The sequence below is a fragment of the Acinetobacter johnsonii genome (genome assembly GCF_048551975.1).
Taxonomy (GTDB): Bacteria; Pseudomonadota; Gammaproteobacteria; order Pseudomonadales; family Moraxellaceae; genus Acinetobacter; species Acinetobacter johnsonii_A.
Map to the genome: position 1 here is coordinate 1 of NZ_JBIMCF010000007.1, position 57,671 is coordinate 57,671.

56 protein-coding genes and 1 pseudogene (1 of these 57 running past the window's edge) are annotated in these 57,671 nt (G+C 41.3%); 28 read left to right on the forward strand and 29 right to left on the reverse strand.

What is annotated here, in order from left to right; translation table 11 throughout:
• The first annotated feature begins 654 nt into the window (after positions 1–654).
• Positions 655–1,812: a PQQ-dependent sugar dehydrogenase gene (locus ACG9ZB_RS07565; RefSeq protein ID WP_419325210.1), complete on the forward strand. Its 1,158-nt coding sequence runs from the start codon at positions 655–657 to the stop codon at positions 1,810–1,812.
• Positions 1,813–1,945: 133 nt separating this feature from the next.
• Positions 1,946–2,449: pseudogene (istB, locus tag ACG9ZB_RS07570) on the forward strand (IS21-like element ISAba8 family helper ATPase IstB); the annotation flags it as partial.
• A 592-nt stretch (positions 2,450–3,041) separates the two neighbouring features.
• On the opposite strand, the gene ACG9ZB_RS07575 reads toward istB, so the two are convergent.
• The 6 genes from ACG9ZB_RS07575 to ribF form a co-directional block, all read right to left on the reverse strand.
• Positions 3,042–3,548, reverse strand: coding sequence for a hypothetical protein (locus ACG9ZB_RS07575; protein ID WP_419325211.1), 507 nt, complete (start codon positions 3,546–3,548; stop codon positions 3,042–3,044).
• 643 nt (positions 3,549–4,191) lie between these two features.
• Positions 4,192–4,734 (reverse strand): NADPH-dependent FMN reductase, encoded by a 543-nt coding sequence (locus ACG9ZB_RS07580; protein ID WP_058868583.1) that lies wholly within the window; start codon positions 4,732–4,734, stop codon positions 4,192–4,194.
• A 155-nt stretch (positions 4,735–4,889) separates the two neighbouring features.
• Positions 4,890–5,372, reverse strand: coding sequence for an FKBP-type peptidyl-prolyl cis-trans isomerase (locus ACG9ZB_RS07585; protein ID WP_004684162.1), 483 nt, complete (start codon positions 5,370–5,372; stop codon positions 4,890–4,892).
• Positions 5,365–5,904 carry a signal peptidase II gene (lspA, locus tag ACG9ZB_RS07590; RefSeq protein ID WP_419325212.1) on the reverse strand — a complete coding sequence of 180 codons (540 nt, stop codon included), beginning with the start codon at positions 5,902–5,904 and terminating at the stop codon, positions 5,365–5,367. Before lspA ends, ACG9ZB_RS07585 begins: the two co-directional genes overlap by 8 nt.
• The gene (gene ileS, locus ACG9ZB_RS07595; RefSeq protein WP_419325213.1) at positions 5,897–8,740 is read right to left on the reverse strand and encodes an isoleucine--tRNA ligase; all 2,844 of its coding nucleotides are present in this window, start codon (positions 8,738–8,740) and stop codon (positions 5,897–5,899) included. The genes lspA and ileS overlap by 8 nt, the downstream gene beginning before the upstream one ends.
• A 64-nt stretch (positions 8,741–8,804) precedes the next feature.
• Entirely contained in the window at positions 8,805–9,806 is a 1,002-nt protein-coding gene (ribF, locus tag ACG9ZB_RS07600) for a bifunctional riboflavin kinase/FAD synthetase (protein ID WP_419325214.1), read from the reverse strand.
• Positions 9,807–10,012: 206 nt separating this feature from the next.
• Between ribF and ACG9ZB_RS07605 the strand changes: the two genes are divergently transcribed.
• Together ACG9ZB_RS07605 and ACG9ZB_RS07610 are read left to right on the forward strand one after the other, a co-directional pair.
• The gene (locus tag ACG9ZB_RS07605; protein WP_419325215.1) at positions 10,013–11,149 is read left to right on the forward strand and encodes a TDT family transporter; all 1,137 of its coding nucleotides are present in this window, start codon (positions 10,013–10,015) and stop codon (positions 11,147–11,149) included.
• A gap of 132 nt (positions 11,150–11,281) precedes the next feature.
• Entirely contained in the window at positions 11,282–11,842 is a 561-nt protein-coding gene (locus ACG9ZB_RS07610; protein ID WP_419325216.1) for a 5'-nucleosidase, read from the forward strand.
• A 60-nt stretch (positions 11,843–11,902) separates the two neighbouring features.
• Here ACG9ZB_RS07610 and ACG9ZB_RS07615 read toward each other — a convergent pair whose 3' ends face one another.
• The 11 genes from ACG9ZB_RS07615 to tnpA all read right to left on the reverse strand — a co-directional run bounded on the left by ACG9ZB_RS07615 (position 11,903) and on the right by tnpA (position 21,571).
• Entirely contained in the window at positions 11,903–12,541 is a 639-nt protein-coding gene (locus tag ACG9ZB_RS07615) for a TetR/AcrR family transcriptional regulator (RefSeq protein WP_419325217.1), read from the reverse strand.
• A gap of 359 nt (positions 12,542–12,900) precedes the next feature.
• Positions 12,901–13,701 carry an ABC transporter ATP-binding protein gene (locus ACG9ZB_RS07620; protein ID WP_419325218.1) on the reverse strand — a complete coding sequence of 267 codons (801 nt, stop codon included), beginning with the start codon at positions 13,699–13,701 and terminating at the stop codon, positions 12,901–12,903.
• Positions 13,702–13,711: 10 nt separating this feature from the next.
• Positions 13,712–14,527 (reverse strand): aliphatic sulfonate ABC transporter permease SsuC, encoded by an 816-nt coding sequence (gene ssuC / locus ACG9ZB_RS07625; protein ID WP_419325219.1) that lies wholly within the window; start codon positions 14,525–14,527, stop codon positions 13,712–13,714.
• Positions 14,527–15,702: an FMNH2-dependent alkanesulfonate monooxygenase gene (gene ssuD, locus ACG9ZB_RS07630; RefSeq protein ID WP_234954847.1), complete on the reverse strand. Its 1,176-nt coding sequence runs from the start codon at positions 15,700–15,702 to the stop codon at positions 14,527–14,529. The genes ssuC and ssuD overlap by 1 nt, the downstream gene beginning before the upstream one ends.
• 26 nt (positions 15,703–15,728) lie before the next feature.
• Positions 15,729–16,724, reverse strand: coding sequence for an aliphatic sulfonate ABC transporter substrate-binding protein (locus ACG9ZB_RS07635; protein ID WP_419325220.1), 996 nt, complete (start codon positions 16,722–16,724; stop codon positions 15,729–15,731).
• A 16-nt stretch (positions 16,725–16,740) separates the two neighbouring features.
• On the reverse strand, positions 16,741–17,700 hold the full coding sequence (locus ACG9ZB_RS07640) for a sulfonate ABC transporter substrate-binding protein (RefSeq protein WP_419325221.1): 960 nt from the start codon (positions 17,698–17,700) through the stop codon (positions 16,741–16,743).
• Between the two features lie 333 nt (positions 17,701–18,033).
• Complete coding sequence (argA, locus tag ACG9ZB_RS07645; protein WP_178929027.1) at positions 18,034–19,386, reverse strand: amino-acid N-acetyltransferase; 1,353 nt, start codon at positions 19,384–19,386, stop codon at positions 18,034–18,036.
• A 124-nt stretch (positions 19,387–19,510) separates the two neighbouring features.
• Entirely contained in the window at positions 19,511–19,867 is a 357-nt protein-coding gene (locus tag ACG9ZB_RS07650; RefSeq protein ID WP_419325222.1) for an RcnB family protein, read from the reverse strand.
• A gap of 299 nt (positions 19,868–20,166) precedes the next feature.
• On the reverse strand, positions 20,167–20,550 hold the full coding sequence (locus ACG9ZB_RS07655) for an RcnB family protein (RefSeq protein WP_419325223.1): 384 nt from the start codon (positions 20,548–20,550) through the stop codon (positions 20,167–20,169).
• Positions 20,551–20,796: 246 nt separating this feature from the next.
• Entirely contained in the window at positions 20,797–20,952 is a 156-nt protein-coding gene (locus ACG9ZB_RS07660; RefSeq protein ID WP_419325224.1) for a hypothetical protein, read from the reverse strand.
• 220 nt (positions 20,953–21,172) lie between these two features.
• Positions 21,173–21,571, reverse strand: coding sequence for an IS200/IS605 family transposase (gene tnpA / locus ACG9ZB_RS07665; RefSeq protein ID WP_419325225.1), 399 nt, complete (start codon positions 21,569–21,571; stop codon positions 21,173–21,175).
• Positions 21,572–21,610: 39 nt separating this feature from the next.
• Here tnpA and ACG9ZB_RS07670 point away from each other — a divergent pair, with 39 nt between their 5' ends.
• Entirely contained in the window at positions 21,611–22,828 is a 1,218-nt protein-coding gene (locus ACG9ZB_RS07670) for an RNA-guided endonuclease TnpB family protein (RefSeq protein WP_419325226.1), read from the forward strand.
• A 120-nt stretch (positions 22,829–22,948) separates the two neighbouring features.
• On the opposite strand, the gene ACG9ZB_RS07675 is transcribed toward ACG9ZB_RS07670, so the two are convergent.
• The 4 genes from ACG9ZB_RS07675 to ubiG form a co-directional block, all read right to left on the reverse strand.
• Positions 22,949–23,368: a hypothetical protein gene (locus ACG9ZB_RS07675; protein WP_026056511.1), complete on the reverse strand. Its 420-nt coding sequence runs from the start codon at positions 23,366–23,368 to the stop codon at positions 22,949–22,951.
• A gap of 152 nt (positions 23,369–23,520) precedes the next feature.
• Positions 23,521–24,267, reverse strand: a complete 747-nt coding sequence (locus ACG9ZB_RS07680) for a YciK family oxidoreductase (RefSeq protein ID WP_005401600.1) — start codon at positions 24,265–24,267, stop codon at positions 23,521–23,523.
• Between the two features lie 36 nt (positions 24,268–24,303).
• Positions 24,304–24,999, reverse strand: coding sequence for an HAD family hydrolase (locus ACG9ZB_RS07685; protein WP_419325227.1), 696 nt, complete (start codon positions 24,997–24,999; stop codon positions 24,304–24,306).
• The gene (gene ubiG, locus ACG9ZB_RS07690; RefSeq protein WP_094148627.1) at positions 24,996–25,712 is read right to left on the reverse strand and encodes a bifunctional 2-polyprenyl-6-hydroxyphenol methylase/3-demethylubiquinol 3-O-methyltransferase UbiG; all 717 of its coding nucleotides are present in this window, start codon (positions 25,710–25,712) and stop codon (positions 24,996–24,998) included. Before ubiG ends, ACG9ZB_RS07685 begins: the two co-directional genes overlap by 4 nt.
• A gap of 180 nt (positions 25,713–25,892) precedes the next feature.
• On the opposite strand from ubiG, the gene ACG9ZB_RS07695 reads away from it, so the two are divergent.
• Positions 25,893–26,510, forward strand: a complete 618-nt coding sequence (locus ACG9ZB_RS07695) for a thiol:disulfide interchange protein DsbA/DsbL (protein ID WP_419325228.1) — start codon at positions 25,893–25,895, stop codon at positions 26,508–26,510.
• Between the two features lie 73 nt (positions 26,511–26,583).
• Here the strand turns inward: ACG9ZB_RS07695 and ACG9ZB_RS07700 are convergent, their stop codons facing one another.
• Together ACG9ZB_RS07700 and ACG9ZB_RS07705 are read right to left on the reverse strand one after the other, a co-directional pair.
• Positions 26,584–28,218 (reverse strand): O-antigen ligase family protein, encoded by a 1,635-nt coding sequence (locus tag ACG9ZB_RS07700; RefSeq protein ID WP_419325229.1) that lies wholly within the window; start codon positions 28,216–28,218, stop codon positions 26,584–26,586.
• 109 nt (positions 28,219–28,327) lie between these two features.
• Positions 28,328–29,005 (reverse strand): TetR family transcriptional regulator, encoded by a 678-nt coding sequence (locus ACG9ZB_RS07705; protein ID WP_419325230.1) that lies wholly within the window; start codon positions 29,003–29,005, stop codon positions 28,328–28,330.
• Positions 29,006–29,166: 161 nt separating this feature from the next.
• On the opposite strand from ACG9ZB_RS07705, the gene rph reads away from it, so the two are divergent.
• Positions 29,167–29,883, forward strand: coding sequence for a ribonuclease PH (rph, locus tag ACG9ZB_RS07710; protein ID WP_004684198.1), 717 nt, complete (start codon positions 29,167–29,169; stop codon positions 29,881–29,883).
• A gap of 73 nt (positions 29,884–29,956) precedes the next feature.
• Here rph and nadC read toward each other — a convergent pair whose 3' ends face one another.
• The gene (gene nadC / locus ACG9ZB_RS07715; protein WP_419325231.1) at positions 29,957–30,802 is read right to left on the reverse strand and encodes a carboxylating nicotinate-nucleotide diphosphorylase; all 846 of its coding nucleotides are present in this window, start codon (positions 30,800–30,802) and stop codon (positions 29,957–29,959) included.
• Between the two features lie 184 nt (positions 30,803–30,986).
• Between nadC and ampD the strand changes: the two genes are divergently transcribed.
• A complete protein-coding gene (gene ampD / locus ACG9ZB_RS07720) occupies positions 30,987–31,559 on the forward strand; it encodes a 1,6-anhydro-N-acetylmuramyl-L-alanine amidase AmpD (RefSeq protein WP_419325304.1) in 573 nt (190 codons plus the stop codon).
• 77 nt (positions 31,560–31,636) lie between these two features.
• Positions 31,637–33,193: a murein biosynthesis integral membrane protein MurJ gene (gene murJ / locus ACG9ZB_RS07725; RefSeq protein WP_419325232.1), complete on the forward strand. Its 1,557-nt coding sequence runs from the start codon at positions 31,637–31,639 to the stop codon at positions 33,191–33,193.
• Positions 33,194–33,344: 151 nt separating this feature from the next.
• Here the strand turns inward: murJ and ACG9ZB_RS07730 are convergent, their stop codons facing one another.
• From ACG9ZB_RS07730 to ACG9ZB_RS07750, 5 genes are all read right to left on the reverse strand, one after another.
• Positions 33,345–34,037 carry an FKBP-type peptidyl-prolyl cis-trans isomerase gene (locus ACG9ZB_RS07730; protein WP_419325233.1) on the reverse strand — a complete coding sequence of 231 codons (693 nt, stop codon included), beginning with the start codon at positions 34,035–34,037 and terminating at the stop codon, positions 33,345–33,347.
• 54 nt (positions 34,038–34,091) lie between these two features.
• Entirely contained in the window at positions 34,092–34,796 is a 705-nt protein-coding gene (locus ACG9ZB_RS07735) for an FKBP-type peptidyl-prolyl cis-trans isomerase (protein WP_419325234.1), read from the reverse strand.
• 213 nt (positions 34,797–35,009) lie between these two features.
• Entirely contained in the window at positions 35,010–37,205 is a 2,196-nt protein-coding gene (locus tag ACG9ZB_RS07740) for a polysaccharide biosynthesis tyrosine autokinase (protein WP_419325235.1), read from the reverse strand.
• Between the two features lie 31 nt (positions 37,206–37,236).
• Entirely contained in the window at positions 37,237–37,665 is a 429-nt protein-coding gene (locus tag ACG9ZB_RS07745; RefSeq protein WP_108675686.1) for a low molecular weight protein-tyrosine-phosphatase, read from the reverse strand.
• Positions 37,666–37,667: 2 nt separating this feature from the next.
• The gene (locus tag ACG9ZB_RS07750) at positions 37,668–38,738 is read right to left on the reverse strand and encodes a polysaccharide biosynthesis/export family protein (protein WP_201704305.1); all 1,071 of its coding nucleotides are present in this window, start codon (positions 38,736–38,738) and stop codon (positions 37,668–37,670) included.
• 385 nt (positions 38,739–39,123) lie between these two features.
• On the opposite strand from ACG9ZB_RS07750, the gene tviB reads away from it, so the two are divergent.
• The 19 genes from tviB to ACG9ZB_RS07845 form a co-directional block, all read left to right on the forward strand.
• The gene (tviB, locus tag ACG9ZB_RS07755; RefSeq protein ID WP_419325236.1) at positions 39,124–40,401 is read left to right on the forward strand and encodes a Vi polysaccharide biosynthesis UDP-N-acetylglucosamine C-6 dehydrogenase TviB; all 1,278 of its coding nucleotides are present in this window, start codon (positions 39,124–39,126) and stop codon (positions 40,399–40,401) included.
• A gap of 13 nt (positions 40,402–40,414) precedes the next feature.
• The gene (locus ACG9ZB_RS07760) at positions 40,415–41,437 is read left to right on the forward strand and encodes an NAD-dependent epimerase/dehydratase family protein (RefSeq protein ID WP_419325237.1); all 1,023 of its coding nucleotides are present in this window, start codon (positions 40,415–40,417) and stop codon (positions 41,435–41,437) included.
• A gap of 10 nt (positions 41,438–41,447) precedes the next feature.
• The gene (locus ACG9ZB_RS07765) at positions 41,448–42,620 is read left to right on the forward strand and encodes an oligosaccharide flippase family protein (RefSeq protein ID WP_419325238.1); all 1,173 of its coding nucleotides are present in this window, start codon (positions 41,448–41,450) and stop codon (positions 42,618–42,620) included.
• The gene (locus ACG9ZB_RS07770; protein ID WP_062031568.1) at positions 42,620–43,213 is read left to right on the forward strand and encodes an acyltransferase; all 594 of its coding nucleotides are present in this window, start codon (positions 42,620–42,622) and stop codon (positions 43,211–43,213) included. Before ACG9ZB_RS07765 ends, ACG9ZB_RS07770 begins: the two co-directional genes overlap by 1 nt.
• 94 nt (positions 43,214–43,307) lie before the next feature.
• Positions 43,308–43,856 carry an acyltransferase gene (locus ACG9ZB_RS07775; RefSeq protein WP_419325239.1) on the forward strand — a complete coding sequence of 183 codons (549 nt, stop codon included), beginning with the start codon at positions 43,308–43,310 and terminating at the stop codon, positions 43,854–43,856.
• Positions 43,857–43,887: 31 nt separating this feature from the next.
• Positions 43,888–45,006, forward strand: a complete 1,119-nt coding sequence (locus tag ACG9ZB_RS07780) for a glycosyltransferase (protein WP_419325240.1) — start codon at positions 43,888–43,890, stop codon at positions 45,004–45,006.
• Positions 45,003–46,097, forward strand: a complete 1,095-nt coding sequence (locus tag ACG9ZB_RS07785) for a glycosyltransferase (protein WP_419325241.1) — start codon at positions 45,003–45,005, stop codon at positions 46,095–46,097. Before ACG9ZB_RS07780 ends, ACG9ZB_RS07785 begins: the two co-directional genes overlap by 4 nt.
• Positions 46,094–47,233, forward strand: coding sequence for a glycosyltransferase family 4 protein (locus tag ACG9ZB_RS07790; protein ID WP_419325242.1), 1,140 nt, complete (start codon positions 46,094–46,096; stop codon positions 47,231–47,233). Before ACG9ZB_RS07785 ends, ACG9ZB_RS07790 begins: the two co-directional genes overlap by 4 nt.
• A 32-nt stretch (positions 47,234–47,265) precedes the next feature.
• Positions 47,266–47,805: a serine O-acetyltransferase gene (locus tag ACG9ZB_RS07795; protein WP_419325243.1), complete on the forward strand. Its 540-nt coding sequence runs from the start codon at positions 47,266–47,268 to the stop codon at positions 47,803–47,805.
• 155 nt (positions 47,806–47,960) lie between these two features.
• Positions 47,961–48,569 (forward strand): sugar transferase, encoded by a 609-nt coding sequence (locus ACG9ZB_RS07800; protein WP_419325244.1) that lies wholly within the window; start codon positions 47,961–47,963, stop codon positions 48,567–48,569.
• Entirely contained in the window at positions 48,562–49,218 is a 657-nt protein-coding gene (locus ACG9ZB_RS07805; protein ID WP_419325245.1) for an acetyltransferase, read from the forward strand. Before ACG9ZB_RS07800 ends, ACG9ZB_RS07805 begins: the two co-directional genes overlap by 8 nt.
• 35 nt (positions 49,219–49,253) lie before the next feature.
• Positions 49,254–50,423 (forward strand): DegT/DnrJ/EryC1/StrS family aminotransferase, encoded by a 1,170-nt coding sequence (locus ACG9ZB_RS07810; RefSeq protein ID WP_419325246.1) that lies wholly within the window; start codon positions 49,254–49,256, stop codon positions 50,421–50,423.
• Positions 50,424–50,484: 61 nt separating this feature from the next.
• A complete protein-coding gene (locus tag ACG9ZB_RS07815; RefSeq protein ID WP_419325247.1) occupies positions 50,485–52,344 on the forward strand; it encodes a polysaccharide biosynthesis protein in 1,860 nt (619 codons plus the stop codon).
• A 109-nt stretch (positions 52,345–52,453) separates the two neighbouring features.
• Positions 52,454–53,512: a dTDP-glucose 4,6-dehydratase gene (rfbB, locus tag ACG9ZB_RS07820; RefSeq protein WP_419325248.1), complete on the forward strand. Its 1,059-nt coding sequence runs from the start codon at positions 52,454–52,456 to the stop codon at positions 53,510–53,512.
• A complete protein-coding gene (rfbA, locus tag ACG9ZB_RS07825) occupies positions 53,512–54,396 on the forward strand; it encodes a glucose-1-phosphate thymidylyltransferase RfbA (protein ID WP_419325249.1) in 885 nt (294 codons plus the stop codon). Before rfbB ends, rfbA begins: the two co-directional genes overlap by 1 nt.
• Positions 54,393–55,232: a GNAT family N-acetyltransferase gene (locus tag ACG9ZB_RS07830; protein WP_419325250.1), complete on the forward strand. Its 840-nt coding sequence runs from the start codon at positions 54,393–54,395 to the stop codon at positions 55,230–55,232. The genes rfbA and ACG9ZB_RS07830 overlap by 4 nt, the downstream gene beginning before the upstream one ends.
• Positions 55,229–56,173, forward strand: a complete 945-nt coding sequence (locus ACG9ZB_RS07835) for a GNAT family N-acetyltransferase (RefSeq protein ID WP_180182881.1) — start codon at positions 55,229–55,231, stop codon at positions 56,171–56,173. Before ACG9ZB_RS07830 ends, ACG9ZB_RS07835 begins: the two co-directional genes overlap by 4 nt.
• Entirely contained in the window at positions 56,170–57,285 is a 1,116-nt protein-coding gene (locus ACG9ZB_RS07840; RefSeq protein WP_419325251.1) for a DegT/DnrJ/EryC1/StrS family aminotransferase, read from the forward strand. The genes ACG9ZB_RS07835 and ACG9ZB_RS07840 overlap by 4 nt, the downstream gene beginning before the upstream one ends.
• A 1-nt stretch (position 57,286) precedes the next feature.
• Positions 57,287–57,671, forward strand: the beginning of a protein-coding gene (locus tag ACG9ZB_RS07845; RefSeq protein WP_419325252.1) for an O-antigen translocase. Its footprint extends 884 nt past the window's final position; only the first 385 of its 1,269 coding nucleotides appear in the window; it begins with the start codon at positions 57,287–57,289; its stop codon lies beyond the right edge, outside the window.

The window sequence follows — 57,671 nt, forward strand, 5'->3', positions numbered from 1 at the left end:
ACTCAGAAGTGAAACCTCTTAGCGCTGATGGTAGTGTGGAGTTATCCATGTGAGAGTAAGTCATCGCCAGCTCATTAATTCTAAATCCCCCTCCGCTAATCGCTGAGGGGGATTTTTTTATGCAAGGAATGCTGAAAAATTTTAGAAAATAAAAAGATTGGCTAAAAAATGGTTTTTAAAATTTAATAGGCTTCGTTTTTCACTTAAATTTGATTATTTATCACTCACTAAAAGAGATCATAACTAAGTCTGCGAATATATTTTGAGTAATTCGAATAGCTATTCCATCAATATTCATTGGACAAAAGAATGACTATATTTAACTCGTGATTATACAAAATATGTCAAAACAGGTTCTAATATGTTCAATAAAAAAGAAACCCCGACATCCTGTCGAGGTTTCTTTGTATTTCAGTGCTTAGATATAACTCCTGTCATATCTCACATCCTGATTATTGTTGTTTTAAGTTTGGGAAACGTCCTGTTTCCTGATTTGTTTAATATATTTGGTAAACTGTTTTAAGGCTAGTGGTCGCTTTCCTCAGTATTTGTAAGCTTTGACTTACACAGATTCATCTTGTTACCAAAGCGGATAACCTTGTACTTATGATTTCTCTACAATCAATGGTGATCGTGCATTTAATGGGGAAGGCAATGTTGAGAAAAAAAGCTTTTTGTTTGTTGATGACAGTGAGTGCATTTTTTGGATTAATGGCATGTCACGCACAAAGACCAGCGGAGTCAGCAGCACATGAACAACAGGACAGTTTTGCTTCTTTAGGCACATCTATACAGCTAAAGCGTATTGCTGAATTTAATGAGCCATGGGCATTAGCGGTATTGCCTGATGGGCGATTATTAATTACTGAAAGATCAGGACAGTTGATTTTATTTAATCCTATAGATCAGACAAAGACTCTCATTAGGAATATACCTAAAGTGGCTTATGGTGGTCAGGGCGGATTAGGTGATATTGTTTTACATCCTGAGTTTGCACAAAATCATCAAATTTATCTTAGCTATGCAGAAGCAGGGCAAGATGGTTATGGTGCGGTTGTGATTCGTGCTGATTTGAATTTAGATCAGACACAGCCAAAATTAGATAACCTTAAAACGATATGGAAACAAGTACCCAAGGTGCGCGGGCAGGGACATTATGCACATCGAATATTATTTGATAGCGCAGGTAAATTATGGATTAGTTCGGGAGAACGGCAAAAGTTTGATCCTGCACAAGATTTAACATCGAACCTTGGAAAAATGATTCGTTTGAATGATGATGGTTCGGTTGCCTTAGATAATCCATTTCAGGCGCAGGGGGATATCGCAAAACAAATATGGAGTTTGGGGCATCGTAATCCTTTAGGAATGGCTTTGGATGCCAAAAAACAACTTTGGGTGGTTGAGATGGGCCCTAAAGGTGGGGATGAACTCAATTTAATTCAAAAGGCTAAAAACTATGGTTATCCAATCGTTTCGAATGGTGATCATTATAGTGGTTTGAATATCCCTGACCACGCCACGCGGCCTGAGTTTGAAGCGCCGACATTAGATTGGACCCCTGTGATTTCTCCATCGAGTTTGATTTTTTATACGGGACAGAGGTTTCCAAAGTGGCAGGATAAAGCCATCATTGGCGGGCTTTCATCTGAAGCATTAATTATTGTAGACACCACAGCACAGCCAGTAAAAGAAATCCAACGGATAGATATGAAAGAACGTATCCGTGGTTTACAACAAGCGAAAGATGGCAGTATTTGGGTGATTGAGGATGGGAAACATGCTGATTTAATTCAGCTACTTTCACATTAATCACCCGAACAGAGTGTTGCTAAGAAAGATGGTCTTAAAGCGCAGCATGTTGATCGGTGTTAGCGGCAGTGTAAAAATGACCCCCTAATGGCATTTAAAAACTGACCCCCTTGGTTAATATAGCGGTCATTTTGAACTGTTCAATCTGAGCTTTATTGCTAGAGCAGAAAATGTGGTGTTTCTGGGGGCTAGCGGAGTAGGAAAAACGCATTTATCTATGGCATTAGGCTATAAGGCCATCATGAACAACATTAAGATCAAGTTCATTACCGCAGCGGATTTAATGCTGCAACTGAGTACAGCCTATCAGCAAGGTAAACTGAAAACCTATATGCAACGTGCGGTACTGGGACCAAAGTTACTGATTATGGATGAAATTGGTTATTTACCGTTTGGACGTGAAGAAGCGAATCTGTTCTTTAATGTGATTGCCAAGCGTTATGAAAAAGGCAGTACGATATTGACGAGTAACTTACCCTTTAGCCAGTGGTCCAAATCCTTTGCAGATGATGTCACGTTGACCGCTGCGATGTTAGATCGGTTATTGCATCACTGTCATGTGGTACAAATATCGGGTGAGAGTTATCGTTTGAAGGATAAAAAAAGAATAGGGATTCAGCCCCAGGTTGAAACTTAATACGAGATCAAAGGGGTCAATTTTACTTTGCCATTTGTAAGGTAAAAGGGGGCAATTTTAGAATGCCGTTGACAGAATCGGCATTGAAGACATTGGCTTGGATCTGCATCAGTTTTCGTTATCATTGTTTGCCATTCATCCGCCAATGGTCAATTTTAATATTATCGATCAAGGCGACATCCCCTTTTTGCCATTGGAGCAAGAGTGCATCGTGATATAAGGCTTTAAAGAAGTGTTGTTTTTCCTGATCGGTCCATTCAATTTTTTCACCTTCATGGGTGAAAAGTTCCCATGACAGCTGTATGCAATTAGCCGTGGGGTCTAGTTGAAGCTTTCCTCACTTCTTAAAGCTTTTTTGTGCAGCTTGGTGGGCAAAAGCGTTGGTATTGTTTGCAAAAGCCCACGGCTAGATCATCAACTTTTGCGTGTTCGGCTGTATGACAACGAAAGGTGAGCGTTTTAAGGTCAGTTTGCTTTCTTTATTTGGTTGTTTGTTGAAATGAAAGGGCTTTTTGTTTAATAGCAAGCGATCAAATAGATTGACTTTACGTGTTGAAATATAAGAAAAATGATTCCATGCGCCTAAGTATTTTTATTGTACGCTGACTGGAAAATGGGTCCAAATTTTTTCGAGGTTATTAAACCCTGTTTCGAGTAAGTAGTCCGCAGGTTCTTGGCAAAACAAGGCAATATTACGTGAGCGGGTCGAATGTAGGTAACCTTCGACATGTGGACCTTGAATTGAGTTTTCAATAGAGCCTAATTCTACCGTATTGCAGTTGAGGTAAGGTCTATCATCACCTGTACGATTCTCGCTATATTTACGCATGAAACAGGCAAACCAACCTGATTTTTTATGCGCAAATGTATGCCAAGGTTCAAGCTGAAAATGATGTTCGATCAACTCATGAAATTCATAGTGACGTTGTAATTTAAAGCCACGAAATAATAAGATGCCGTACTGATGCAACTCTTGCATAAGTTCTGTGCGATAGACTCTAACATAGGCGACTAGAGCATCTACATCTGTATATTCATATTCGGAGGCAGCGACATAAATTTTGCAATAATCATTTAAAAGTATGGTGTTTAGTTGCATGTGAATGGTCTCTATTTTTGTTTTTTTAATTTATTGTATTGGACTGAAGCATTTTGGCTAAAGCGGCAAATGTTCAGTGGGCGAGAGTATAAGGTGTAGTGAGAGTGCCAGATGTAATATTTCGTTGTACAGAAGAACATACCGACAAATGTTGAAAGCCTTAATATTTGATGGATTTACTTTATGGACTAGCGCTTAAATATGTACGTTGGACGCAAGTGATCATTTTTTAAATTTCACATGCATTTATATTTGTTTTATATGATTATTTTATGAATTTTTAATTGAGATAGACATCCAAGTAGACCAATTTAGTTTGTATTCACGAGCTTCTTCTAAAGTATTGAAGCATATAAGAGGTTCGTTAATATCTGATCGTGATTTGGGCTTTTAGAGAAATATTGAGCTAATAATCACTACAATTAAAAAGCCCTCGACATCCTGTCGAGGGCTTTTTAAATTCTTTCAAGCGGTATAACTCCTGTCCTACCGATCAGCATCCTACTGTGTATGTTGTTATTTTTGTTTTTCATCTGAGACATCCTGTCTCTGTATGGTTTAACTATAGCGTTGATGTTTATTATTGAAAAGCCGACAAATACTTAAGTTAATGTAAGCAATAGCGTACAGAAAAATCTCATGCTTATGCGCTGACATATTTAATGAGTTTATCAATTCCTGCTTTTAGATTCTTCTCATCAAAAGGATTTGGTTCAAAGTCTTCGGTTTTATTGCGAGAAAAAATATCTCGAATTTCAACCACCGCATTGGTATCGACCAGACCGAGCTGAGTACCGACTTGGCGAATTTGGTCGATGGAGCGTGAGCCATTGGTACCACCATAACTGATATAGGCCGCAGGTTTACCTTGCCATTCTTTGCCTAAGTAATCCAAGGCATTTTTAAGTGCAGGGCTATAACCATGATTGTATTCGGGGCTAATGAAAATAAAGGCATCACCTTGGGCAATGTGGTCAGCCCATGCTTGTTGTTTGGGTTGATCATAAATCCCTGTCATTGGGGGATTTGCACCTGAAAAAATCGGTAAATCCCACTCTTTTAAGTCGACCAATTCGAGTTGGACCGTATTGAGCCCAAGTTTTTCAAAGCTTTTTTGTACCCAACGTGCAACTTTAATGGCTGTCCGACCTTCGCGCACACTGCCTATAATGACCTGAATTTTCATCAAAAATCCTTTGGAAAATAAATGTGATTACGCTACGGTAGTATGAAAATTAGGCTTTGCATAGATTGAATATGTATCCGATCGACAAATGTTTGAGGCATTAAAAAAGCCCCCGAAGGAGCTTTAGCTGACACACAGACAGTCGATCTGTGTTTTTACATAATTTTAATGCCTTGTTGGCCTGCAGGCGTCACTTTGAAGATTTCAACTTCAAAGGTAATATCTTTACCTGCCAATGGATGGTTAAAGTCGACTTCGGTGATGTCATCACCTACAGTTTTAACCACACCATAAAGACTTTGTTTGGCTTTGTCTTCAAACTCGATCATGTGCCCTTCAATAGGACGCTGTTCAAATTTGACCGTATCAAACTGTTGTACGTTTTCAGGATTCCACGGGCCAAAAGCATCTTCTGGTGGTAGGCTCACTGTACGACGGTCGCCAGCACGTAAACCAAACAGTGCTTTTTCAAAACCAGGCAGTAAGCTGCCATCACCCATTACAAGGCTTACAGGCTCTTCACGGCTACGTGTGTTATCAATTTCTACGCCATTTTCAATGCACACAGAAAAATGTAACTCTACTTTTGAACCTTCGCTTACGCGAGTTTCTTCATTGGGATTAATAAAATCAGTCATGGTTTACTTCGGCACGTTGGATACGGTTTTTTTCGAGAAAAAAGGTATCGATCAACAAAAGGATCGTTCCTAGTGTAATCGCACTATCTGCAATATTAAACGCAGGAAAGTGGCTGTTTTGATAATATAAATGAATAAAATCAACCACATAGCCTAATGTTACACGGTCAATTAAATTCCCTATAGCACCACCTAAAATAAGGGCAATCGCGATGGGCAGCACTTTCACGGTTTTGGGCATACGCATCAGCCAAAACAGAAAAATGACAGACACAATACCTGCAAGGGAGGTAAAGAAATAGCGTTGCCAGCCGCCCGCATCGGACAAGAAACTAAAGGCTGCGCCATAGTTATGCAATAAAGTCCAATTTAAAAAGGGCAGGACTGGTACTGGATCTGCATAATTCAGATGGGTACTGGCAATCCATTTGGTCCATTGATCTAAGATAATCGCTAGAATCGCCAAACCTACCCACACCAAATTGTGCGGATAGAATTGGAATAAGCCCTTTTTATGTTGTGGGTTAGGCATACTTTCTCTCTTCGCCTTGGCCTGTAGGAAGGTTGATAATACAACGACCACATAGACCTGGATGTGTAACATGTGTATTCACATCTGGCAGAACATGCCAGCAGCGTACACATTTTTCACCATCAGCCGCCGAGACTTGCACATTCAGACCTGCCAGATCAGAGGCTTCACCTTGAGTTGCATCGAATGCATTGACCAAGACTTGTGAAGTGATCATAACAAAGCGAAGTTCATCATCTAAACGATCCAGTACGTCTTTGAGTTCTGCATCTGCCCACAGTTCAACTTTGGCTGAGAGATTTGAACCCACGATTTTCGCGGTACGCGCAGTTTCGATGAACTTGTTCACCGCAGACTTCACCGCAATCAGCGTTTGCCAATCGGCTTCAGACAACAAGTTTGCTTTTGAAGCCACAGGAATGTCATACCATTCCGCAGTGAACACGTATTTCTCAGTTTGCTCTGGAATAAGAGGCCATGCTTCTTGAGCGGTAAAGCTCAAAATTGGTGACATCCAACGTACAAAGGCTTGAACCAAATGATACAGCGCAGTTTGAGCTGAATGGCGCGCTTGTGAATCGGCTTTGGTGGTGTACTGACGGTCTTTGATGATGTCGAGGTAGAAACCACCCAAGTCGTTGATACAGAAGTTGGTCAGCGTATTGGTCACGATATGGAAGTTCATATCTTCATAGGCTTGCTGAATGGTTTTCTGTACATCTGCTGCACGTTGCAAGATGTATTGATCAAGTGCGATCAATTGATCTACAGGCAGTGCATCCGTCGATGGTTTGAAACCATTCAAGTTCGCCAATAAGAAACGCAAGGTATTACGAATACGGCGGTAGCCATCTGATGCACGGTTAAAGATTTCTTTACCAGCAGTCATTTCATAACGGTAATCGGCTGATGCAATCCAGAAACGTAAGCCGTCTGCACCCATGTCTTTAATGATGTCTTGTGGGGTGATGATGTTGCCCAAAGATTTTGACATCTTACGGCCTTTTTCATCCACCACGAAGCCATGAGTCAGTAAGCCTTTGTACGGCGCACGTTCATTGATCGCAATCGAGGTGAGCAATGAAGACTGGAACCAACCACGGTGTTGGTCTGAACCTTCAAGGTATAAATCAGCAGGATCGGTGAGTTCTTCGCGTTCACGCAACACGGCATAGTGCGTTGTGCCTGAGTCGAACCACACGTCTAAAGTGTCACGCACACAGTTGTACTGTTCCGCTTCATCCCCGATAAAGTCTTTCGCTTCACGGTTATACCAAGCGTCAATCCCTTCTTGTTCGATCAATTTCGCGACTTCTTCGATCAACTCGGCTGTGCGCGGATGGAGTTCGTTGGTGTCTTTATGCACGAAGAATGGGATTGGCACACCCCACGTACGTTGACGTGAGATACACCAGTCTGGACGACCTTCGATCATGGCTTGAATACGGTTTTTACCCCAATCCGGCACAAAGCTAATCCCGTTTTCGATCGCATTTAAAGCGTTTTGACGAAGACCTTGTGCATCCATGCTGATAAACCACTGTGGGGTCGCACGGAAGATAATCGGTGTTTTATGGCGCCAGCAGTGTGGGTAGCTATGTTTGATCGGTTGATGTGCCCATAAGCGACCAACTGCATCCAAAGCTTCAATGATTTTTGGATTGGCTTTGTAGATGTGCTCGCCTGCAAAAATCGGTGAAGTTGGTAAATACACACCATTACCACCCACTGGGTTTTCAACTTTTAAGTTGTACTGTAAGCCAACTTTATAGTCGTCTACACCATGGCCAGGTGCCGTATGTACCGCCCCTGTACCGCTGGTTGCAATGACATGTTCACCTAAAATCACAGGCACTTGGCGATCGGTCAGTAACGGGTGTTGTAATAATAGGTTTTCGATTGCTGAGCCGTTAAAATCAGCGAGAACCACAGGGTTTTCAAGCTTATAACGCTCAACTGCCGACTCAACTAAGTCTTTAGCTAAAATAAAGTTTTGCACGCCACGGTCGGTGCTAACTTGAACTAGTTGATAGTCAATTTCAGCATGAACGGCAACCGCTTGGTTTGCAGGCAAAGTCCAAGGCGTGGTGGTCCAAATTACGATATCTGTTGCAGCGTCTACGTTGAGATTTAAACGTGCGCTTAAGTCTTTTAAGTCGACAACCGTAAAGCCAACGTCAATCGCGTCAGATTTTTTATCTTCATATTCCACTTCGGCTTCAGCCAAAGCTGAACTACAGTCTAAACACCAATTCACTGGTTTAAGGCCTGGTTCGATATGGCCTGCTTTTGCAATCGCGCCAACAGAGCGCACAATGTCCGCTTCCTGCTTAAAGTTCATGGTCAGGTAAGGGTTATCCCAATCACCAAACACACCCATACGCACAAAGTCTTTCTTTTGCAGTTCAACTTGGGTGTAAGCATATTCACGGCAGGCTTTACGGAAAGTAGAGGCATCCACCTTCACGCCCACTTTACCGACTTTCTCTTCTACTTTCAGTTCAATCGGAAGGCCGTGACAGTCCCAACCTGGTACATAAGGGGCATCGAAGCCGTCGAGAATACGACTTTTAATAATGATATCTTTTAAAACTTTATTGACCGCATGACCCAAGTGAATTTGGCCATTTGCATAAGGAGGGCCGTCATGCAGGACATATTTTTTCTTGCCAATACGCGACGCGCGAATCTGCTGATAAATGTTGTCGGCATACCACTCTTCTAACCATTTTGCTTCACGTACCGCAAGGTTTGCTTTCATGGCAAATTCGGTACCTGGGAGGTTGAGTGTGGCTTTATAATCCACTGCATTTTCAGTAGTTTGCTTATCGCTCATGCAAGATGTCTTCCAATTTAATCAGCGGCTCGGCTGACGCGTTTTACATAAAATTGATTGGTATTTAAAAGGGAAATGTGGGGGTGTTTTGGCGGAACTCAAGCAGTTTCACCACATCATCATCAATTCCCGCTTTTAGTGCTTCCAGCGAAGGGTAGTTCTTTTCACCATGTAAGTAGTTCAAGAAAGTGACCCGCATTAACAAGCCATACAGATTAGCAGAAACATCAGGGAAATGTACTTCTAATCGCCATTCTGGCTGTGCTTGTTTAATGGCTGGACGTGTTCCGACATGACCCGCACCAAAAAGCGCTGAATGGTCATATCCTGCAACCCCTAATCGATCAGGGTGGTCTGCTTTCACTTTGTCGCGTAAAGACGTGGTTTCACACATCACATCTACACCATAAATGCCGTTTAAACAGGGTTTATGTCGGTTTAAACGTACATTAATGGTTGGAAAATCAAGGGTTCGGCCAATTTGGTCGCCATATTGTACCCGACCCGTAATGCTATAAGGGCGCCCTAATAACTGAGCAGCCAGCGCCAAGTCCCCTGCGGCCAGTGTTTGGCGAATCCGAGTTGAACTGACGCGTTCACCTTCTGCGAGGATGGTTTCTAGATTGTGGACTTGAAAACCATAGTTTTTGAGAAATTCGCTGTTGCCTTGGCGGTTTTTACCAAAGTGAAAGTCATCGCCTAAAACCAAACTTTGGGCATTGAGTTTTTCTTTTAAAATATCGGCAAATTGTTCTGCACTTAAACTGCGGAAGCTGTTGTCAAATTTCGCGACCGCAATATAGTCCACACCCAGCTCAGTTAAATATTCGACTTTTTCACGCAATGATGAAATACGCGGTGGAGCATCATAACCTTTAAAAAATTCAAGTGGTTGAGGCTCAAAAATCATCACCACTGTTTTTAGATTTTGTTGTTTTGCAACGGCTTTGAGCTGATGAATCATGGCTTGATGACCCAAATGCACCCCGTCAAAATTACCGATAGTGACAGCAGTTTTTTCTAATTGGGTATGTGAAGGCAAAGCATTTAGACGGAGCAGCTTCATGGGCAAATCAAGTGCTTGGAATTAAGAACGGCTTATATATTGCCATATTCTTGGGCATTCGTCTTGTGGTTGTTTTTTGACAACGCAAAATTTAGTGCAAAGTATACTTATATTAGTTTTATTGATTTATTTAATATAAATTAATCAATTTTTCTTATTTATAAATTTAATTAGTATAAATGTAGATTTTAAATGAGGTCGGACTCATGCAAAAACCATTTACACAACTTGGACAGCGGCAAAATCTGATCCGTCAATTCACCCCCAACTGGTTCACTGTCAGTATGGGAACAGGTGTTGTGGCATTAATTGTATCAGAGTTTCCGATGTTAAAGGCATTCACATGGCAACTCGGCACAGGGCTGTGGTATTTGAATATTTTACTGTTCGTACTTTTTAGTGTGCTATATGGCTTACGTTGGGCATTTTATCCGCACGAAGCCAAACAGATTTTTCAACATCCAAGCATGAGTCTATTTTTAGGGACGATCCCGATGGCGCTGGCCACCATCCTCAATGGCTTTTTAAAGTATGGTCAGCCTATTTACGGCGACACAGCTGTACAGATTGCTCAAACGCTCTGGTATGCCGATGTGGTCTTGGCGCTCTTGGTGGCGTGGGCAGTTCCTTTTGCCATGTATCGACATCAGGAGCATGCTTTACAGCAGATGACCGCGGTGTGGTTATTGCCGATCGTGGCCTGTGAAGTTGCAGCCAGCAGTGGTGGTTTATTGCTGGGGCATTTGGCAGAAGATACTCACGCCGTTACGATTTTATTGGGTAGTTATGTGTTGTGGGGTGTTTCAGTATTACCCGCCTTTGCAATTTTAACGATTTTAATGTTGCGTTTGGTCTTACATAAATTGCCTGAAAAAGAGTTGGCGGTCAGCAGTTGGTTGGCTTTGGGACCGATAGGCACTGCTGCTTTGGCATTATTGGTTTTGGGGCATCAGGCACTGATGCTGATGGCGAATTTGGGCTTAGCACAACTGGGTCAGTTATTTCATCAGGCAGGGATTTTAGCCAGTTTAATCCTGCTGGGTTTTGGACTGTGGTGGTTAGGGATTGCGGTACTGACGACTTTGCACCATGCCAAACAGGACTTGCCGTTTAATCTGGGCTGGTGGGGACTGACTTTCCCATTGGGCGTATATACACTGGCGATCTTAACTCTAGCCCAACAACTCAATTTGGCCTTCCTTTATGCTGTTGGTTATGCTTTTGCAGCCATCCTGATGTTGTTATGGAGTTTGGTCGCAACCAAGACGGCACAGGGTTTTTATCAAGGTCATTTATTCTTTTCACCCTGCTTAAAAACCTATTTAGAACAGCAGTATAAATGAGCTCTACAATCCTTTCAGTTCAAAGCGTCATCTGGTCTTATACACTTTGGTGTAGCAGAGACCAGAGGCGCTTTTCTTTCGGATCGATTTGTTTTCTAATGGCACGAATGAAGTCTGTTATTTGAGTATTTTATGTCGGATGTTGCACTAATCATGGCTTTGCCGAATGAGTCTAAAGGATTGTTTGAGCAAGCAGGGATTGAAGTCCATTACAGCGGTATTGGTAAAGTCAACGCGGCCTATAAAGCATTTGAAGTGATTCAAAAAACAGGCTGTAAAATCCTGATTAATTTAGGTAGAGCAGGCAGTACGTATTTTGATAAGCACGAATTGGTCGAAGTCTCTCAATTCGTACAACGAGACATGGATGTCTCTCCACTCGGTTTCGCTGTCGGTTTTACCCCATTTGACACCAAGCATCCTGCGGAAATTCATTTAGAACCTTTTTTCCAACACCTCCGCACTGGCATCTGTGGAACAGGGGATAGCTTTGAAACGGGTGAACCCAAAGTACCGTGTCATTTGGTTGATATGGAAGGATATGCGCTGGCAAAGGTCTGTAAAAAACAGGGTGTCCGTCTGATTTCGGTCAAATATATTTCAGATGGTGACAACGACACTGCGCATTTGGACTGGGAAGACAATTTGTTATTGGGAGCTCAGAAATTATTAGCATTATTTGAAAGTATCTGAGGCTTTGATTCTGTCTTTTTCAATTCGGCGACCATAGAGTGCTATGGTCGTATGCCAAAATTACTCAGCTTTGAATAATGCAGACGGTGTTCGCGGGATCACCCCATACAGCATCATATGCACGGTATGTTGAATGACTCGTTGTTGCATACTGCGGTTACGTAGAGTTTTACCTGTCACCATTTCCATTTGCGTGGCAAAGTCAGCATAGTTTTGTGTTAAGGCCCAAATGTTGAGGATTAACAGCTCAGGGTCTATTTCAGTTGAAATTTTACCTTGCTCTTGCCAATTGCTAATGACTTTTGCTTTACGTTTGACCAACTTCTTTAAAGGCCCTTTGAGGATTTCCAAAATATGCGGCGCCCCTTGGATCACTTCTAAAGCAAACAAGCGAGATGCTTTTGGTTGAGTCCGAGAAACCTCAATCTTTTGCAATAAGTAGTTGGTGATCGCTTCTTCCGGCTCTAAGTCAGCTTCTAACATTTGTAGTGGGGCTAACCATTTTTGTAAAACCGTCGTTAAAACTTCAACGTACAAAGCTTCTTTATTTTCATAGTAATAGAAAATATTTGATTTGTGCATTTCAGCAATCTGTGCGATTTCATCTAAGCTTGCTCCATTAAATCCATAGAGCGAGAAGACGTCTAGTGCAGCATTCAGCAGCTGGTTGCGTTTTTGAGTACTCTTTTTCTGTTCCATTCTCTAATTTAAAAAACAATAAAAAGGGGGAAGGACAAATTGTACGGCAAATCATCAGATTTGTGCACAAAGTGGAAATTTAATTTTTTGAATAATGATCATTTATTCTGTAGATTGACCCTTAAAGTGCGATAAATTCTAAAAGTTGTCCAATAAAATATAATTATATAAAAACTATTTTGTCTAAACTATATGAAATGATTCAATGTGAAGTGGTATTTTTTGATAAAAATAACGTGAAATTTATTACATTATTTAAACTAAAGTATGCTTAAGTGATATGAAAGTCTTTAGCTTTTTTTACTGAAATTTAGCATAAAAAATCCTTAGCACCTCAAGCTAAGGATTTTTTAGTCAACTTATGTGGCTAAAACGGCATTTAACACCTGCTGTTCAAGGGTATTGAACTGCATATCTTTGACGCGAGGGCGGGGTAGACCGACTTGAAACTCTTTGGCAATATGGCCACGGTCTAGCAAAATAATCCGATCGGCCAGTTGAACGGCCTCACTAACATCATGGGTGACTAATATGGCGGTAAAGCCTTGTTCCGTCCATAATTTTTCAATCAAATTCTGCATGTCTAAGCGGGTTAAGGCATCGAGTGCTCCCAAAGGTTCATCGAGCAATAAAATCCGTGGTTTATGCGATAAAGCCCGTGCCAAAGCGGTCCGTTGACGCTGTCCCCCAGAGAGTTGCGAAGGCCAAAGTCCCGCTTTCTCTTTGAGTCCGACTTTTTCTAGCAGACCCAAGGCAGTGGCATGTTGTTGTTTCGGCAACCCCAGTTGTACGTTTTGTTCAATGGAGCGCCATGGTAACAGTCGTGGATCTTGGAACATGACCCGTATATCGTCTGCGTTAATCCCTTCGCGGAGGTGTCGTGCGGACTTAAACTTAATTTCGCCGTAGCTTTGTTGTTCTAAGTTGGCAATCAGGCGCAGGAGGGTACTTTTACCACAACCACTGCGTCCAACAATGGCTAAAAACTCACCCGGCTGAATATGTAGATCTAAGTCTTCAAGGACTTTAACTGAACCATAAAACTTATGCAGTTGTTCGATAATAATTTCGGCCCCAAGCACCGCTTGAGGGTTAATGTCTTGATTGTGATTTGGCGGCGATGGAATATTGGCGTGGCGACCAAGGCTTAAATCAGTCATCTCAAACTCCTTATTTTTGGTATCCTGCATGCCAGCGCAGCAGGTATTTTTCTAATGTGACGGCCAGTACATCAGCCAATTTTCCAAGTAGTGCATACAGTAAAATCCCCACCAAGACGATGTCGGTCTGTAAAAATTCACGTGCATTCATGGTCATATAACCGATGCCGGCTTGGGCTGAAATGGTTTCGGCAACGATCAGCAGGACCCATACCAAACCCAGTGAGAAGCGTAGACCGACTAAAATAGAAGGCATCGCACCCGGTAAAATAATTTCTTTATACAGTTCCCAACGGGTCAAACCATAGCTTTTCCCCATTTCAATGAGTTGTGGATCTACCGAACGTATGCCGTGATAGGTGTTGATGTAAATGGGAAAAAACACCCCGACCGCGACCAAAAACAGCTTAGCGGTTTCATCAATCCCGAACCATAAGATCACCAACGGAATAAGTGCCAGTGCAGGAATATTTCGGATCATCTGTAGAGTGGTGTCGAGCAGAGTTGACGCCGTTTTCGATGAACCATTTAACAAACCCAGAAATAGACCTAGACCCCCACCCACCAATAGGCCGAGTAAGGCACGGCCTGCACTGACTTGCACATGCTTCCATAGTTCCCCACTCAGTAGCAGGTGCCAAAAAGCGCTAACCACCGCCGTTGGTGCAGGTAAAATCCGACTTTCTAAAAGTCCCGTGCTGGAGGCAATTTGCCAAAGCACAATCAAGCCGATAGGAAAGAGCCAAGGCAGCAATAGCTGCCCTAACTGAGTTCCACGTGAAACCTTTTCTTGCTGGAGGGTTCGCACTGAAACGATTTTGGACATTAGGCAGGCTCCTGAATGACTTTTGTTTTTTTGTTTTCATCGGGTGTGTAGTTGTTTGCCACAATCTCACCAAACGGGCCTGTTAAATTTGGTTGTGCTAACTTTGTTTGAGTTTCAAGCGGCAGGAGTGGAAACACCAACTCGGCAAAACGAATCGACTCTTCAAGATGTGGATAGCCTGAGAAAATAAAGGTGCTGATGCCCAAGTCGGCATATTCTTGAATACGGGCTGCAACCGTTTCAGGGTCACCGACCAATGCCGTACCTGCACCCCCACGAACCAGACCTACGCCTGCCCAAAGGTTTGGGGACACTTCAAGTTTGCTGCGGTCACCATTGTGTAGTTCAGCCATGCGACGTTGACCGACCGAGTCCATGCTCTTAAATTTGGCCTGTGCCGCAGCAATGGTGGCATCATCGACATACTGGATGAGCTCTTCCGCCGCTTGCCATGCTTGTTCATTGGTTTCACGCACAATCACATGCAGACGAATACCATAGTTGAGCGTACGACCTTTGGCTTCAGCTTTGGCACGGACAGTGTCAATTTTGTCTTTAACTGCAACAGGGGGTTCGCCCCATGTGAGATAAGTATCGACCTGATCAGTTGCTAGCTCGATGGCATCATCCGATGAGCCGCCAAACCAAAGTGGAGGGTAGGGTTGTTGCACCGGTGGATATAGAAGTTTGGCATCATCTACCTTTAGACGCTCGCCGTGAAAGGTAAAGCTTTCACCTGTATGGGAGCGGGTTAAAATCTCACGCCAAATTTTGACGTATTCATTGGCAGTTTTATAGCGAGTGGAGTGGTCTTCATAAACGCCATCACCTTGCAGTTCTTTTTCATCGCCACCTGTCACCAAGTTCAATAAAACCCGACCATTGGAGAGACGGTCAAAGGTGGCTGCCATCCGTGCAGCCAGTGCCGGAGTGGTCACGCCTGGACGCAGTGCAACTAGGAATTTTAATTTTTTTGTGGCATCAATCAGGCTGGCTGCGGTCAACCATGGGTCTTCACATGAACGACCTGTTGGAATCAGTACGCCTTCATAACCCAAATTATCCACGGCAACCGCAATCTGTTTCATATAGGCATGGTCCACTTGACGAGCACCTTTGCTGGTACCTAAGTAGCGACTGTCACCGTGAGTTGGGATAAACCAGAAAATTTTCATTTTAAAAAATCCTTAGATAGAGTCGTTTAAGGTTTGCTCGGTGCAACCCAAACGGTACTTTGAACTTGAATGTGTTTCGGAATGAGCTGGACTTGTTGGAACAAATCCGCAATTTGTTGTTGGGCTTGCACCACTTTAGGCGTCAGGGTTTGAATCGGTGAAGGCTTCAGACGTTTGTCGATGACGCGTTGGGCAATAGAGGGCTGTAAACCTGTACTTTGGGTATAGACCGAAAGTGCCTGTGCTTGGTTTTTTAGCACCCATTGATCGGCCTGATTCAGCCCGTGAATGAACTGAGCGGTGGCCTCAGGATAAGTCTGAATGAACTTGGGGTTGCCAATATAAAAAGAATAGGTTTGCGGAAATGCCGTGCCATCAATCAAGACTTTGGCCTGTGCATCCAGCTCTGCTGCACTGAGGTAGGGTTCCCAAATGGCCCATGCATCTATGGATTGTTTATCAAACGCGGCACGTGCATCCGCAGGGGGCAGCCAAATTGGTTGAATGTCCTGCCAACTGAGTCCTGCTTTTTGTAAGACTTTAGCCAACAACTCATGTGCGCTTGAACCGCGTTGTACCGCAATCCGTTTGCCTTTTAAGGCCTGTACTGAATCAATGGAACTATTTTTAGCAATCAACAGCGCTTGAGCATTCGCCGGAACCTGTTCATAGCCGACATAACTCAGCTCTTTGTCAGCAGCTTGAGCAAAGATCGGTGGGGTATTGCCCACAGAGCCAAAATCAACTGCACCGACGGCCAAGGCTTCTAACATTTGTGGGCCAGCGGGGAACTCTTTCCATTCAATTTTTGCTTGAGGAAATTGCTGCTCAAATAATTTTTGCTCACGCGCGACCAATAGGTTCAAAGACGACTTTTGGTAGCCAATTGACAGGGTTTTAACTGGAGCTGTTGCCTGTTTTTCTGGCGTGTTCGGTGCTGCTGTGTCTTGCTTTTGGCATGCCCCGAGTCCAAGACTCAAGCTAACGATGCCAATACTGGAAACTGTTTTCAGTGTTTTCATAATGATCTCTATATTTTTATTTAATAATGGCAGCGTCAATATTCAGCTTGTTTGGAATGAGTTTTTGTTGATAGAAAGCATCGGCAACGTACTGCTGTTTTTTTGCGACTTCGGTTGAAATGGGTTGAACGCCAAAGCCCATACGACCAATCGAGGTTTGTAAAATGTCTAAAGACAAGCCCGTCGGTTTTTCTAGCAATTGGGCTGCCTGTTGTTGATTTTGTTTGACCCACTGTGTGGTGGTGTTGAGTTCATTGACGACCGTTTTTAAAACTTCTGGATGGGTTTCGGCAAATTTACGATCGGCCAAATAGAACTGATGATTACTCACCAAGTTTTCTCCCGTAGCAATCACACGTGCCGAAATTTGATGTTCCGCGGCCGCAAAGAAGGGATCCCAAATGACCCAAGCGTCGACTGCACCACGTTCAAATGCGGCACGTGCATCTGATGGCGGAAGATACACCGCTTCAATATCAGAAAGTTTCAGGTTATTCGCTTCTAATACTTTGAGTAGCAGGTAATGCACATTTGAACCTTTGTTGAGTGCAATCCGTTTGCCTTTCAAATCTTGAATGCTCTGAATCTTTGAGTCTTTTTGTACGATCAGTGCTTCTGCTTTAGGTGCAGTAGGTTGGTTGGCAATGTAAACCAAGTTCGAATTTGCAGCTTGTGCGAAAATCGGAGGCGCTTCACCTGCTTCACCAAAGACCACACTGCCGACATTTAAACCTTCGAGGAGTTGTGGACCTGCAGGAAACTCGACCCATTTGACTTGGACATTTTGTGCTTTAAGCACCGTTTCTAAAGTGCCACGCTCTTTGACGATGGGCAAAATGCCATATTTTTGAAAGCCAATATTCAGTGTGACGGTTTCAGCTTCTTTTTTCCCACATCCAGATAACATCATGGCACCCACGACTGCTGCAGAAAGAACGCTTGTTTTGATCCAGAACTGTGCTCGAGAAGTGCTCATGTGTTTCATAACTCCAAATAAATATAAGGTGAGTCAGTTGGTGAACACATACGCTAATGGGCATTTCTTTTCAGAAAAAATAAGAAATCGGGCTTTAGACATGAAAAAAAAATATAAAAACAAAAGTGCAAAACTTATGCAAAAAACAGCAATATAAAAAACATAAAATATAAAATTTATTGAGATTAACTGATTGATATTTATTATTTAAAAGGTATTTTTGTTTTTGGAATAAGCTTAGTGTTTCATTAAATATAGATTTGAGCGATTTTTGCGGTGTTTTCTAGATAAAGATATGAGAAATAAAGATATCCATAATCCTGCAAAAGCCACTTAAAGTGGCTTTTTAAAGACGAGTGAGTTGCGTTGATAGTTGTATAAGGCTTGGCGTGCATTGGGAAGTTCATCGACATTGGCCGTTTCAAAGCCATGTTCTAAGAACCAATGAGCAGTGCGTGTGGTTAGTACAAACAACTGTTGAATGCCCATACTGCGGGCTTTGCTTTCGAGATAATGCAAAATTTGGCTGCCACGATTAGATTTGCGATAGCTAGGATCGACTGCGACACAGGCAATTTCGGCACTGCGGATTTCACCCTCTGCCGCTGGCAGTGGATAGAGCGCAGCACAGGCCAAGATCATGCCATCACGTTCAATCACCGCAAATTGGCCAATTTCGTTTTCAAGACGTTCACGTGAGCGATAAACCAAAATGCCTTCTTCTTCAAGTGGGCGTAATAGGTTAATCAGTCCGCCGACATCTTTAATGTTGGCCATACGGACTTCTTCATAATGGGCATCGGTAATCATGGTGCCGGAACCATCACGCGTGAAGAGCTCCTCAACCAAGGCACCATCATAAGCATAGGAAATCAGATGGACACGATGGACGCCATCCGTCGAGGCTTTTTTGGCACCGCGTAAATGCACGGCAATGTCTGGATTCGAATCTTGGTATTTCTCAATTTGTGCATCGAGCTTGTGTGGCGAAATTTCGCGTTGCAACTGACCATGTTCATTGAGCAGACCATGTTGTTTGCCCAAGAAAATCAGTTTGTCCGCTTTAAGATGAATCGCTGTGCGGGTCGCCACTTCTTCAGCCAGCAGATTGAATACTTCGCCTGTGGTGGAATAGCCAGTTGGCCCGAGTAGCACAATATTGTGATTATCCAAATGGCGTTGAATGGCATCGGTATCGACCGTACGAACTTCGCCGGTTAACTGAAAATCGACCCCATCGCGAATGCCATAGGGCTTGGCTGTAACAAAATTCCCTGAAACTACATCAATACGTGCGCCATACATCGGTGAATTGGCCAGTCCCATAGACAGTAAGGCTTCAATTTGCAAACGAATTGAGCCTACCGCATTCATCACGCAACTTAGTGATTCTCGCGTGGTCACGCGGCGATGTTGATGAAATGGCGTTTGTAGTTGGCTTTGTTTTAAGTTGTGGTTGATTTGCGGACGCGCTCCATGCACCAAGATCAGGCGAATCCCGAGTGAATGCAGTAAGGCAATGTCGTGAATAATATGTTGAAAGTTATCATGCTGAACGGCTTCACCATCGAACATAATCACAAAGGTTTTATTACGGTGAGCATTGATATAAGGCGCAGAATGTCGAAACCAATGCACATACTGCAAAGTTGTACTGTGATGTGTTTCGATGGAATTTGCGTGCATGCCTGTCTCAAAATGAACTGCTTAGCATGATTTTAATCAAAAAATGCAGAAGAGGAAGTCTTAAATAGAAAAACACCTGAAGCAATGTTCAGGTGTTCGATCGGTTTTGCGACACCAGCCAGAATTAACCGATAATACGTAGGATACGGTTATTGCGTTCATTGACTAAAACATAGTCACCATTGACCTTATACCATTGTTGGTAGCGTCCAGTGTTGGGTAGGCGACGTGCTTCGCGGTCACTGACATGGTAACGCGATGAGTCATAGCCTCGTGGCAAGGTTTGACCTGAGCGCCAGTCACGGCTTGGGTTAACATCTTTGTTTTGGTAGCGATTGTCATTGTCCCAACGACGGTCATCGCGATGATCCCAGCGCGAGTCATGAGCATGCGCGCGGTCATAGTATTGTGGTGCTGCCATTGCAGATGTGGCCATGAGCGCGCCTAAAGAGAGTGTGATTGCAGTCAGAATTTTTTTCATTGCTTTCGTCCAGTATGAGTCTTGTTTCGATCATTCAAAATTAGCGAATAACTCTAGAGAAAGCGTGAGGGCTATTTAGGTGAATTGTGAAATGTATGAAGAGACTGAGGAGATTGTTGTTTTTCTGCAATGCTTGCAAACAAAAGCTTTGGCAGATAAAAAACCTGAAACAACGCCTTCCATGCTGTGCCTGACTGTGGTCTCTTAAGAGGAGTATGCAGTCGTACTAAAGCGGGTGAAAGGGTGTTGATTCAGGTCTCAAGAATAATGTCGAGGAGTTGTACAAAATGAAGCGCAGATTAAAGCCCCATAATGCGCAGAATATTGTTGCTGTCTGCGTCGACTAAGATGTAGTCATTGTTGATTTTGTACCACTGCTGGTTTCTGTTTGGCTTTGGAAGATTATGGTCTTTATATTCGACTTTATAACCGTTACCACGGTAATGCTGTGGCATGACATAACCTTGTTGCCATTTATGCTGTTGTAAACGTTTGACACCGCGCTCTTCGCGCATACGTCGACGATCTTGCTGATCGTCATTAACTGATTCGCGAAAGTCACGTCCGCGTGGCTCATTGCCATAGCGTGGATGATCGTGGTCAAACTGAGGGGCAGCAGTACTGAGACTGCTTGCCATCAAAGCACTGAAAGAGATTGCCAATACTGTCAAAATCTTTTTCATGTTGAATCCTCATTAAGGTAATTTCATTCTTTCCTATAATGTACGAAAAAAATGCAGAGAAACTGTGAAGATGAATTGGGTATTTATTAACAAATGCAGAGATATTAAGAAGATTATGCCCAATTCTAAGCCTGAATTAAATCATCAATTGCGCTAAAGTCCAAAGCAAACAGTCTGTATCTTCTGATTTTTGACTCATTTTGAGGGCTCAGATCTCCCTTTGTCAAAGAACGCATAGTGCATTATTTAATTCCACTGCTGCGTTAGATGTTGTAATGAACGGATTGAATGAACCACCGCTTCAGCTTGTTTGGCATCCTCTAAAGCACAAATCAGGCTTTCGGGGAGTTGTAAATTATGGATATGACGAATGCTGTCATGTTTACGTTGCAAATCAGCCATGCTGCATCCTTATTTTCAATTCTTGATCAATCAGAATGATAAATAGGAAATATTGATCTTAAAAACCGAATATTTTTATTAAAATAATTTAAAAATACGATTTAAAATATCCAACTAGCCAAGCTGAGTTTTCAAATTGGCTGATTCGGCTTAACTAACTGTGCGAAATTCTCCATCTATAATCTGTGATTTAGATGGAGATGGATAGCACGACTTTTCGTTATTCAGGTCTTTCTTGATTTTTTATATATTCCCGAATTACATCAATTGTAGCCCCGCCTGTTGTAAGTAGACAGTATGCTCTCGTCCAAAGTACAGGCTTCCAATAATACGGTTTTAGTTCTTCCTCAAATTCTTTGCGTATCAGTCGGCTTGACACTGTTTTTAGATTGTTAATGAATTTGCTTGGCATGATATTCGGGTGCATTTCTAGTAATAAATGAATGTGGTCAGCTTCACCATTAAACTCAAGGAAGTCAATCTCCCAATCGGCACAGTTCTTTTTTACGATTTCTTCAAGCCGATTGAGCATTTCATTTGAAAGGCATTTCTTGCGATATTTTGTTACTAACACTAAATGATATGTGAGCTTATAAACACAGTGATAATGTGATTTCATTATATTTACACTAAGTAATTGATTTGTTAAATTATAACCATGAAACAACCTTTTTTGAAAGCGTATAAATATCGCATCTATCCAAATTCTCAACAGAAAGTGCAGTTTGAAAAGCACTTCGGATGCACTCGCTTTATTTTTAATTGGGCTTTAGCTCTTCAAACCAAAGTCCATTCAGAAACTCAAAAATTATTATCAAAAAAGGATATTCAAGACCAATTGGTTGCAATGAAGAAGCAACCTGAATTTGAATGGTTGAATGAAGTAAACAGTCAATCACTTCTTAGTGGATTACTTCACCTGCATACTGCTTATAACAATTTTTTTCAGCGATTGAAGAAAGGCAAGATTGAATTCAGGAAAATTAAAGGCTACAAGTCAAAACCTGATGAAAAACGCCCATTGAGTCATATTGTTGGCTATCCACGCTTCAAATCCAAGAAAGTACCTCAACGGTCTTATCAATGCCCTCAGCACGCAACGGTGAGCTTTGAGCATGGTTTACTACATCTACCTAAAATTAAAGGGATAAAAACTGTATTTAGTCGGACATTTGATGGGAAAATTAAAACTGTCACCATTAGCAAAACAGCAACAGGTAAGTATTATGCTTCTATCTTAGTTGAGTCTGAGTTAGAGCTTGTTGCACCAACAACAGTTCAACCCGATCAAACTATTGGAATTGATATGGGTTTGAATCACATGCTCATTCAATCTAATGGTGATAAAGTTGAAAATCCAAGACACTTACGGCAGGCTCAAAACCGCTTAGCTATACAGCAAAAGATATTTGTCCGAAAACAGAAAGAATCTAAGAATTATCAGCGTCAAAAGTTAAGTGTTGCATTCATCCATGAAAAAGTGCGTTTGCAACGCTTAGACCTACATCATAAACTAACGCATCACTTGATCTGTGAAAACCAAGCGACCACGTATGCAGTAGAAGATTTAGGAATTAAAAACATGGTAAGGAATCGAAAATTAGCGAAGTCTATTTCAGATGTAGCTTGGGGTCAATTTCTTACGATATTGCAATACAAGGCAAAATGGTTTGGCAAGAATATTCTACAAATTGGAAGATTTGTTCCAAGTTCAAAAACTTGTTCTTGCTGTGGCTATAAGATGGAAAAGTTACCGCTAAGTGTCAGATTGTTTGAATGTCCAAATTGCAATTTGGTTGAAGATCGTGATGTGAATGCGAGTATAAATATCCGTAATTTCGCTTTAGCTGATGCGCTAGGGCTTCGTGCTGTGTAAAGAGTTCCTATGCCACAATACTTGTCAGCGCAAGTGTGGCATCGAAAGGTGTAATCAATTTGATTGCATAGGTCGCACAAATTCCCCCACCATAACTCTTAGTTTGGTGGTGGGAGTATGTCAATAGGCGTAGTTGAGGTCGGTATAATCAGTCAATGATTTCTGTACATGCGCTTGGATAAATTCACGTACATCGGCTGCAGTCATCGGTTCACCATTTTTGCTGATGGCATGCTCAATGTCGGGCTGACCGTCAATTTTGATGCGATAAACAAAGCTTTTCTTTGCTTTATATTGTTCATCATTCTTAGCAATGACCGTGACGTAGTGATAGCTATGTTCAAAGTTCAAGTCGGTATGGGCAAAAACAAACTGGTCGAAAAGTTTAAGTGTGGCGCCATTTTCCAGGGCTTGAAGTTCCTCCACAATACTGGCTTCAAACTTCATTCCATATTTTTCTGAAATCGGCTGTTGGTCAATCAACAGGCTAACCATACCATCTTCAGTGGGTTGTACAGTGATGTTACTCAAGTCCGTCATGGCATATGCTTCAAAAATGGAGTTGGGCATCAGTATCCGCAAAAATTGAAAAAAGACAACCTTTTCTGAACTTGAGATCATGTTGCAGATGACTAAGCTTCAGTTTGACGCATAAAAAAAGGAAGCCGAAGCTTCCTTTTGAATGACACATTTTAGTCTTGTGCATCAATACTTTGACCATTCATATGTAAACTATCATCGCCCATTAGGTACAGATAGGCAGGCATGATATTTTCAGGTGTTGGCAATGTTTTTGGATCTTCATCGGGATAGGCTTTGGCACGCATTGCAGTGCGGGTCGCCCCCGGATTGATACAGTTAAAGCGGATATTCGGTGAGGTATTTTCTTTGGCAAACAGTTGGCTGACCGCTTCAATCGCGATCTTAGACACAGAATATGCGCCCCAACGTTCACGTGTTTCACGTCCGACACCTGAGCTGGCAAAAACCACGGAAGCATGCTCAGATTTTTTCAGGAGTGGCATTAGCTCTTGAGTCATAACGAATGGCGCACGCAAGTTGACGGCCATGACATCATCCCAGACATCGACAGGATAATTTTCCAGTTCTGTGCGTTCACCTAAAATACCCGCATTATGCAAAATGCCATCTAGGCGCCCAAATTGGCGCTCTAAAGTGTCGACCAATAATTCATAATCACGAGGAGAGGCGCTCGACAGCTGCAAGGGTAAAATTGCAGGTTGCGGCGCACCTAAGCCTTCAATTTCATCATAAATGACTTCGAGCTTATTTAAGGTACGTCCATGCAGCACCACAGTTGCGCCGTGTAGGGCATAACTTAATGCAGCAGCACGACCAATACCATCGCCCGCACCTGTAATTAAGATGATGCGATCTTTGAGCAGATCGGGGCGAGGTTGATATTCTGAATATTTCATCATTACCTCCTCGTTATTTTGATTTTTTAATTGTGATCAAGTCAGTGAGTTGGACGGTGTAGTTTGACTCACAAGAGACTGAATAACATCGTCCAATTCAGCCACAGTCTTCACTATACAATCTGCTTGCCACGCTGTTAAGTCATCTTTGTGCGCGAATGGTAAATAACCATAAGCCGCCAAAATGGTATACATCTGCGCGTTACGACCCGCATCGATGTCACGTGGATGATCGCCAACATAGATACAGTCTTGAGGTGCAATCGCGATGTGCTTGGCAGCCAAATACATCGGCTCAGGATCAGGCTTGGTCTGTGAGACATCCTCTGGGCAGACTAAAACCGCACAGCGCTCTGTCAAATTCAGCGCATCTAATAATGCTTCACTGAGCCAGCGCGGTTTATTGGTGACGATGCCCCAAGGAATCTCTTGGCTTTCAAGTTTTTCAAGTAGCGGATACATGCCTGAAAACAGGTCAGTATGTACTGCGATATCGGCACCGTATGTATCTAAAAAACGCTGACGATGTGCAAGAAAAATTGGGTCTTCGACGGCAAGTTCTGGATAAACCAATTTCACCATCGCCCGTGCACCTTCAGAGACTTGGCTGCGGATCAGGTCTGCATCGACCACAGCGACGCCTTTTTCACGGCACATGTCTTGAATAATGCGAATAAAGTCGGCGGCAGTGTCGATCAGTGTGCCGTCAAGGTCGAATAAGACGGCTTTCATGCAGCACCTTCTTTGACGGTATAAACCATGTAATTGACATCGACATTCGGCGCTAACCAATAGCGTTTGGTCAAGGGGTTGTAATGTAAACCCGTCATGTCTTTCAGTTTGAGCCCTGCACCGCGAATATCATGTGCCAGTTCTGAGGGCTTAATGAATTTTTGATAATCGTGGGTGCCTTTGGCTAACATGCGCAGTACATATTCAGCGCCAATAATAGCAAACAGGTAGGCTTTGGGATTACGGTTAATGGTGGAGAAGAATACATGACCACCTGGTTTCACCAGTTTATGGCAGGCTTCAATGATTGATGCAGGATTGGGTACGTGTTCCAACATTTCCATGCAGGTCACGACATCGTATTGTCCTGCTTGTTCTTCTGCGAGCTGCTCCACTGGAATTTGGCGATATTCAATATGCTCAACACCTTCTTGTTCTGCATGTAAACGTGCCACATTCAGCGGAGCTTCGCCCATATCAATGCCGAGCACATTTGCACCACGACGTGCCATACTTTCAGCTAAAATTCCGCCACCACAGCCGACATCAAGAACTTTTTTTCCACTGAGTCCACCTGCATGTTCATCAATCCAGTTTAAGCGCAGTGGATTGATCATATGTAAAGGGCGGAACTCCGAGTGCTGATCCCACCATATGGCAGCAAATGCTTCAAATTTGGCAATTTCTTGTGGATCAACATTCAGTTGCGACATCGTCGGCACCTCAATTTAAGTCATGATATTTAAAACGTTCAATAGGGCTTAGTGTAGCGTTTATTCTAGAAAAAGCGATAAAAGCCTGAAAAAAGTTCACAGAATGAAAACGAATTTGGCATATTTGATTTATAGTATTTGCATAAACTTATCATAATGATTTTGAGGACAATAAGTTCAATGAAAAAACTCCTTTTGAGTGGCTTAGCAACCGCTGTTTTCGCTATTTCTGGTAGCGCATTGGCTGCAAATTTTGTGGCAGGTCAGGACTATATCGTTGTACCAACACCTGTAAAGGTGGAAGTGCCAGGGAAAATTGAAGTCCGCGAATTCTTTTGGTATGGCTGTGGTCACTGCTTTAAACTTGAACCCCATATGCAGACTTGGTTGAAAAAACTACCGAAAGATGTACGTTTTGTGCGTACGCCAGCAGCCATGAATCCAGTGTGGGAACAAGCGGCGCGAGCTTATTATGTGTCTGAGGCCTTGGGTGTACGTAAAAAGACTCACCTGACGTTATTCCATGCCATTCATGATCAAAATCAACCAATTCTAGAGCAACCTGCTTTAGCCAAGTTCTATACTCAGTTTGGTATTCCTGAAGCGAAATTTAACAGCACTTATAAATCATTTGCGATCACTTCAAAAATTGCCCAAGCACAAGACTTAGCCAAGCGGTATCAACTTAGTGGTGTACCTGCGGTGACGGTGAATGGTAAATATATTGTGCAAGGTGAAGATGCTAAAGTGACTCAAGTCGTGGATTACTTGATTGAAAAAGAACGCGCTGCAAAATAAGCTGAATCTGTTTTAAGTCCTTATTCAGTTAAAAAAGCCTGCATCAGCAGGCTTTTTTATTCGTTAACGATCTTTATTGCACACTTGATGCAGGTTGTAATAAATCCTCATAACGCAGCTCAATTTTTCTTAAGGTTTTTAAGCGCCAAAGTTGATGACGGGCTTCGGCTTCATAGCCATTAAAGGCCAAGAGTTTGGCAAATTTGGTCAAATCATAGGGGATCGGGTAGTTCAGCACCATTTCCTCATAGTCACGAATTTGCTCAGGGCTGACTTTGCTGTATGGATTTAACTGAATCCATTCAATGCGGCGGTTAAACTCCGACAGCAGTAAAATATGATCTTTATTGGTGAACTTTTCAGGAGTCTGTTCATAACGAGAAGCCTGATTCAGCTTTGGTACCATCAACTCATAGTCACGAATAATCAGTGCGACCAAGACCACACAGACAGTAAATGTGATCGGCATGGCAAAGCTCGGTAAAGTCCACGTTTTCACTTTTTGCTGGGATTGAATGATCCCTAGAATCAACCCGAGTGGTAGTAAGAAGTAAGCGTAGAACAACGGAAATTCGAGCATACCGTGAATCAGTAAAGCGCCGACCATCAGAAGGCCAATCACAGATTCGAGCGATGTCGCATGCTTTTGCAGTTGATAGCCCCAATAGCTAAGATAGGCAAAAAATGGAATCGCAATCACTAATCCATTCCACAACATAAAGTCGAGAATGAAGTTGTGCGCACTTTTTACCCAAACGGGGCCTTGGAACTGATCACTGATTAGGGTGTAAGCCACACTGGTTTGATGCCAACCATAACCAAACCAAGGTCGCTCAGCAATGGCATGGAGCATCTGTTGCCAAATGGCAAGACGTGACATATCGCCCGTTGCTCGCGCAACTGCATCACGGGTTTGGGTCACTTCGACATTAGACAACTGAGCCAACAGGTGATTGAGTTGTGGAATAAACGCAGTAAATGCAATGAACAACGCAAACCATGCGAGGGCACTATACCACTTCAGTTGAACCACACCTTTGTACTGCTGATAGAGCAAATACAGCAGTACACAGATACTTGCGACCCATGATGTGCGGGACTGACTCAGGGCTACCGCAAATAACATCAATGCAGCACTTGCGCACAGCAGAATCGAGTTGAATTTTTTCTTTTCAAATAGGTACAGTGTGCCGAGTAAGGACAGCATCAGAAAGCTCGCCATATTGTTCGGTTGAGCAAAGTTGGCATAAGGACGATCGCCTTTTAAGGCAGTCATACCAGGAATGTACTGTTCAATATTGAGCCATTGGCAAGTGGCGATGAGCGCTGTTACCAGACCGACCGACCAAAATACAGTACACAGACCACTAAATAATTGCTCACGTTCCAAGGTTTTTTGGCTCAGGTTAAAACCTAAAACCATACTCAGCCAGAATGCAAAGATATATAAGCCACACATCAGTGCTTTGCTGAAAAAGAACAGCTCGCCAAAACCGTACTGAATGAAGGGCACGAGGCTCAACAGCAATAGCGGCAGACTCACTTTCGGGAGCAAGAGTTTTTCTTTTAAAAATAAGGCAGAGAGTGCAAATAAAGATAAAAATGCAAACAATTCACCTGTATAGGTGACCCAAGGTCGATAATGAATGGGCAATAGCCATGCCAAGGCAATACAGACACTCGCCGCTAAAAAAAGAAAAAAACGCATAGGAGCTACAGATGAAAAAACTGGCTCTATGATAGTGAAAAAGCATCCAAGTTTGAGCAAAGCGCATTAAAAAATTTGTAATACGGCAAAAATTGCGTCTGTGAGCGGCTTAATGTAAGGTCGGGTTGGCGTGTTTAGTTTGAGCAGATGGTCGTTGCCAATTGGATATTCCGCGAAACATGAGTTGAATCTGCACAATGGTTTGCAGTTTAAATACAGCCTGCTGCTGTTGTAGTTTCTCGGGAGCCACATCTCGACTCAAACCAATCCAGCGCATGGCCCAGTTAAAGGAGGCATCCATTAAGATATTGGCCAATACTTTGAGGTCCTCGCTGTCATGAATATGTTGCATGCTTTCAATGCGGGTTAATGCATGGGCGAAGTCATCGATTAAAAAGGCTATTTCTCGCTCAACGGCTGCACGGATCAAGGTAGAACCACTCCAACGTTCTCCAATCAAGAAAATCCACTGTTCAGGATGTTGCTCTACAGCATGAAAAAATAAATCTAAACTGTGCTCAATCGTAGCATGTGGACCATAAACATAGTTTTGCCCCAATTGGGTTAACATGCTTTTGATGTGGAGCGCTGCTTGATCGACCAGTTCAAGTCCTAACTCATCCAGATCATTAAAGTGGCGATAAAACGCGGTCGGTACTAAACCCACTTGGCGAGTGACTTCACGGAGACTAATGCGAGCAAAGGAACGTCCCGAGGTGCTGAGTTGTAATGCAGCATTCAGCAAAGCTTGACGGCTTTGTTGTTTACGTTCTTCCCGAATCGACATAGATGATTGCCTCAGCCTCTTTTAAGCTTCAGTTTAACAAAGAATATGGATGGGTAGGGAAGCAGGCGATCAATTACAAATGCAATGCAGTCAGACAAATGCTTTGGGTCTGCTTCTGCTATACTATGTGCCAACCTATTTAGTCAGATGAAGGGCGTATTATGCGTATCGACCAACGAACATTAGATCAATTACGTGATGTCACCATTACTCGTAACTACACACGTTATGCGGAAGGTTCGGTATTGGTTGAGTTTGGTCATACCAAAGTTCTTTGTACTGCAAGTATTGATAACTCAGTACCACGCTTTTTAAAAGGCAAGGGTCAGGGCTGGGTAACCGCTGAATATGGCATGTTGCCGCGTTCGACGCATACCCGTAGTGACCGTGAGGCTGCGCGTGGTAAGCAAAGTGGTCGTACGCAAGAAATCCAACGTTTGATTGGCCGTAGTCTACGTGCCATGGTGGATTTAAAAAAACTCGGTGAAAACACCATCACCATCGACTGTGATGTGATTCAGGCTGATGGTGGTACACGTACTGCTGCGATCACCGGTGCTGCCGTGGCCCTCATTGATGCTATGAATACGTTGCTTGAGAAAAAGAAAATTAAGCAAGATCCATTAAAAGGCTTAGTGGCTGCCATTTCAGTCGGTATTTTCCAAGACGAAGTACTTTTAGACTTGTGCTATGAAGAAGACTCAAACTGCCAAACGGATTTAAACGTGGTCATGACCCAAGCTGGCGAGTTTATTGAAATTCAAGGCACGGCAGAAGATAAACCCTTTACCCGTGTACAGTGTAATGCCATGTTAGAAATGGCGGAAAAGGGCATTCAAGAATTGGTGAAAAAACAGCAGCAAGCACTGGGCTGGTAAGTTTTAACCCAATAAAAAACGCACTTGAGAGTGCGTTTTTTATTGGGTGTGGATTGAATGCCAACTATTAGAATTAAGCATTAAAACGCATAGAAAGGTCGACTGCTTTGACATCTTTAGTCAATACACCCATCGAAATATAGTCCACGCCTGTGGTTGCGACTTCGCGCAAGTTGGCAATGGTGATATTCCCTGACGCTTCCAATTTACACCGTCCTGCAACATGCTTGACCGCATCAATCATTTGTTGCTGGCTAAAGTTATCTAACATCACGATATCGGCTTGGGCTTCCAATGCTTGGTCTAATTCCGCCCAAGTTTCAACTTCGACTTCGACAGGTTTGTCTGGGGCAATTTGATGCGCTTTGGCAATGGCTTGAGCAATGCCACCCGCTGCCATGATATGATTTTCTTTAATTAAAAAAGCATCGAATAAACCTAAACGGTGGTTTTGACCGCCGCCGACCGCGACCGCATATTTTTGGGCAATACGTAGACCCGGCAGGGTTTTACGGGTATCCAGCAACTTGGTGTTTAAGCCATCCAGTTGTTTGACATATTCCGCCGTTTTGGTTGCTACAGCAGATAGTGTTTGTACAAAGTTGAGTGCAGGGCGTTCAACCGTAAGTAAGCTGCGTGCTGAACCCGCCAGTTTGAAAATGGTTTCATTGGCACGAACCAAATCGCCATCGTTTTTTAGCCACGTGATTTCAACACTTGGATCAAAAGCTGCAATTAATGCATTGACCCAAGGTTGACCTGCAAGAATCATGTCTTCACGGCTAATAATGGTCGCAGTCGCTTGTTCATCTTCAGGTGTCAAAAGTGCCGTAATGTCACCATCACCGATGTCTTCTTGTAATGCCTGTTGAATATTCAGTTGAATAGATTGTTCAAGCAGTTGTTGCGATATGCTCATCCGATTGTCCGTATCTTTATAGAAGCCATGAAAATTGCGCAATATATTAGCATTTTTCCTGAAAAGGGCGTGAAAATTTCAGAATCAAACGCTGATCAATTTGAGAAATGACGGGGAAAGATTTAGCATGAGAGACATTAAAAAAGATTGTCCAAAGGGTGTAATGGGTTTGAGGAATAAAAATATGCAGGTCATTCCGTCGTTTCAAGTGCACGCAGGGCAACTGCTAGGAGCGAGACAAATTCCATCGCCTAATTTTAATGCACGTCCTGCTGATACTGAGATTCAACTGATTGTCATTCATAATATCAGTTTGCCTCCCTCACAATTTGGTGGCGGCTATATTGAACAATTTTTTCAAAATCAATTGGATTGGTCAGTACATCCGTATTTTCGAACCATTCAAGGCATGCAAGTCTCAGCGCATTTACTGATTTTAAGAAGTGGCGAAGTCTTACAATTTGTCAATTTTAACGATCGTGCATGGCATGCAGGACGCTCAAGCTATTTGGCCAAGAAAGAGTGTAATGATTATTCGATTGGTATTGAGCTTGAGGGCAGTGATGAGTTGCCTTTTGAAGATGCCCAATATGAAACATTGGTACACGTGACTGCCTGTTTACAACAGGCCTATCCTCAAATTCAGCAGCATTTGGCGGGACATTCCGATATTGCGCCAGGACGTAAGACCGATCCAGGCACATTTTTTGATTGGTTAGACTATCGAAATCGTTTGCAGCAGTTAAAAAGTCAATGAATTGAGAGTCGACAACAACATTAAACAATCAAATATTCGCTGAAGTTTCATTACAATAGCGGCAAATGAAAAACTAGGTGGATACGATGGCGCTGTGGCGGTCAACCGTAATTGTAAGTGCAATGACCATGCTTTCTCGGGTCTTGGGTTTGGTACGAGACATTGTCTTACTAAATGTCTTTGGTGCAGGGAAAGATTTCGATACCTTTGTGGTGGCCTTTCGTATCCCGAACTTCTTCCGTCGGTTATTTGCCGAGGGAGCATTCTCACAGGCGTTTATTCCAGTACTGACCGAATATAAAACTGGGCGTACCCATGCGGAAGTTCAAATTCTGATCAGTCGTGTCTTTGGTTGTTTGATGACCGTTATGACGGCTTTAACCTTCATTGCTATGGTCGCAGCTCCAGCAGTGCTATACATCTATGCACCGGGTTTCCATGCCGATCCAGAGAAGTTTGATCTGGCAGTTTCGATGTTCCGCCTCACTATTCCTTATTTATTGTTTATGTCGCTGACAGCCTTTGCCAGCAGTATTCTAAATAGTTATGGTTCCTTTGCTTCACCCGCATTTTCACCAGTATTGCTGAATGTTGCGATGATTGCAGGAGCATGGTGGTTGACGCCGTATATGGCTGAACCGATTATGGCACTGGGTTGGGCGGTGATTGCTGCGGGTGTATTGCAATTAGCGATCCAAATTCCAGAACTTTGGCATAAAAAGTTACTGATTCCGCCAAAAGTTGATTTTAAACATGAAGGGGTGGATCGCATCATGAAATTGATGCTGCCTGCGCTATTTGGTGTTTCTGTCACGCAAATCAACTTACTCCTGAACACCATTTGGGCTTCGTTTATGCAAGATGGTTCTGTGTCTTGGTTATATAGTGCGGAACGTATGACTGAATTACCTTTGGGCTTGATTGGCGTAGCGATTGGTACGGTGATTTTACCCGCGTTGTCGACCCGTCATGCAGAGCAAGATATGTCGAAGTTTCGTGGCATGATGGATTGGGCTGCGAAGGTCATTGTTTTGGTGGGGGTGCCTGCGAGTATTGCGCTGTTTATGTTATCGACCCCCATTATTCAGGCCCTATTCCAACGCGGACAATTTACCCTTGAAGATACACAAATGACGGCTTTAGCACTGCAATGTATGAGTGCTGGGGTGATTTCATTTATGTTGATTAAAGTCTTTGCACCCGGATTTTATGCGCAGCAAGACACCAAAACGCCAGTCCGTGTCGGTTTAATGGCCGTTGCTGCAAATGCGATTTTAAACGTAGTGTTTATTGGCTTCTTTAAACTGATTGACTGGCAGGCAGAGCATATGGCTTTAGCTTTAGCTTCTTCGGGCTCTGCTCTGGTGAATGCGGGGATGTTGTATTTCTATCTACACAAGCGCGATATTTTCCGTTTTGGCGCACACTGGAAAAAACTGTTTATTCAGTTTGGTATTGCTAACGCCGTGATGATTGTGGCTTTGTGGTATGCATTGACTTGGTATAATGGTGACGTGTCACAGTGGATACGCGTTGCCGAAGTGATCGGGTTGTGCGTGGTCGGCGTTGTGGCATATGCGGTTGGTTTGCTATTTACTGGGTTTAGACCACGTCATCTCAAACATGAAGCATAAAACAAAGCAGTACTTTATTTTTTACTGCGAGCGAAGCGCGTAGCTTAAAAAAGCATAGCTTGATTGAAGAATAGATTGAACTTAATAAAAAGCCTGATCACGAAGATCAGGCTTTTTATTTTATATATAGCATTGCGTTTGCATTACTGCCTTATTTTGGCAACACTTCAATCAGTTCCACATCAAAAATCAAGGTGCTATTCGGTTCAATCACATCACCTGAACCAATTTGGCCATAGCCCAGTTTAGCAGGAATAAATAAGCGATATTTTGCGCCTTCTTTCATTAGCTGTAAGCCTTCAGTCCAACCTTGAATCACTTGGCTGACTTGAAACTCCGCAGGCTGTTGGCGTGCAATCGAGCTGTCAAAAACGGTCTGATCAATCAAACGTCCTTCATAATGGACTTTGACTTTGCTATTGGCCTTAGGTGACTTGCCTTGGCCTTGTTGCAAAACCATATATTGCAGACCTGAAGCCGTGGTTTTCACCTCGGGTTTTTTCGCATTTTCAGCTAAAAAGGCTGCACCAATTTTGGCATTTTTATCAGCCAGTTGCTTAACTTCTAATAACTGTTTTGCCTCGGCTTGGCGTTTATATTGAGTCAATACACGCGCCATGTCTTCATCACTTAATGACGCAGCTTGGCCTTTAGAGGCTTCACGTAACCCTTGCACAAAAGCATCGAGATCTAAATCTTGAATTGACTCGGCATTGCTACGACCCATGAGATAGCCAAAGCTATAACCGACTTGTTGGTTGATGCTGCTTTTATTATTAATCGGTGCAGCAAAAATAGGTGTAGAAAGTAACAAGGCGCAGAGTAATGTTGTTTGAATTTTCATATTGTATTCTCAATAAAAAGAGGAGAGCAAAAGCTCTCCTTTGATTGACTTGTCTTATTTTACTTTGATCAGTTCAACATCAAAAATAAGCGTGCTGTTGGCTGGGATCATGCCGGGTACACCTTGTGGTCCGTAGCCTAAGTTAGAAGGGATGTAAAGTGTCGCTTTCCCACCTTCTTTCATGAGTTGTAGGCCTTCAGTCCAACCTGGAATCACTTGATTTAAAGGGAACTCAATCGGTTCGTCACGCTCAAGCGAACTATCGAAGACTTTACCGTCGACCAGTTGGCCTTTGTAATGCACGGTCACGACAGAGCTGGCAGAGGGTTGCTTGCCTGTGCCTTCTTGCGTGATTTTGTACTGTAAGCCTGACGCTGTGGTTTTCACCCCAGGTTTTTTCTCATTTTCAGTTAAGAAGCTGTCACTGGTTGTCTGTGCTTGCTTCGCATCATTAGCCTGTTTTTGCTGCATTTCTTGTTGGAACTGCTCATAGGCCTGTTTTAATTCTTCTTCGCTATAGGCGGGTTGGCTACGGGCATGACCTGCACGGACACCGGTTACAAAACTGTTAATATCGAGTTCTGGTGGGGTTTGATGAGCAACCTCATAACCCAGTGCATAGCTAATTTTTTCTACGGCAGATGCATTTTTTGAAACTTGGGCTTCGGCTGAAGCTGGGTGTTGAGATGCATAATAAACGGGAACAAGTGCAGCACCGCCTAGAATAACAGCTACAGCAATGGGTAAGGCTTTACTCATGTGAAATTTTTCCTAATTCTATTACATTCAAAAAGTTTTTTAGCATCTTAGCAGACTTCATGAATGACGTGTTTTGTACCACCAGTACATTTTCAAATTAATATATGCCGAAGTCCTTAAAAAAACTATAAGGATTTGAATATATAAACGTTTGTCATACAAAATAAAAAGCCAGAAATCAAGTTCTGGCTTTTTATCGGTTAGAGGATGTATTTAGTCTGATTCTTTATTGGCTTTATAGGCATAAGCATAGTTATAGCCATAACCAGAACCTGCTGAACGTTGAATATCGTTCAGGATAAAGCCATTCACTTTCACGCCAGCTTGTTCGAAGCGGTTGACAGTCAGTTCAAGCTCTTTCATTTGCGTCTTAGCATAACGTGCCACTACCAAATTCACACCCGCATATTGTGAAATAATAATCCCATCGGTGACCGCAAGAACTGGCGGGGTATCAATCAGAATATGGTCAAACTGGCTCGACAAGTGCGTGAGCATCTCTGCAAATTTTTGAGTACTTAACAACTCTGACGGATTGGCAGGACTTTTACCACGACTAATGACGCTTAAATTTTCAACTTCAGTACTGCGTACAATACTGCCTAACTCGTGTTGACCATTTAAATATTCAGCCAAACCAGGTTGCACATCATAGTTAAAGTATTTGTGCATATAACCACGACGTAAATCGGCATCAATCAATAATACGCGCTTATCACTTTGCGCCAAAATGGTGGCTAGGTTGGTTGAAATAAACGATTTACCCAACTCTGGTGCAGGGCCAGAAATCATAATAATATTGTTTTTGGCAGAGCTTAGAGCGAAATGAATGGCTGTACGCATACTTCTTAAGCTCTCAATCGCAATATCATCACTATTTTTAACAGCCAGAATAGGAATATTCTTTTTCTTTTTCAGAATGTTAATACGGCTTTCTTGCACAGGTGAACGTGGTACAGTGGCATAAACAGGTAAATCAAGTTCATTTTCAATTTGAGCAGAGTCTTTGATCCCTGAACGCATCATGTTGCGAACAAGTGCAATTAATACACCAATAAAACCACCTACAAATAATGATAAAATCAAAATGATTAATTTTTTAGGCTTGATTGGTCGTTCAGGTTCAACAGCTGTGTCGATGATACGGACATTACCAATTTCCCCAGCATTTGCAATTTTGAGCTGTTGGTAGCTGTTAAGAAGTGATGTATAAAGCTCAGTATTTACTTTGACATCACGATAAAGTTGTAAGTACAGGCGCTGTGTTTCTGGAAGTTGTTTAATAGACTTGTTTAATTCTTGAGTTTTTTGATTTAAAGAATTTACCTGTGCATTAATTTCAGCCATCAACGGATGATCCGGTGTATATTTAGCAGACAATTCGGCTTGTTTCTGTTTTAACTCAATACGCATTTTCTCGAGTTCAATATTTTGCTTGAGCATGAGTTCAGCTTCTTGAGTGACATCTACAGTATTGTATTTTTCACGAAACTCATTAAATTTAATTTCAGATTGTTCAAGTTGTTGCTTTAATTCAGGTAATTGTTGATCTAAGAAATTGAGGGTTTGTTTTGATTCTAACGATTTACGCTCAATATTTTGTTGGTGATAAATTTCTAAAATATGATTCAGCACATTGGTAATATGCTGTTTATCTTCTCCAGCATAATTTAAACCAATGACACCTGTCATTTTCCCTTTTTCTGCTACACCATAATTTAATTTTAAGTTTTTGACAGCTGAAGGCAGTGAGAGTTTAGATAATATAAAAGCGTGTTCAAATGGCTGTGTACTTGAAATATTAATTTTCCAAGCTCCATAGCCGTCAACAAATTGATTGAGTTGATTTAAACGCCCTTCAAAGATCACTTTATCTTTATGACTTAGGGTAAATTTAGAGTCTGCTTTGAAATCTAAAGTCAGTTTTTTATCTAAATAATAATTTGGGACATCGAACTCTTTAACTAAAAAATTATTTTGCTTGGTGCTATAACTAACGCCTTGGCCATCAAATTTGAATTGGCCTTTTTCTGAAGAGAGAAGTTTTTTAAAGAAGCTATTATTTTGATCTTGAATACTGATGTTCAGATTGAGGTCATCAATCACTTTGCCTAACACCATTCGAGAATTTAAGATCTCAATCTCTGCATCGGCAGGCGATTTTTGACCAAGACCACCAGAAACTTCTTTGAGTTCGCCTAGTAATGCAGCAGACGCAGCACTTTTGCCATCTTCGACTTGAACTAAAGCATCCGTAGAATATATGGAAGGTGTGGTGCGAATATAGAGTAAGGCACAGATTAAACTTAATATGATGCAAAGAGCAATAGTTTTCCATTGAGCAATCAGAGAAAAAAAGAGCTCTTTTAAATCAATAGTATCATCTTCAGTTTTTGAGGTTTGAGTCATAGTTTAACAACTGATTATTCAATAATTTATATTAAAAATGTGGCATCCAATCCTGAACATAATTGCTTATGTTTTTACAGGACTCATTAAAAAAGTCTTGATCGTGTTGATAAGGGTCAGGGACATTTTTTCCTTGCCAGTGGCCTAATCTAAAGACCTTACCTTTTGCAAACGGCCATTGTTTTTCTATATGCTGAGCCTGATTCGTACTCATTACTAGAATTAAGTCTGCTTGCTTAATTAAAGATGCATTGATCTGTTTTGCAATATGTGGACGCATATCAATATTAAATTGGTCCATACAATGAATTGCTTTTTCATCTGCATGATGTCCTACCATTGCAGACAATCCTGCAGATTCAATGTGTTGGTTGGGGCAATTCGTCTTTAGGAAATATTCTGCCATCGGGCTACGGCAAATATTTCCGACACAGACAACGAGTATATTTTTAAACGCCATAATTATTTCCCAAGCTGATCAAAACTATAAAGTGCGCTCGAGAATGGAATAATCTGATTGACTACACGCTGCCAACGAGTCAAACCAGTTGCATCAATGTATACAATGTCATTCTTTTTCATGGAAAATTGATTGGCTAATGCTAGATTACCAATACTACTCAAATTTAAGTGATAGATAGTTGACTGCTTCTGATCTAAATCTGTACGCATGACATAAATTCTAGCTGCACTAGCTGAGTAAGGGTTAATCCCTTCACTTTCACCCAATACATCACTTAAAGACATCCCTTGATCGCGTAAGTTAATCGCTTGGCTTTTACTTGATTCACCCATGACATACAGTTTTTGATCTTGTTTTGTATTTACAAAAATTGTGTCATTCGGGCGAATTAATAAATTATGTAGTGATAAACCATTTTTTTCGAGTTGAATGGTATTTAAATTATACGTAGCGCCATTACGAATGAGTTGAATATTAGTGGTGTCGCCAGTTTTGGTATCAATACCACCGGCTTGACCTAGTGCGGTATAGAGGCTGATGGGTTGATCATTTAAAGTGTATTGGCCACTTTTAAGTACTTGACCATTTACGAAGTATCTTTTGCCTTCGTAAGATAATACTCTAACGACAACATCAGGGTGTTTTAAATATTTACTAAATTGACTACGCAAATATGTATTCGCTTGAGCAAGTGTTTTCCCAGCAATTTTAACTGACCCGACTAAAGGAAGCTGTACATTACCGTTAGGATCAATGGGATAACCAACAGCTTTTACATTAGTTGCATCTTGAATTGGTGGTGTAATTTCAGGATAAGCCCAAAGTTGGATAGATAAAACATCACCTGCACTTAATTTATATATGGATTGCTGATGCTGAAATAACGTTTGAATTTGAGCTAAATTTTGCGAATTCGCTTGAGAAATAGCAGGAATATTATTTTGTGTCAAAGGTACAACACTTAGTTCAGCACCTTGATCTGTTTTATAGGAACCTTGTTGTGGTAAATCATATGTCTGAAGTCCAGGGGTCATTGCACATCCTGTAATTCCTAAACTCAAAACCAGCATAACGCTATAACGATAGTAATTCACTCGAATATAAATCCTATTTATAAATTTGAATGTTTTTGAACGGGCCAATGAACCCTAATTGTACGTTTCAGACTGCAAAATTCTATACTATTCGCGCTATTTAATATAGTTATTGATGTTTTAAAACGTAATTCGATTAGGTTTTTTATAAAATATAAAAAATGTACCTGAGACTTTGATCTTAACAAAATAGCATATAGATAAAAAGGACAATAGATTTGATCTATTTGAATCGGGAAGTATGACTTTTTATGTATGTTTAGAACATCATTACACAATCGAAATTTGATTTTCTGATATAATTTAACGCTATTTACAACATAACGATGATTGATGATTCATCGATGACATAGGCTTCAGTATGTTACAACTCTCCGAATTAAAAATTGCCATCATCGGATTAGGTTATGTCGGTTTACCGCTAGCTGTTGAGTTTGGAAAAAAAGTTCCCGTGATGGGCTTTGATATTCACCAGAAGCGTATTGATGAGCTACAGAGCGGACAAGATCATACTTTAGAAGTTTCACCAGAAGAATTAAAGCTAGCAACGCATTTAAGCTACACCACAAATTTACAGCAGTTAGCAGACTGTAATCTCTTTATTGTGACAGTGCCAACCCCGATCGATGAATTTAAGCAACCCGACCTGACTCCCTTGGTTAAAGCATCCGAAAGTATTGCTAAAGTACTGAAAAAAGGCGATGTGGTTGTCTATGAATCAACGGTTTATCCAGGTGCAACTGAAGAAGTTTGTATTCCTGTTTTAGAAAAAGTATCAGGTTTAACATTCAATCAAGATTTTTATGCGGGTTATAGTCCTGAGCGTATTAATCCGGGTGATAAACTGCATCGTGTCACCAATATTTTAAAAATCACTTCGGGTTCAACACCTGAAGTTGCTGATTATGTTGATGCAGTCTATAACCTGATTATTGAAGCGGGTACTCATAAAGCAGCTAGCATTAAGGTTGCAGAAGCAGCGAAAGTGATTGAAAACACTCAGCGTGATGTGAATATTGCCTTAATTAATGAATTGGCATTGATTTTCAATAAAATGGGCATTGATACCGAAGCGGTATTACAAGCGGCAGGTACTAAATGGAATTTCTTACCATTCCGCCCAGGTTTGGTTGGTGGTCACTGTATCGGCGTTGACCCGTACTACCTAACCCATAAAGCACAAGCGATTGGCTACAACCCTGAAATTATTTTAGCGGGTCGCCGTTTAAATGATGGTATGGGCGCTTATGTGGTCACTCAGTTGGTGAAAGCCATGCTGAAAAAACGCATTCAAGTAGAAGATGCCAAAGTCTTAATTTTAGGTTTAAGCTTTAAAGAAAACTGCCCAGATATTCGTAATACACGCATCATTGATATCGTCAATGAACTCAAGGAATATCACACTCAGATTGATGTCTATGACCCTTGGGTAGATGCTGCTGAGGCTGAGCATGAATATGGTATTAGCCCAGTGCAAACACTGGAAAATGGCAAATATGATGCTGTGATTCTTGCGGTTGCCCACCAGCAATTTAAGGTGATGGGCGCTGATGCAATTCGTGCTTTGGGTAAAGCTGATCATGTGCTGTATGACTTGAAATATGTGTTATCTCAAGCCGAATCTGATCTACGTTTGTAAGGAGCATACCATCATGAATCAATATCAACAGGTATGTGACAAGCTCAAAACTGCACCTAAAACTTGGTTGGTGACAGGTGTAGCAGGCTTTATTGGCTCGAATCTTTTAGAAACTTTACTCAAGCTCAATCAAACTGTGGTGGGTTTAGATAACTTTGCCACAGGGCATCAGCATAATTTGGATGAAGTGCATAGCTTAGTGACTGCGGAGCAATGGGCAAAATTCAGCTTTATTGAAGGTGATATCCGTCAGTTTGCAGATTGCCAAAAAGCATGTGCAGGCGTAGATTATGTCTTGCATGAAGCCGCTTTAGGCTCAGTACCACGTTCAATTGCCGATCCAATCACCACCAATGAAACCAATATTAGCGGTTTCTTAAATATGCTCACTGCTGCGCGTGATGCAGGTGTTGCCAGCTTTACATATGCAGCCAGCAGTTCGACTTATGGTGATCATCCTGCATTGCCAAAAGTAGAAGAAAATATTGGTAATCCGCTTTCACCGTATGCAGTGACCAAATACGTGAATGAACTATACGCCGATGTTTTTGCACGCAGCTACGGTTTTAAAGCGATTGGTTTACGTTATTTCAACGTGTTTGGTCAGCGCCAAGATCCAAACGGCGCTTATGCGGCAGTGATTCCAAAATGGACCGCATCGATGATCGCTGGTGAAGATGTCTTCATCAATGGTGATGGTGAAACTAGCCGTGATTTCTGTTTTATCGATAATACAGTTCAAGCCAATATTTTGGCGGCAACTGCATCTGATGAAGCCAAAAACCAAGTCTATAACGTGGCTGTGGGTGACCGCACGACTTTGAATGAGCTATATCGCGCCATTCAAGTGGCACTTGCTGAAAATGCGGTGAACTTTGCGCGTGATCCTGTCTATCGTGAGTTTCGTGCAGGTGATGTACGTCATTCACAAGCCAGCATTGCCAAAATTGAGCAACATTTGGGTTATGCACCGCAGTTTAAAATTGCCGAAGGCATTCAATTGGCCATGCTTTGGTACGTAAACAACTTAAAATGATATTGAACAGATGATTGCGAAAATTTTCGCAAAGTATCAGTCGATTGGGCTGATTACCTTAAGTTTACTGGCAGGTGCGATAATGACATTTATCGCACTTCCTGTTTTAACACGCCTATATTCTGTTGCTGACTTTGGGGCTTACGGGATTGCATTGGCGATAGTCAGTGTTATATCGACGGTGGCGAATTTACGTCTTGATCAAGCTTTATTGGTTGCCGAAGAAGGTGATAAAAAAAGCCTGATCTTTGAAGGGGCTATATTCTCAACAGTAATCGCTGTGATGAGTGGCATCGTTATCAGCGTGATTTTAAATGTTGAAATGGCGTTTGCTGTGGCAACGGGTGTGCTTGCCAATACCCTGATTCAAAGCCTATATAATTATCAATTTTCCGCACATAAAGAATATTTTTGTGCAGGTTTAAATATTTTTAGAAGTGCCATTGTCGTGTTGGTGCAACTCTCGTTGCCATTCGTGATGCAGATCAGCTTGGTGAATAGTTATAACGTCAGCTCGATTATCATGATTGTGGCGGTGCTGACTTATTTACTAAAGAATCAACTGTATCAAGTGAGTTGGCAGGCATTTAAACATTACAAAGATTTTATTTATGCCAATACATCACATGCCTTGCTGAATAGTTTTTCACATAATTTGCCTTACTATGTGGTGTCGCATTTTGTTGGTGTGCAGGCGATGGGCTTCTATGCCATTGTAGAACGGACTTTGCGTGTTCCGATTAATTTGATTTCGCAAACTTTGCGTCAGTTTTTTATTCGCAAATTTAAAGATGCGCACTCAGGCAAGAATGCATTAAAAGCCAGTGTGCTACTGAGTTTAGTTTCCCTGCCCTTATTTGCTTTAGTATTTGTATTGCCTGAATCTTTATATTTATGGGTTTTTGGCAGTGAATGGGTGGGTATTTCAAGCTATTTCCAAATTTTAGCTTTGGGTTATTGGGCGATTTTCTGTAATCCGCCAAGTTCAGCGTTTCTGATTGCTCAGCGCAACAGTCAACTGCTGTTTAAATTGCAGATCGTAGAACTCATGATTAAGTTCGCTTTATTTGCAGGTTTCTATGCTGTCTTTGCTGATAAAGTGTATATGTTACTTGCGGTGACTGTGGCATTGATTTTCTATAACTTTGCCATTTTATATGTGGTGTGGAGAAACAAAAACTGATGTTTTTTAAAACCTTAAAATACATGAATTGGTTTGCTTCACAGTGCCGTAAAGTGATGTACAACATGGCATTTGGCACAAAATTTCGTTACTTCGGCAAAGCGTGTACCCTAGAGATTAATGGCCAAGTCAAGATCGGCAACAATGTTTATATTGGCGATCATGCCAGCCTAATCGTTGAAAATGGTGCAGTGCTTGAGATTGCTGACAACAGTTTTATTGGTGAAAACTGCTATATCAAATGCTTTGGTGGCAAGGTCTTAATTGGCAAGGATGTCAGCATTAATTCCAAATCGTATATCAATGGCTGTGGTGGTATCACGATTGGCGATAACACCCGTATTGGTACGCAAAGTATTTTGATTGCTAGTAATCATAAATTTGGTGAGCCTGATCTGTTAGTGAAAGATGCAATTACCAAGCAGGGCGTGAGTTTAGGGCAAAATATCTGGCTTGGTGCACGGGTTACGGTACTTGATGGTGTAACTATTGCCGATGACAGTGTAATTGGTGCCTGCAGTTTAGTGTCAAAACCTCTGTCTGAATCAGGGGTGTATGTCGGTATTCCGGCCAAAAAAATCAAATCAGTATAAAATGCTATGCATATCGTAAAACATATTTTCAGCGTAAAATATTCAGCTTAATTTTCTCCCTTTTGATTTTCTGATTCTGACATAGGTCATGCGTATGGCATTTATGGTTTCTGCTCTTCGACAGCTGTTTGATCTTGCTTATTTTATGGCAAAGGGCAGTGTGGCATATGCACGTAAAAAGGGGGTGAAAATTGGTGAAAACTGCCGAATTTATATTAAAAATTGGGGCTCAGAACCGTTTTTAGTCTCAATTGGTGATCATGTCACGGTGACTTCAGGCGTGAAATTTATTACCCATGATGGCAGTACCTGGTTGGTCAAAGATGAAAAAGGCAAACGCTATCAACGCTTTGCCCCGATTCAAGTGGGTTCGCATGTGTTTATAGGTGTGAATAGCATTATTATGCCGGGCGTGAGCATTGGCTCAAATGTGGTGATTGGTGCAGGTTCGGTGGTGACCAAAGATATTCCTGACTATAGCGTGGCGATTGGTGTACCTGCCAAAGTGGTGTCGAGCTTTGCTGATTATCAAGCCAAAATTCAAAGCACCTGTGCCAGTGATAGCGACTTGGTTGGCATCACCGATTACCGTGCCCGTGTGGAACGCGCCATGGTGATTCAAGCATCAAAAACACCGCATTAATATTCTCCCATTTTAAAATTTAGGTCTGCATATGTTGAATAAAGTCATGTTCTTTTTGCCAAGCTTGGGCGGTGGCGGTGCAGAACGTACGGTCATTCAACTGGCGAACAGTTTTGCTGAACAAGGACTTAAAATTCATTTAGGTGTATGTGACCTGAATGGCGATAAAGCCAAGCTGTTACCCGAAGTGAGTTCTAAAATTGAATTGGTCAATTTTAATTGCGGTCGGGTGATGAATAGTATCACGCCCTTGAAAAAAAAAATGAAAGCTGAGCAATATGATTGCTTAGTGGCCACGCAAACCCATACCAATATTGTGGCAGGCATTGCGAAAAAGCTTGCAGGTGTTGCAACGCGATTGATCTTCCGTGAAGTATCGACACCGTCCAAAAATATGAAGTTGCAAGGTGTGGCTAAATTTGTGCTGAAAACTTTGGTGAATTGGACCTACCCCATGGCACAGCAGGTGGTCTGCGTCTCTAAAGGGGTTGAAGCCGATTTTCGTGAATATTATGGCTATAAAAATAATAATCTGAGCACGATTTATAACCCTGTATTGGACGATGCCTATTTTGAAAAACTCAAAGCGCCAGTCACACATCGCTTTTTTAATAATGACCATAAAGTGATTTTGGCAGTGGGGCGTCTCACTGAAGCAAAGAACTTTGGTTTTCTGATTCGTTCCTTTAAAGCCTTGCATAATCAGCATCCTGAAACCCGATTATTGATTTTAGGTGAGGGTGAACTGCGTACTGAGTTTGAGGCTCTAGTAGCCGAGTTGGGTTTAAACGATGTGGTGGATTTACCGGGCTTTGATGCTAATCCATACGCTTATTTTAAATATGCATCGCTGTTTGTTTTAAGTTCCAATTGGGAAGGTTTGCCTGGAGTACTCATTCAGGCGTTGGCTTCAAAAGTAAAAGTGGTCAGTACCAACTGCCCAAGCGGCCCGATGGAAATTCTAGAACATTCCAAGTTTGGTTTATTAGTCGAATGCAATGATCAGGCAGGTTTAACCCAAGCTATGCAACAGGCAATTTTTGCTGATTATGTGCAATATCAAGAAGCTGATTTTGAATCACATATTCAACAGTTTCATAAGCAAACCGTACTTAAGCAATATTTGCGAATGATGGAGTCTGCATCATGACTAAACCATTAATGGTGCATGTGATTACCAATTTTGCAGGCGTGGGGGGGGCTGAGATGATGTTAGCACGCCTGATCCAATGCACAGAGCAGCAGTATAAACATGTGATCATTGCATTGATGAAAACCTCTGAGGTTTATCAACGTACTTTAGATTGTTGTCAGTCATATTATGCACTGCAGTGGAATGGTTTAAATACGTTGGGTACGATTCAAAAACTGCGTGGTTTACTGAAACAACTACAACCCAAAACCGTGCAATGTTGGATGTATCATGCCAATGTGCTCACAAGTTTAAGTATGCTTGGTTTAGCTCAAAAACCGAATATGGTGTGGGGCATTCATCATTCGCTTGCTTCTCCTAAAGATGAATCCATCAGCACCAAGATTGCCTTAGGCTTAAGCAAAATACTGTCCCAACAAGCCAGTGCCATTATTTATTGTGCGCATTCGTCTATGCAGCAGCATCAGGCCTTTGGCTTTAAAAATGCCAATAGTCAAGTGATTGCCAATGGCGTGTTTTTAGATAAATTTCAGCCTAATCCTCAATTGCATGAACCAACCGTGATTGGTTTTGCAGGGCGTTATCATACGGCCAAAGGTTATCCCTATTTGTTTGAAACTATGGGCTTGCTGAAAGATAAAAACATCATCTTTAAAATTGCTGGTAGCGGCGCTAGTATAGACAATCCTGAGGTCAAAGCCTTATTTCATCAGTATCAACTAGATGCTGAAAAAGTCCATTTAATAGACCAAATCTCAGATATGCCAGCATTTTATCAATCCATTGATGCATTCCTCATGACTTCGATTACCGAAGGTTTTCCGAATGTATTGGTCGAAGCAATGGCATCAGGTTTGCCATGTATCAGCACCGATGTGGGCGATGCCAAATATATTGTGCAGGATTTAGGAAATATCGTTCCACCGCGTAATGCACAAGCTTTGGTAGATGCCATTTTAGCTTATACACAAAAATCAGAAGCAGAAAAGCAAAGCTTAAAACTAGCGACGCGTGAACGGGTTGAGCAGAATTTCAGTATTGAAACTGTCAGCCGTCAATATATGCAGGTGTGGAGCCAAAAGGCATGAAGTTTTTAATGATCAGCAGTTTTTTGCCATCTGTACTCAATTTTCGTGGCAAGTTATTAGAAGCGATTTCTGCGCATGGCTATGAAATTCACATTATGGCACCTGAATTCGCATCATTCCCCGAAGAACAGCAAAAACTGCAAGCCCTTGGCTATCATCTGCATGAAATTCCCATGCAGCGCACTGGCACCAATCCGCTGGCGGATTTAAAACTGTTAAAACATATCTATCGGCAAATTCGTCAAATTCAGCCTGAGTATGTGCTGTCCTATACTATTAAACCTGTGATTTATGGCACGCTCGCGTCATGGCGGGCGAAAGTACCGCATCGTTTTGCTTTAATTACTGGTCTAGGTTATGCCTTTCAAAATGTAGAAGCGGGTAAGCGTAGTCTGTTTCAAAAGCTGGTGCATGGCTTATATGCGCAAGCGCTCAAACGTAGCGACAAAGTCTTTTTCCAAAACCCTGAGGATTTAAAGCTTTTCCAAGACATGCATTTGCTTGATGCCAATAAACCCACTGTAGTAGTGAATGGTTCAGGGGTAAATGTACAAGACTTTGATGTCATGCCTTTACCGAAAGATGATGCAGGCATGGTCAAAGCCTCATTCTTGCTCATTGCACGGCTTTTGGGGGATAAAGGTGTGCGTGAATATGCTGAATCGGCACGTATCATCAAAGCACAATATCCTGAAGCTGAGTTTCATTTGGTCGGTTGGATTGATGATAATCCATCTGCGATTTCACAAGCCGAACTCGATACTTGGATTGCAGATGGTCGCCTCAAATATTGGGGCAAGCTCAGTGATGTCCGTCCTGCAATTGCGGAAAGTTCCGTGTATGTGTTGCCATCTTATCGTGAAGGCACGCCACGTACGGTATTAGAGGCGATGGCTATGGGACGGGCGATTATTACCACCGATGCACCGGGCTGCCGTGAAACGGTATCGCACGGTGTGAATGGTTATTTGGTCGGAGTGAAGTCTGTAGATGATTTGGTGCAATGCATGCAATACTTTATTGAGGATCCAAAACTGATTGAGTATATGGGACAGCGTTCGCGAGAAATTGCGCTGAATAAATATGATGTGCATCAAGTGAATATGCACATGCTGGCTGAAATGGATATTCATTAAAGGCGATTTACGCAATTTTAGAGGCGATCCAGATGACCTTAAAATATATAAAAAGTGATTTATACCGTTATACCGGTCATGTCAGTTTTAAAACTTTTTTGAAAACTTATTTTTTCAATCGCGGTTTTAATTTTTCATTTTGGCTGCGTTTAGCCAGTTCAAAAACTGTATGGGCAAAGTTGGCTTATCCTATTTATTATTATAAAAAAAAGCAGTACGGCATTGATATTCATACCACGACTCAAATTGGATATGGTCTGTTTATTGGTCATGGCGGGCCGTTGGTCGTTAATCCGACAACTGTGATTGGCAATAATGTGAATTTATCTCAATTTACCACCATTGGTGCAAATGGCGGCCGTCAAGCAGCAGAAATTGGTGACAATGTTTATATTGGGCCGAATGTTTGCATTATTGAACATGTCAAAATTGGTAATAATGCCACTATAGGCGCGGGCAGCGTCGTGACCAAAGATATTCCTGAAAATGCAACTGCGGTGGGAAACTATGCGAAGGTGATCAGCATGAATAATCCGGGTCAGGCAGTTAATCGTCGTTGGACAGATCTCTAAACGGCTATATGCTTTGACAGCTTTTAGAATGGGGAATACTTGAGTCCCTTTGACCGTTGAAATATTTTACAAATCTGATGGTGGCGAACAGGGTATAATCATTGCTAGAAATGAATATTGACTCCGCCATTTTTATCTAACCTCAAGAGTGAACCATGTTAAAGCGCTTATTGGATATTGTGATTGCATCATCTGCGCTAGTGCTGCTGTCTCCTGTATATGCTTTTGTGGCATATAAGGTGCGAAAAAATTTGGGTTCACCCGTGTTGTTCCGTCAAGTGCGTCCGGGGCTCAATGGCAAACCTTTTGAAATGATCAAATTCCGCAGTATGAAAGATGCGGTTGATGCACAAGGTCATTCCTTGCCCGACAGTGAGCGTTTAACACCTTTTGGTCAAATGCTGCGTTCCAGCAGTTTGGATGAAATGCCTGAACTGTGGAATGTGCTTAAAGGAGAAATGAGTATTGTCGGACCAAGACCACTGCTGATGGAATATTTACCCCTCTATAATGAGCAACAAGCCAAACGTCATAACGTGCGTCCGGGCATCACAGGGTATGCGCAAGTGAATGGTCGTAATGCCATTTCATGGGAAAAGAAATTTGAGCTAGACACATGGTATGTCGAAAATCGTTCATTATGGCTAGATTTTAAAATCATGCTGAAAACGGTACAAAAAGTATTGTCTAAAGATGATATTAGTGCCGAAGGTGAAGCGACCATGAGTAAGTTTACGGGTACTTCGGAGCCTAAAGATGACTAAGCTCTATGCAATTTATGGTGCTTCAGGCTGCGGGCGCAGTTTAATGCCTGTTGCACGCAAGCAATTAGCACGTGAAAGCGATGTTTCAGAAATCGTATTTATTGATGATGCCTTGGAATCGGTTGCAGAAGTAAACGGTCATCGTGCCATAAATTACCTCGCATTTTTAAATGAAACGGCTTCAGAAAAATACGTGCAAATTGCGATTGCCAATAGTCATGTACGAGAAAAGATCGCTCAGCGTTTAAAGATGGATGGCATTCACCTTTGGTCGATCATCGCGGACCATGTGGTTTTAATGGATCAAATAGAGCTCGCTGAAGGCTCTGCTTTAAGTCCATTTGTCACCATTGGCTCAAATGTCAAAATCGGTAAGTATTTTCATGCCAATTTATACAGTTATGTCGAGCATGATTGCGTGATTGGGGATTTCGTTACTTTTGCACCAGGCGTAAAATGCAACGGCAATATTCATATTCAAGACCATGTTTATATTGGTGCAGGTGCCGTGATTAAGCAGGGTACACCCGATCAGCCACTCATCATTGGCGCAGGTGCGGTTGTGGGTATGGGCGCTGTTGTCACTAAAAGTGTGCCTGCAGGCGCAACAGTGGTGGGAAATCCTGCCCGTATTGTGACGAAAAAATAGATTTTTAAACTCGATTTTGGGACTAGGAAAACTCCATGTTAAACAGTGCATTTGAACCTTGGCCAAGCTTTACTCAAGCAGAAGCCGATGCGGTATCAAAAGTCCTTTTATCCAATAAAGTGAATTATTGGACTGGTCAAGAATGCCGTGAATTTGAAAAGGAATTTGCACAGTTTGCAGGAACCAAGCATGCAGTTGCCGTGGCCAATGGTACAGTCGCACTCGATTTAGCACTCAAAGCTTTAGGTATTGGTGCAGGCGATGATGTGATTGTTACCTCACGTACGTTTTTAGCTTCGGCAAGCTCGATTGTGACTGCAGGTGCTAATCCTATTTTCGCTGATGTAGAGCTGGCTTCCCAGAATATTTCTCGACGTACTATTGAAGCAGTGATTACGCCGAATACCAAAGCGATTATTTGTGTACACTTGGCAGGTTGGATGTGTGATATGGATCCGATCATGCAGTTGGCTGAGGAAAAAGGCATCTTCGTGATTGAAGATTGTGCTCAAGCGCATGGTGCAATGTACAAAGGCAAATCAGCAGGTTCCATCGGTCATATAGGCGCATGGTCTTTCTGCCAAGACAAAATTATGACCACGGGCGGTGAAGGCGGCATGGTCACTACCAATGACGAAAATCTTTGGAAAAAAATGTGGTCGTATAAAGATCACGGCAAAAACTTTGATAGCGTGTATAACAAGCAACATCCGCCGGGATTCCGCTGGCTGCATGACTCATTTGGCACCAACTGGCGAATGATGGAAATGCAGGCGGTGATTGGCCGTTTACAGCTCAAACAAATGCCAGAATGGACTGCAAAACGTAATGCCAATATGGCGCGCATCCAAGTCGCTTTTGAAAATAGCCCCTATTTTACTGTAGTTAAACCCTCTAGCGACTATGTACATGCAGCCTATAAATGCTATGTGCAAGTGAATACTTCAGCCTTGCCTGAAGATTGGTCGCGTGATCGAATCATGGCAGAAATCAATGCATTGAATGTGCCTTGTTTTAGCGGCTCATGTTCAGAAGTGTATTTAGAAAAAGCATTTGATGGCACACCTTGGCGTCCTGCGCAGTCTTTACCGCAAGCTAAACAGCTCGGTGCAACAAGCTTAATGTTCCTTGTACATCCAACATTGTCTGAGCACAGCCTGCAAAAAACCGTGGATGCGATCCAAGCAGTGATCGCAAAAATCTAAACCTGGAAAGAGCATATAATATTCGCTCTCATCCGCTTTATTGACCCCATTTGAGCATCTTGTGAAAGACATTATCCGTTCTATAGCATCATTACCGCGTCGCCAAAAACAAATCGTTTTGGTGCTGATGGATATCTGTGTTTTACCGTTAATGATGTGGCTGGCATATGCCATCCGTTTGGCACGTCCCAATGTTCAGGTTATGCAAGGACTGGATGCTTGGTATATTTATGTCGGTGTGGTAGGTATTCTGATTTTTGCCTTGCTCGGTATTTATCGTGCAATTGTGCGTTCATTTAATGAAGACTATTTACTGCGGATTTTAATCGGAACATTTATCCAAATCGTGGCCTTATACACGATTAAAAAACTGAATGTCGCTTTTATTCCCATGAGTATTCCGCTCATGTATGGCTTTATGCTGTTTTCATACATGTGGTGGAGCCGTGCCGTCATTCGCTACGCTACTCTTAAAACTTTTGCCAAAAAACAAAGCCGTAAACGCGTGGCAATTTATGGTGCAGGGCTGGCAGGACAACAAATTGCAGCAGCTTTAAACCGCTCAGATGATTATTTGCCCGTGTGTTTTATTGACGATAAGCGCTCCTTACAAGGTCAGTCACTGAGTGGTTTAAAAATTTATTCACCCAAAAAAGCGCAAGCAAAACTTGGAAAATTTGGCATTGAAGAAGTATTACTTGCCATGCCTTCCGTTGGTCGTGCACGGAAAAAAGAGATTATTGAGTCTTTTGATACGGCAGATGTCAAAATTATGGAACTGCCAGGGGTAACCCAACTGGTCGATGGTAAGGTTAAAGTTTCAGATATCCGTGAAGTGGATATTATCGACCTATTGGGGCGTGATCCTGTACCGCCGAAACCTGAACTGTTAGAAAAGAATATTAAAAATAAAGTGGTCATGGTGACAGGGGCAGGAGGGTCAATCGGCTCTGAACTTTGCCGTCAGATTGTGAAGCATCAGCCGAAAATGTTGGTGCTGTTTGAAATGTCAGAATTTGCTTTGTATTCAATTGATCGTGAATTGCAGGCTTCTGATATACAAATTATTCCAGTGCTAGGTTCTGTCACCAATCAGCAAAAATTAGAACGTATTATTCAAGAGTACAAAGTGCAAACAGTTTATCACGCCGCAGCTTATAAACATGTACCGCTTGTTGAAGCAAACCCATTTGAAGGTATTTATAATACGTCTATTGGCACGCAGCGTAGTGTAGATGCAGCGGTGAATCAAAATGTTGAAACTTTTGTTTTAATTTCAACCGATAAAGCGGTACGTCCAACCAATGTTATGGGGGCGTCTAAACGTATGGCAGAATTGTATTGTCAGGGCCTAGCGTCGACGAATCCAAAAACGCAAATTAGTATTGTACGCTTTGGTAATGTACTTGGTTCGTCAGGTTCTGTCGTCCCTTTGTTTAAAAAGCAGATTGCTCAAGGCGGGCCTGTTACAGTAACGCACCCAGAAGTCACGCGTTATTTTATGACGATTCCTGAAGCAGCTCAGCTCGTGATTCAAGCAGGTGCGATGGGGACAGGTGGTGATGTATTTCTGCTTGATATGGGCGAGCCAGTTAAAATAATAGACTTAGCTAAACAAATGATTCGTTTGAGTGGTTTTCGAGCAATCGATGAAAATGGTATAGGTGATATTGAGATACAATTTACAGGTCTACGTCCAGGTGAAAAGTTATATGAAGAGTTGTTAATTGATGCTGAAAATGTTGAAAAAACGGATCATGAACGGATATTAAAGTCTTATGAAAAATATTATGGATATTTAGAGGTTTCTGAAATATTTATACAGCTTAAAAATTACAAGTATCGTGATGATTTAAATGAATTATTTAAGATACTAAAAAAATATGTGGATGGTTATTGTTCAGCATCTATGGATAAGTAATTTTAATAGTAGTATTAAAATTAAATTTAATTTAACTGGATGATATAATTAAGGATAACAAAATTAAAGCTATACCTTAATACAGTGAATTTTAAAATTTAGGATATTTATGAAGATTATAGTAACAGGTGGAGCAGGTTTTATTGGTTCTGCCGTGATTCGACATATTATTAATCATACTAATAATGAAGTATTAAATGTTGATAAGTTGACCTATGCTGGCAATTTAGAATCTTTAGAAAGTATTGCTGATAGTGAGCGTTATCAGTTTTCTCAAACTGATATTTGCGATCGTATTGCATTAGATCAAATCTTTGAAAGTTTTCAACCAGATGCTGTGATGCATTTGGCAGCAGAGTCCCATGTAGATCGCTCAATTACAGGTTCGGCTGCGTTTATTGAAACCAATATTATTGGTACATATCATTTATTGGAAGCTACCCGTCATTATTGGAACGGTTTAAATCAAAATAAAAAACAAGCATTTCGTTTTCACCATATTTCAACAGATGAGGTTTATGGTGACTTAGAAGGTACAGAGGACTTGTTCCTGGAGACAACACCCTATGCTCCGAGTTCGCCATATTCGGCAAGTAAGGCCAGTTCAGATCATTTAGTTCGAGCTTGGCATCGAACTTATGGACTACCAACAATGATTACCAATTGTTCAAATAATTATGGTCCTTATCATTTCCCTGAAAAATTGATTCCTTTAGTGATTTTGAATGCTTTAGAAGGTAAGACACTTCCAATTTATGGTAAAGGTGATCAAATTCGCGATTGGTTATATGTAGAAGACCACGCTAGAGCATTATATAAAGTGGTGACTGAAGGCATTGTGGGAGAGACGTACAACATTGGTGGACACAATGAAAAACAAAACATTGAAGTCGTAAAAACGATTTGTAAGATTTTAGATGAGTTAAAGCCCCAGTCGAATGGACAAGCTTATGAGTCACTGATCACATTTGTACAAGATCGCCCTGGTCATGATTTGCGATATGCCATTGATGCAACAAAAATTGGCCATGAATTAGGCTGGAAACCTGAAGAAACGTTTGATACAGGTATTCGAAAAACAGTTGAATGGTATTTGAATAATTTAGAGTGGTGTCGTCGTGTTCAAGATGGCAGTTACCAACGTGAAAGATTAGGTGTGAATGCATAATGAATACAAAAGGTATTATTCTCGCAGGTGGATCGGGTACACGTTTATACCCAATTACAAAGGGTGTATCTAAACAACTACTCCCAATTTACGACAAGCCAATGATTTACTATCCAATTTCTGTACTTATGTTGGCAGGAATTCAGGATATTCTGATTATTACGACACCTGAGGATAAAGAGAGCTTTGAACGCCTGCTTGGTGATGGTTCACAGTTTGGTGTTCGTTTGCAGTATGCCATTCAACCTAGTCCGGATGGGTTAGCTCAAGCGTTTATTATCGGCGAAGAGTTTATTGGTGATAGTAATGTGTGCTTGGTACTTGGCGATAATATTTTTTATGGTCAGGGTTTTACACCAATGTTAAAACAAGCTGTAGCTCGCCAAAAAGGCGCAACAGTTTTTGGCTATCAAGTAAAAGACCCTGAGCGTTTTGGTGTAGTTGAGTTTGATGAGCATAAACGCGCAATTTCATTAGAAGAAAAACCTAAGCAACCAAAATCAAATTTTGCCGTGACAGGTCTGTATTTTTATGACAATGATGTGATTCAAATTGCAAAAGAAGTTAAACCTTCTGACCGTGGTGAGTTAGAAATTACGACAGTAAACCAAATGTATTTAGAGCGGGGTACCTTAAGTGTTGAGCTATTGGGTCGAGGCTTTGCATGGCTCGATACAGGTACACATGCAAGTTTGCTTGAAGCAGCACAATTTGTAGAGACCTTAGAAAAGCGCCAAGGTTATAAAGTTGCATGTCTAGAGGAAATCGCTCTTAGTCATGGGTGGTTAAGCAAAGAACAAGTGTTACAAATTGGCCAGAGCATGAGTAAGAATGACTATGGTCAGTACTTAATTTCTTTGGTCGAACAGGGGAGTGGGCAATGAGTTTAATTGAGTGGGTTGAATTGCCCAATTTGGGGGACCAACGAGGTTCTTTAGTCGTGATTGAATCAAATAAAAATATTCCTTTTGAAGTAAAAAGGTTGTATTACATTTTTGATACTCAGCCAGATGTACCTCGTGGTTTTCATGCCCATAAAAAGTTAAACCAAGTTGCATTTTGCATACAAGGGAAATGCAAAATGTTAATGGATAATGGCACTGAAAAAAAAGAAGTTTTGATTGATCAGCCGAATAAAGGTTTATTAATCCCTTCAATGGTATGGCATGAAATGCATGATTTTTCAGATAATTGCATTATGCTGGTGCTGGCAAGCGATTATTATGATGAAAATGATTATATTCGGGAATATGAACAATTTAAAAAATATAATGAATTGCAATTGGTTGAGTATGATCATAATTTTTTAGATAAATCATGGGAGTGGTTAAATGATCAAGAGTTAAAGCATTTAACTATGACGCCTGATTTTACAAAAAGGCAGCAAGAGGATTTCTATAAAAACCTATCATCACGGAAAGACTATTTTATTTATGGTATCTCTTTTAAAGAGGTTGCAATTGGGGCTTGCGGGTTAAAAAATTTAATAGATGATAAAGCTGAATTATGGCTCTATATTGGAAATAAGGAATATTGGGGAAGGGGCTTAGGAAAAAAAGTAATGGCATTATTAGAAAATGATGCTTTAGAAAAAGGTATAAAAAAATTATATCTCAAAGTTTTGAAAGAAAATAAAGTTGCTATCAATTTATATAAGAAACTTAACTATGTTGATATCGAAGAGTATGATGAATATATAGTTATGGAGAAAATACTGTGAGCTTCCAGATAACGAAATATACGAATGCTGATAAAGGCGTATGGGATGATTTTTTATTAAATTGTAAGAATTATCACTTTATGTTTCATCGTGATTTTATGGAATATCATTCAGATCGTTTTGATGATTTTTCTTTAATTGTTAGGGATGAGAAGAATAAAATAGTAACTTTATTACCTGGTAATATAAGTGATGGTATATTTTATAGTCACCAAGGTTTAACTTTTGGTGGGTTTCTAATGGATAAAAATATTCACGCAATAGATATATTGAAAATTTTTGATGAACTTAAATTTTTTTTAAAGTTACATAATATTAATAAAATCATTTATAAGTGTATACCTGTTATTTATCATCAATATCCAGCTCAAGAAGATCTATATGCATTATTTAGGAGTGATGCACAACTCTATAGAAGAGATATAAGTTCTTCTATATTAATTTCAAATGGTTTTAAATACTCTAAAGGTCGAAAGTGGGGGGTTAATAAGGCAAAAAAGGAAGGGGTTTTTTGTAAAGAAATTGATAAACCTAGTGAAGTATGGGCATTAATAAGAGAAGTTTTAGCTGGTCACCATGATGCAAAACCTGTTCACAGTGAAGTTGAAATTGATTATTTAAAGGGAAAGTTTCCCAAAAATATTAAGGCTTATGCTGCTTTTTTAGATGAAAAAATAGTTTCGTGTTCAGTTACGTTCGAAACTACTGAAGTTGTTCATACACAATATTTAGCCTGCAATCAAGTAGGTAGAGATATTTGTGCGTTGGATATGTTGATTGATTTTATAATCTCTGAAGCATCAAAATACGCAAAATTTTTTGATTTTGGAATTTCAAATGAAGACAATGGGAAATATCTAAACAATGGGCTGATTAGTCAAAAAGAAAGTTTTGGTGCCCGAGCAATTGTTCATGATTTTTATAGTGTAGACATTTTATGATTCCTTTCCTAGATTTAAAAAATATTAACCAGCAATATAGAGTAGAGTTAATAGAAGCCTGTACCCGCGTAATCGATTCTGGTTGGTATATCTCAGGTAAAGAGCTTGAAAATTTTGAACAAAACTTTGCAAACTATTGTGGGGTCAAATTTGCGATTGGCGTGGCGAATGGTTTAGACGCATTAGTTTTAACCTTACGCGCTTGGAAAGAGCTGGGTAAGCTTCATGATGGTGATGAAGTGATTGTTCCTGCAAATACCTATATCGCCAGTATCTTAGCAATTACAGCAAATAATTTAACACCAGTTCTAGTTGAGCCTGATCTTGCTACGTATAATATTGATCCCTTAAAAATTGAAGCAGCAATTACATCTAAAACTAAAGTCATTTTACCTGTCCATTTATATGGACAATTGGCTGCAATGCCTAAGATTATGGATATTGCCAATAGATATAATCTCTTGGTTTTAGAGGATTCAGCTCAATCTCATAGTGCAGAAATCCATGGCAAAAAAGCTGGAAACTGGGGTAATGCTTCCGGATTCAGTTTTTACCCGGGAAAAAATCTAGGCGCACTAGGTGATGCTGGAGCAATTACAACAAATGATGCTGAATTGGCACAAACGTTAAGAGCCTTGCGCAATTACGGATCACACGAGAAATATAAAAATTTATTCGCGGGTGTGAATAGTCGATTAGATGAAATCCAAGCAGCAATGCTCGATGTCAAATTAAAATATTTAGATGCTGAAGTGAAACATCGTCGTATAATTGCAAAAATGTATCTTGAAGGGATTAAAAACCCTGAATTGAGCTTACCTTTGACAGATACAGATGTTTCTCACTATGACCAACATGTTTGGCATTTATTTGTCGTTCGTTCAGAAAATCGAGAAGCATTGCAGCAATATTTAGCAGAAAATGGCGTACAAACGTTAATCCATTATCCAATTCCTCCACATAAACAGCAAGCATATAAAGAATGGAATGATTTAAGTTATCCTATCTCAGAGAAGATTCATGATGAAGTAATCAGCTTACCAATGGGGCCAACGTTGAGTTTGGAGGATGTGGAAAAAGTAATTCAGCTTTGTAATAGTTTTGACGCCTAAAATGAATTTGCTTAAGACCAGTGTACTAAATGGAGTGGCTGTTTTAATCAAAACAGCCACGATGTTTTTATTGAATAAAATACTCGCAGTATATGTCGGACCTGCTGGTTATGCTGCTATTGGTCAATTCCAAAACTTTATTCAAATGATCACGACCTTTGCAGGAAGTGCGGTGAATAATGCTGTTATTAAGTATACTGCCGAATACCATGAAGATGAAAAGAAGCAAAGAGCTGTCTGGAAAACGGCCGGAAGCATTGTTTCAATCTTTAGTTTTATTTTCACTTTTCTTGTATTAACTTTTCATCAACAGTTGTCATTTTGGATATTTAAAACGGGAGATTATGGCTCTATTTTAATATGGTTTGCCGTATTTCTGATTTTTT

Excerpts from the sequence above, each read along its gene's own strand:
- ACG9ZB_RS07565 (WP_419325210.1), top strand. The coding sequence starts at position 655 with ATGTTGAGAAAAAAAGCTTTTTGTTTGTTGATGACAGTGAGTGCATTT.
- ACG9ZB_RS07575 (WP_419325211.1), bottom strand. The coding sequence starts at position 3,548 with ATGCAACTAAACACCATACTTTTAAATGATTATTGCAAAATTTATGTC.
- ACG9ZB_RS07580 (WP_058868583.1), bottom strand. The coding sequence starts at position 4,734 with ATGAAAATTCAGGTCATTATAGGCAGTGTGCGCGAAGGTCGGACAGCC.
- ACG9ZB_RS07585 (WP_004684162.1), bottom strand. The coding sequence starts at position 5,372 with ATGACTGATTTTATTAATCCCAATGAAGAAACTCGCGTAAGCGAAGGT.
- lspA (WP_419325212.1), bottom strand. The coding sequence starts at position 5,904 with ATGCCTAACCCACAACATAAAAAGGGCTTATTCCAATTCTATCCGCAC.
- ileS (WP_419325213.1), bottom strand. The coding sequence starts at position 8,740 with ATGAGCGATAAGCAAACTACTGAAAATGCAGTGGATTATAAAGCCACA.
- ribF (WP_419325214.1), bottom strand. The coding sequence starts at position 9,806 with ATGAAGCTGCTCCGTCTAAATGCTTTGCCTTCACATACCCAATTAGAA.
- ACG9ZB_RS07605 (WP_419325215.1), top strand. The coding sequence starts at position 10,013 with ATGCAAAAACCATTTACACAACTTGGACAGCGGCAAAATCTGATCCGT.
- ACG9ZB_RS07610 (WP_419325216.1), top strand. The coding sequence starts at position 11,282 with ATGTCGGATGTTGCACTAATCATGGCTTTGCCGAATGAGTCTAAAGGA.
- ACG9ZB_RS07615 (WP_419325217.1), bottom strand. The coding sequence starts at position 12,541 with ATGGAACAGAAAAAGAGTACTCAAAAACGCAACCAGCTGCTGAATGCT.
- ACG9ZB_RS07620 (WP_419325218.1), bottom strand. The coding sequence starts at position 13,701 with ATGACTGATTTAAGCCTTGGTCGCCACGCCAATATTCCATCGCCGCCA.
- ssuC (WP_419325219.1), bottom strand. The coding sequence starts at position 14,527 with ATGTCCAAAATCGTTTCAGTGCGAACCCTCCAGCAAGAAAAGGTTTCA.
- ssuD (WP_234954847.1), bottom strand. The coding sequence starts at position 15,702 with ATGAAAATTTTCTGGTTTATCCCAACTCACGGTGACAGTCGCTACTTA.
- ACG9ZB_RS07635 (WP_419325220.1), bottom strand. The coding sequence starts at position 16,724 with ATGAAAACACTGAAAACAGTTTCCAGTATTGGCATCGTTAGCTTGAGT.
- ACG9ZB_RS07640 (WP_419325221.1), bottom strand. The coding sequence starts at position 17,700 with ATGAGCACTTCTCGAGCACAGTTCTGGATCAAAACAAGCGTTCTTTCT.
- argA (WP_178929027.1), bottom strand. The coding sequence starts at position 19,386 with ATGCACGCAAATTCCATCGAAACACATCACAGTACAACTTTGCAGTAT.
- ACG9ZB_RS07650 (WP_419325222.1), bottom strand. The coding sequence starts at position 19,867 with ATGAAAAAAATTCTGACTGCAATCACACTCTCTTTAGGCGCGCTCATG.
- ACG9ZB_RS07655 (WP_419325223.1), bottom strand. The coding sequence starts at position 20,550 with ATGAAAAAGATTTTGACAGTATTGGCAATCTCTTTCAGTGCTTTGATG.
- ACG9ZB_RS07660 (WP_419325224.1), bottom strand. The coding sequence starts at position 20,952 with ATGGCTGATTTGCAACGTAAACATGACAGCATTCGTCATATCCATAAT.
- tnpA (WP_419325225.1), bottom strand. The coding sequence starts at position 21,571 with ATGAAATCACATTATCACTGTGTTTATAAGCTCACATATCATTTAGTG.
- ACG9ZB_RS07670 (WP_419325226.1), top strand. The coding sequence starts at position 21,611 with ATGAAACAACCTTTTTTGAAAGCGTATAAATATCGCATCTATCCAAAT.
- ACG9ZB_RS07675 (WP_026056511.1), bottom strand. The coding sequence starts at position 23,368 with ATGACGGACTTGAGTAACATCACTGTACAACCCACTGAAGATGGTATG.
- ACG9ZB_RS07680 (WP_005401600.1), bottom strand. The coding sequence starts at position 24,267 with ATGAAATATTCAGAATATCAACCTCGCCCCGATCTGCTCAAAGATCGC.
- ACG9ZB_RS07685 (WP_419325227.1), bottom strand. The coding sequence starts at position 24,999 with ATGAAAGCCGTCTTATTCGACCTTGACGGCACACTGATCGACACTGCC.
- ubiG (WP_094148627.1), bottom strand. The coding sequence starts at position 25,712 with ATGTCGCAACTGAATGTTGATCCACAAGAAATTGCCAAATTTGAAGCA.
- ACG9ZB_RS07695 (WP_419325228.1), top strand. The coding sequence starts at position 25,893 with ATGAAAAAACTCCTTTTGAGTGGCTTAGCAACCGCTGTTTTCGCTATT.
- ACG9ZB_RS07700 (WP_419325229.1), bottom strand. The coding sequence starts at position 28,218 with ATGCGTTTTTTTCTTTTTTTAGCGGCGAGTGTCTGTATTGCCTTGGCA.
- ACG9ZB_RS07705 (WP_419325230.1), bottom strand. The coding sequence starts at position 29,005 with ATGTCGATTCGGGAAGAACGTAAACAACAAAGCCGTCAAGCTTTGCTG.
- rph (WP_004684198.1), top strand. The coding sequence starts at position 29,167 with ATGCGTATCGACCAACGAACATTAGATCAATTACGTGATGTCACCATT.
- nadC (WP_419325231.1), bottom strand. The coding sequence starts at position 30,802 with ATGAGCATATCGCAACAACTGCTTGAACAATCTATTCAACTGAATATT.
- ampD (WP_419325304.1), top strand. The coding sequence starts at position 30,987 with ATGCAGGTCATTCCGTCGTTTCAAGTGCACGCAGGGCAACTGCTAGGA.
- ACG9ZB_RS07730 (WP_419325233.1), bottom strand. The coding sequence starts at position 34,037 with ATGAAAATTCAAACAACATTACTCTGCGCCTTGTTACTTTCTACACCT.
- ACG9ZB_RS07735 (WP_419325234.1), bottom strand. The coding sequence starts at position 34,796 with ATGAGTAAAGCCTTACCCATTGCTGTAGCTGTTATTCTAGGCGGTGCT.
- ACG9ZB_RS07740 (WP_419325235.1), bottom strand. The coding sequence starts at position 37,205 with ATGACTCAAACCTCAAAAACTGAAGATGATACTATTGATTTAAAAGAG.
- ACG9ZB_RS07745 (WP_108675686.1), bottom strand. The coding sequence starts at position 37,665 with ATGGCGTTTAAAAATATACTCGTTGTCTGTGTCGGAAATATTTGCCGT.
- ACG9ZB_RS07750 (WP_201704305.1), bottom strand. The coding sequence starts at position 38,738 with ATGCTGGTTTTGAGTTTAGGAATTACAGGATGTGCAATGACCCCTGGA.
- tviB (WP_419325236.1), top strand. The coding sequence starts at position 39,124 with ATGTTACAACTCTCCGAATTAAAAATTGCCATCATCGGATTAGGTTAT.
- ACG9ZB_RS07760 (WP_419325237.1), top strand. The coding sequence starts at position 40,415 with ATGAATCAATATCAACAGGTATGTGACAAGCTCAAAACTGCACCTAAA.
- ACG9ZB_RS07765 (WP_419325238.1), top strand. The coding sequence starts at position 41,448 with ATGATTGCGAAAATTTTCGCAAAGTATCAGTCGATTGGGCTGATTACC.
- ACG9ZB_RS07770 (WP_062031568.1), top strand. The coding sequence starts at position 42,620 with ATGTTTTTTAAAACCTTAAAATACATGAATTGGTTTGCTTCACAGTGC.
- ACG9ZB_RS07775 (WP_419325239.1), top strand. The coding sequence starts at position 43,308 with ATGGCATTTATGGTTTCTGCTCTTCGACAGCTGTTTGATCTTGCTTAT.
- ACG9ZB_RS07780 (WP_419325240.1), top strand. The coding sequence starts at position 43,888 with ATGTTGAATAAAGTCATGTTCTTTTTGCCAAGCTTGGGCGGTGGCGGT.
- ACG9ZB_RS07785 (WP_419325241.1), top strand. The coding sequence starts at position 45,003 with ATGACTAAACCATTAATGGTGCATGTGATTACCAATTTTGCAGGCGTG.
- ACG9ZB_RS07790 (WP_419325242.1), top strand. The coding sequence starts at position 46,094 with ATGAAGTTTTTAATGATCAGCAGTTTTTTGCCATCTGTACTCAATTTT.
- ACG9ZB_RS07795 (WP_419325243.1), top strand. The coding sequence starts at position 47,266 with ATGACCTTAAAATATATAAAAAGTGATTTATACCGTTATACCGGTCAT.
- ACG9ZB_RS07800 (WP_419325244.1), top strand. The coding sequence starts at position 47,961 with ATGTTAAAGCGCTTATTGGATATTGTGATTGCATCATCTGCGCTAGTG.
- ACG9ZB_RS07805 (WP_419325245.1), top strand. The coding sequence starts at position 48,562 with ATGACTAAGCTCTATGCAATTTATGGTGCTTCAGGCTGCGGGCGCAGT.
- ACG9ZB_RS07810 (WP_419325246.1), top strand. The coding sequence starts at position 49,254 with ATGTTAAACAGTGCATTTGAACCTTGGCCAAGCTTTACTCAAGCAGAA.
- rfbB (WP_419325248.1), top strand. The coding sequence starts at position 52,454 with ATGAAGATTATAGTAACAGGTGGAGCAGGTTTTATTGGTTCTGCCGTG.
- rfbA (WP_419325249.1), top strand. The coding sequence starts at position 53,512 with ATGAATACAAAAGGTATTATTCTCGCAGGTGGATCGGGTACACGTTTA.
- ACG9ZB_RS07830 (WP_419325250.1), top strand. The coding sequence starts at position 54,393 with ATGAGTTTAATTGAGTGGGTTGAATTGCCCAATTTGGGGGACCAACGA.
- ACG9ZB_RS07840 (WP_419325251.1), top strand. The coding sequence starts at position 56,170 with ATGATTCCTTTCCTAGATTTAAAAAATATTAACCAGCAATATAGAGTA.